Source organism: Hoylesella pleuritidis (assembly GCF_963541955.1).
Lineage (GTDB): Bacteria > Bacteroidota > Bacteroidia > Bacteroidales > Bacteroidaceae > Prevotella > Prevotella pleuritidis.
The window spans coordinates 56,359-114,029 of record NZ_CAUTUT010000007.1; the positions used below are offsets into that span (position 1 = coordinate 56,359).

General features: G+C 45.7%; 41 protein-coding genes (2 of these 41 only partly in view). 20 read left to right on the forward strand and 21 right to left on the reverse strand.

What is annotated here, in order from left to right; all coding sequences use genetic code 11:
* The 5 genes from RWY97_RS04365 to rseP all read left to right on the forward strand — a co-directional run.
* On the forward strand, nucleotides 1-254 hold the 3' end of the coding sequence (locus RWY97_RS04365) for a DUF4290 domain-containing protein (protein ID WP_315565710.1). It extends 343 nt beyond the left edge of the window; only the last 254 of its 597 coding nucleotides appear in the window; its start codon lies beyond the left edge, outside the window; its stop codon occupies nucleotides 252-254.
* A 9-nt stretch (nucleotides 255-263) separates the two neighbouring features.
* Complete coding sequence (gene murA / locus RWY97_RS04370; protein ID WP_273174861.1) at nucleotides 264-1,574, forward strand: UDP-N-acetylglucosamine 1-carboxyvinyltransferase; 1,311 nt, start codon at nucleotides 264-266, stop codon at nucleotides 1,572-1,574.
* A 42-nt stretch (nucleotides 1,575-1,616) separates the two neighbouring features.
* Nucleotides 1,617-2,150, forward strand: a complete 534-nt coding sequence (rimM, locus tag RWY97_RS04375) for a ribosome maturation factor RimM (protein ID WP_315565712.1) — start codon at nucleotides 1,617-1,619, stop codon at nucleotides 2,148-2,150.
* A complete protein-coding gene (locus RWY97_RS04380; RefSeq protein WP_315565713.1) occupies nucleotides 2,147-3,298 on the forward strand; it encodes a 1-deoxy-D-xylulose-5-phosphate reductoisomerase in 1,152 nt (383 codons plus the stop codon). Before rimM ends, RWY97_RS04380 begins: the two co-directional genes overlap by 4 nt.
* A gap of 110 nt (nucleotides 3,299-3,408) precedes the next feature.
* Complete coding sequence (gene rseP, locus RWY97_RS04385) at nucleotides 3,409-4,785, forward strand: RIP metalloprotease RseP (RefSeq protein WP_021582905.1); 1,377 nt, start codon at nucleotides 3,409-3,411, stop codon at nucleotides 4,783-4,785.
* Nucleotides 4,786-5,086: 301 nt separating this feature from the next.
* Here the strand turns inward: rseP and RWY97_RS04390 are convergent, their stop codons facing one another.
* The 5 genes from RWY97_RS04390 to RWY97_RS04410 form a co-directional block, all read right to left on the reverse strand.
* Nucleotides 5,087-7,252 carry a carboxypeptidase-like regulatory domain-containing protein gene (locus tag RWY97_RS04390; RefSeq protein WP_315565715.1) on the reverse strand — a complete coding sequence of 722 codons (2,166 nt, stop codon included), beginning with the start codon at nucleotides 7,250-7,252 and terminating at the stop codon, nucleotides 5,087-5,089.
* Between the two features lie 106 nt (nucleotides 7,253-7,358).
* Nucleotides 7,359-8,738, reverse strand: coding sequence for a protoporphyrinogen oxidase (hemG, locus tag RWY97_RS04395; RefSeq protein WP_315565716.1), 1,380 nt, complete (start codon nucleotides 8,736-8,738; stop codon nucleotides 7,359-7,361).
* Between the two features lie 3 nt (nucleotides 8,739-8,741).
* The gene (gene hemN, locus RWY97_RS04400) at nucleotides 8,742-10,106 is read right to left on the reverse strand and encodes an oxygen-independent coproporphyrinogen III oxidase (RefSeq protein WP_315565719.1); all 1,365 of its coding nucleotides are present in this window, start codon (nucleotides 10,104-10,106) and stop codon (nucleotides 8,742-8,744) included.
* A complete protein-coding gene (locus tag RWY97_RS04405; RefSeq protein ID WP_315565721.1) occupies nucleotides 10,103-11,335 on the reverse strand; it encodes an MFS transporter in 1,233 nt (410 codons plus the stop codon). The genes hemN and RWY97_RS04405 overlap by 4 nt, the downstream gene beginning before the upstream one ends.
* A 7-nt stretch (nucleotides 11,336-11,342) precedes the next feature.
* Nucleotides 11,343-13,403, reverse strand: coding sequence for a TonB-dependent receptor (locus RWY97_RS04410; protein WP_315565723.1), 2,061 nt, complete (start codon nucleotides 13,401-13,403; stop codon nucleotides 11,343-11,345).
* Nucleotides 13,404-13,974: 571 nt separating this feature from the next.
* Between RWY97_RS04410 and RWY97_RS04415 the strand changes: the two genes are divergently transcribed.
* Both RWY97_RS04415 and RWY97_RS04420 read left to right on the forward strand, forming a co-directional pair.
* Nucleotides 13,975-14,712 (forward strand): acid phosphatase, encoded by a 738-nt coding sequence (locus tag RWY97_RS04415; RefSeq protein WP_315565725.1) that lies wholly within the window; start codon nucleotides 13,975-13,977, stop codon nucleotides 14,710-14,712.
* Between the two features lie 88 nt (nucleotides 14,713-14,800).
* On the forward strand, nucleotides 14,801-15,721 hold the full coding sequence (locus RWY97_RS04420; RefSeq protein ID WP_314740426.1) for a transporter: 921 nt from the start codon (nucleotides 14,801-14,803) through the stop codon (nucleotides 15,719-15,721).
* Nucleotides 15,722-15,774: 53 nt separating this feature from the next.
* Here the strand turns inward: RWY97_RS04420 and RWY97_RS04425 are convergent, their stop codons facing one another.
* Complete coding sequence (locus tag RWY97_RS04425) at nucleotides 15,775-18,933, reverse strand: glycoside hydrolase family 2 TIM barrel-domain containing protein (RefSeq protein ID WP_315565726.1); 3,159 nt, start codon at nucleotides 18,931-18,933, stop codon at nucleotides 15,775-15,777.
* A gap of 786 nt (nucleotides 18,934-19,719) precedes the next feature.
* Here RWY97_RS04425 and RWY97_RS04430 point away from each other — a divergent pair.
* The gene (locus RWY97_RS04430; RefSeq protein WP_315565727.1) at nucleotides 19,720-19,854 is read left to right on the forward strand and encodes a hypothetical protein; all 135 of its coding nucleotides are present in this window, start codon (nucleotides 19,720-19,722) and stop codon (nucleotides 19,852-19,854) included.
* Between the two features lie 54 nt (nucleotides 19,855-19,908).
* Here RWY97_RS04430 and RWY97_RS04435 read toward each other — a convergent pair whose 3' ends face one another.
* The 3 genes from RWY97_RS04435 to RWY97_RS04445 are packed head-to-tail and all read right to left on the reverse strand — an operon-like array spanning nucleotide 19,909 to nucleotide 26,154.
* Complete coding sequence (locus RWY97_RS04435; RefSeq protein ID WP_315565729.1) at nucleotides 19,909-21,498, reverse strand: SusE domain-containing protein; 1,590 nt, start codon at nucleotides 21,496-21,498, stop codon at nucleotides 19,909-19,911.
* A gap of 21 nt (nucleotides 21,499-21,519) precedes the next feature.
* Nucleotides 21,520-23,139, reverse strand: a complete 1,620-nt coding sequence (locus tag RWY97_RS04440; RefSeq protein ID WP_315565731.1) for a RagB/SusD family nutrient uptake outer membrane protein — start codon at nucleotides 23,137-23,139, stop codon at nucleotides 21,520-21,522.
* 12 nt (nucleotides 23,140-23,151) lie between these two features.
* The gene (locus RWY97_RS04445) at nucleotides 23,152-26,154 is read right to left on the reverse strand and encodes a SusC/RagA family TonB-linked outer membrane protein (RefSeq protein ID WP_315565765.1); all 3,003 of its coding nucleotides are present in this window, start codon (nucleotides 26,152-26,154) and stop codon (nucleotides 23,152-23,154) included.
* A gap of 359 nt (nucleotides 26,155-26,513) precedes the next feature.
* Here RWY97_RS04445 and RWY97_RS04450 point away from each other — a divergent pair, with 359 nt between their 5' ends.
* The 5 genes from RWY97_RS04450 (at nucleotide 26,514) to RWY97_RS04470 (ending at nucleotide 35,288) form a co-directional block, all read left to right on the forward strand.
* Complete coding sequence (locus RWY97_RS04450; RefSeq protein ID WP_039875433.1) at nucleotides 26,514-27,515, forward strand: LacI family DNA-binding transcriptional regulator; 1,002 nt, start codon at nucleotides 26,514-26,516, stop codon at nucleotides 27,513-27,515.
* A 37-nt stretch (nucleotides 27,516-27,552) separates the two neighbouring features.
* The gene (locus RWY97_RS04455) at nucleotides 27,553-27,876 is read left to right on the forward strand and encodes a four helix bundle protein (RefSeq protein ID WP_315565734.1); all 324 of its coding nucleotides are present in this window, start codon (nucleotides 27,553-27,555) and stop codon (nucleotides 27,874-27,876) included.
* 96 nt (nucleotides 27,877-27,972) lie between these two features.
* The gene (locus RWY97_RS04460; protein WP_315565736.1) at nucleotides 27,973-29,286 is read left to right on the forward strand and encodes an SLC45 family MFS transporter; all 1,314 of its coding nucleotides are present in this window, start codon (nucleotides 27,973-27,975) and stop codon (nucleotides 29,284-29,286) included.
* A gap of 1,352 nt (nucleotides 29,287-30,638) precedes the next feature.
* A complete protein-coding gene (locus RWY97_RS04465; RefSeq protein ID WP_315565738.1) occupies nucleotides 30,639-33,770 on the forward strand; it encodes a SusC/RagA family TonB-linked outer membrane protein in 3,132 nt (1,043 codons plus the stop codon).
* Between the two features lie 39 nt (nucleotides 33,771-33,809).
* Entirely contained in the window at nucleotides 33,810-35,288 is a 1,479-nt protein-coding gene (locus tag RWY97_RS04470; RefSeq protein ID WP_315565740.1) for a RagB/SusD family nutrient uptake outer membrane protein, read from the forward strand.
* A gap of 336 nt (nucleotides 35,289-35,624) precedes the next feature.
* Here RWY97_RS04470 and RWY97_RS04475 read toward each other — a convergent pair whose 3' ends face one another.
* Nucleotides 35,625-38,558 (reverse strand): porin family protein, encoded by a 2,934-nt coding sequence (locus RWY97_RS04475; protein ID WP_315565741.1) that lies wholly within the window; start codon nucleotides 38,556-38,558, stop codon nucleotides 35,625-35,627.
* A 501-nt stretch (nucleotides 38,559-39,059) separates the two neighbouring features.
* Between RWY97_RS04475 and RWY97_RS04480 the strand changes: the two genes are divergently transcribed.
* The 5 genes from RWY97_RS04480 to RWY97_RS04500 all read left to right on the forward strand — a co-directional run bounded on the left by RWY97_RS04480 (nucleotide 39,060) and on the right by RWY97_RS04500 (nucleotide 46,783).
* The gene (locus tag RWY97_RS04480; RefSeq protein WP_024991688.1) at nucleotides 39,060-39,779 is read left to right on the forward strand and encodes an ABC transporter ATP-binding protein; all 720 of its coding nucleotides are present in this window, start codon (nucleotides 39,060-39,062) and stop codon (nucleotides 39,777-39,779) included.
* 73 nt (nucleotides 39,780-39,852) lie between these two features.
* Nucleotides 39,853-41,112 (forward strand): ABC transporter permease, encoded by a 1,260-nt coding sequence (locus RWY97_RS04485; protein WP_315565744.1) that lies wholly within the window; start codon nucleotides 39,853-39,855, stop codon nucleotides 41,110-41,112.
* A 26-nt stretch (nucleotides 41,113-41,138) separates the two neighbouring features.
* The gene (locus tag RWY97_RS04490) at nucleotides 41,139-42,380 is read left to right on the forward strand and encodes an ABC transporter permease (protein WP_315565745.1); all 1,242 of its coding nucleotides are present in this window, start codon (nucleotides 41,139-41,141) and stop codon (nucleotides 42,378-42,380) included.
* Nucleotides 42,381-42,579: 199 nt separating this feature from the next.
* Nucleotides 42,580-43,689 (forward strand): efflux RND transporter periplasmic adaptor subunit, encoded by a 1,110-nt coding sequence (locus tag RWY97_RS04495; RefSeq protein ID WP_315565746.1) that lies wholly within the window; start codon nucleotides 42,580-42,582, stop codon nucleotides 43,687-43,689.
* A gap of 400 nt (nucleotides 43,690-44,089) precedes the next feature.
* On the forward strand, nucleotides 44,090-46,783 hold the full coding sequence (locus RWY97_RS04500; protein WP_315565748.1) for a C10 family peptidase: 2,694 nt from the start codon (nucleotides 44,090-44,092) through the stop codon (nucleotides 46,781-46,783).
* 376 nt (nucleotides 46,784-47,159) lie between these two features.
* Here RWY97_RS04500 and RWY97_RS04505 read toward each other — a convergent pair whose 3' ends face one another.
* The 11 genes from RWY97_RS04505 to RWY97_RS04555 all read right to left on the reverse strand — a co-directional run bounded on the left by RWY97_RS04505 (nucleotide 47,160) and on the right by RWY97_RS04555 (nucleotide 55,980).
* Nucleotides 47,160-47,303, reverse strand: a complete 144-nt coding sequence (locus RWY97_RS04505) for a DUF3408 domain-containing protein (RefSeq protein ID WP_315565766.1) — start codon at nucleotides 47,301-47,303, stop codon at nucleotides 47,160-47,162.
* 42 nt (nucleotides 47,304-47,345) lie between these two features.
* Entirely contained in the window at nucleotides 47,346-47,906 is a 561-nt protein-coding gene (locus RWY97_RS04510; RefSeq protein ID WP_315565749.1) for a GNAT family N-acetyltransferase, read from the reverse strand.
* 58 nt (nucleotides 47,907-47,964) lie between these two features.
* Nucleotides 47,965-48,498, reverse strand: a complete 534-nt coding sequence (locus RWY97_RS04515) for a ClbS/DfsB family four-helix bundle protein (RefSeq protein ID WP_273174822.1) — start codon at nucleotides 48,496-48,498, stop codon at nucleotides 47,965-47,967.
* Between the two features lie 6 nt (nucleotides 48,499-48,504).
* Entirely contained in the window at nucleotides 48,505-48,933 is a 429-nt protein-coding gene (locus RWY97_RS04520) for a DUF3781 domain-containing protein (RefSeq protein ID WP_315565751.1), read from the reverse strand.
* 114 nt (nucleotides 48,934-49,047) lie between these two features.
* Nucleotides 49,048-49,302, reverse strand: coding sequence for a P-loop nucleotide/nucleoside kinase family protein (locus RWY97_RS04525; protein WP_242400634.1), 255 nt, complete (start codon nucleotides 49,300-49,302; stop codon nucleotides 49,048-49,050).
* A gap of 8 nt (nucleotides 49,303-49,310) precedes the next feature.
* The gene (locus tag RWY97_RS04530; protein ID WP_314739945.1) at nucleotides 49,311-49,925 is read right to left on the reverse strand and encodes a DNA alkylation repair protein; all 615 of its coding nucleotides are present in this window, start codon (nucleotides 49,923-49,925) and stop codon (nucleotides 49,311-49,313) included.
* 246 nt (nucleotides 49,926-50,171) lie between these two features.
* Nucleotides 50,172-51,428 carry an ABC transporter permease gene (locus RWY97_RS04535; protein ID WP_315565753.1) on the reverse strand — a complete coding sequence of 419 codons (1,257 nt, stop codon included), beginning with the start codon at nucleotides 51,426-51,428 and terminating at the stop codon, nucleotides 50,172-50,174.
* A gap of 6 nt (nucleotides 51,429-51,434) precedes the next feature.
* Nucleotides 51,435-52,604 (reverse strand): ABC transporter permease, encoded by a 1,170-nt coding sequence (locus RWY97_RS04540; RefSeq protein WP_315565755.1) that lies wholly within the window; start codon nucleotides 52,602-52,604, stop codon nucleotides 51,435-51,437.
* 19 nt (nucleotides 52,605-52,623) lie between these two features.
* On the reverse strand, nucleotides 52,624-53,610 hold the full coding sequence (locus tag RWY97_RS04545) for an HlyD family secretion protein (RefSeq protein ID WP_315565757.1): 987 nt from the start codon (nucleotides 53,608-53,610) through the stop codon (nucleotides 52,624-52,626).
* Between the two features lie 7 nt (nucleotides 53,611-53,617).
* The gene (locus RWY97_RS04550; RefSeq protein ID WP_315565767.1) at nucleotides 53,618-55,108 is read right to left on the reverse strand and encodes a TolC family protein; all 1,491 of its coding nucleotides are present in this window, start codon (nucleotides 55,106-55,108) and stop codon (nucleotides 53,618-53,620) included.
* Nucleotides 55,108-55,980, reverse strand: a complete 873-nt coding sequence (locus tag RWY97_RS04555) for a DUF8429 coiled-coil domain-containing protein (protein ID WP_024991696.1) — start codon at nucleotides 55,978-55,980, stop codon at nucleotides 55,108-55,110. The genes RWY97_RS04550 and RWY97_RS04555 overlap by 1 nt, the downstream gene beginning before the upstream one ends.
* A gap of 178 nt (nucleotides 55,981-56,158) precedes the next feature.
* Between RWY97_RS04555 and RWY97_RS04560 the strand changes: the two genes are divergently transcribed.
* Nucleotides 56,159-56,395 (forward strand): DUF4492 domain-containing protein, encoded by a 237-nt coding sequence (locus RWY97_RS04560; protein ID WP_021582798.1) that lies wholly within the window; start codon nucleotides 56,159-56,161, stop codon nucleotides 56,393-56,395.
* A 42-nt stretch (nucleotides 56,396-56,437) separates the two neighbouring features.
* Nucleotides 56,438-57,671, forward strand: the 5' portion of a protein-coding gene (locus tag RWY97_RS04565; protein ID WP_021582800.1) for a cytochrome ubiquinol oxidase subunit I. It continues 365 nt past the right edge of the window; only the first 1,234 of its 1,599 coding nucleotides appear in the window; its start codon is at nucleotides 56,438-56,440; its stop codon lies beyond the right edge, outside the window.

Consider the following 57,671-nt stretch of genomic DNA (forward strand, 5'->3'; position numbering starts at 1 on the left):
AGATGGTATTTGAATTGTTCTCGAAATTAAAGGATATGCCTTTGGGCCCAGAAAAGGATGAATTAATCCGTGTTACAGCCAATCAGATGAAGCGTAATTTAGTGCAGTGGAGTCACGGATCTACGGACGATGAGAAAGTGGTTTCTGATATTGCGCGTTATACCGACGGGCAAGTGCAGATCGATTTAGATGACTTTCGGTTTGCGGATATAAACGAGAAAGAGGTAATTAATCGTAGTCGCAAGAAGAAGTAGACGGCAGAAATGGAGTCATTTATCATCGAGGGAGGGCACGCTCTCAGCGGAACGATTATACCGCAAGGAGCTAAGAATGAAGCATTACAGGTGATTTGCGCTACGCTTCTCACGCGAGATGCCGTGCGAATTAAGAATGTTCCCGACATCCTTGATGTGAATAACTTGATTAAATTGCTGCAAGACATCGGTGTAAAGGTAACCCGGCACGGCCGAAACGACTACACTTTCCAGGCCGATCGGCTCAATCTCGATTATCTTCAAAGCGATGATTTCGTTCACAAATGTGCTTCATTGCGTGGCAGTATATTGATGATCGGACCGCTGTTGGGCCGTTTCGGCAAAGCAGCTGTAGCTCAACCGGGCGGTGATAAGATTGGACGGCGACGCTTAGACACGCATTTCTTAGGCTTTCAGGCCCTCGGTGCCGAATTCGTTTATGTAGAAGAGCGCAGTGTTTACGAGATTGTTGCCCGACAATTGCGTGGTTGTTATATGTTGCTTGATGAGGCTTCGGTTACCGGAACGGCCAATATCATTATGTCGGCAGTACTTGCTGAGGGTACGACAACTATCTACAATGCGGCCTGCGAACCGTATATCCAACAGCTGTGTCATCTTCTTAATCGGATGGGAGCAAGTATCAGCGGTATCGCTAGCAACTTACTCACCATCGTGGGAGTGAAGAGTTTGCACGGTGCTCATCACAGAATCCTGCCCGATATGATAGAGGTGGGCTCGTTTATAGGTATGGCTGCTGTTGTGGGTAACGGTATTCGGATTAAGAATGTATCGTTGCGCGACCTCGGCAACATTCCTTCTACGTTCCGACAATTAGGCATTCAGCTTCTCATTGAGGGCGATGATATCGTTATTCCGCATCAAGACCATTATCAGATAGAATCTTTCATCGACGGCTCTATTATGACTTTGGCCGACGCACCGTGGCCGGGAGTCACGCCGGATTTGATTTCCGTACTCTTAGTTGTAGCTACGCAGGCCCGCGGAAGTGTGCTTTTCCACCAGAAAATGTTTGAAAGTCGACTCTTCTTTGTCGATAAACTCATCGATATGGGGGCTCAAATCATCCTCTGCGACCCGCATCGCGCCGTAGTGATAGGGCACGATCGCAAGCTCACTTTGCGTTCGCGGCGAATGACCAGTCCCGATATACGGGCCGGAATCGCGTTACTCATTGCTGCATTAAGCGCCGACGGTACCAGTCAAATCGATAATATCGCTCAGATTGACCGTGGATACGAAGACATCGAAGCCCGACTGAATCAGCTGGGAGCACATATTCGGCGAATTAGTAATTGAGAAGTGATAATTGAGATTTGAATTTTTTGAGATGTAAAACGGATGATTCGGCAGGATGATGTATATAAAATAGGTAGATTGGGAAAGCCTCACGGCATTCACGGGGAACTCTTTTTGCAATTTTCCGATGATGTTTTCGACCGCACGGATGCCGATTATCTCATTTTGGATGTCGATGGAATTCTCGTTCCTTTTTATATAGACGAATATCGATTTCGCAGCAATGAGACCGCACTCATCACTTTCTGCGACATCAATTCGCAGGAAAAAGCACGCCGATTCACGGGCTGCGACGTCTATTTCCCGCGTCATTTGTCCGACAGTAATGAACAGAATATCTCGTGGGCAGAGCTAATTGGCTATGCGCTGACAGATGAAATAACCGAGCGGAAGATCGGAATCATCCGCTCGGTAGATGACTCCACGATCAACATACTCTTTGAAGCGGAAGACGAACAGGGGAAAAATCACCTCATTCCGGCCAGTACCGACCTTATCACCGGTATCGATTCGCAACGCAAAGAGATCAGAATCAACTTGCCGGAAGGCATCTTAGACTTGAACGAAAGCAAATGAAGAAACAGATATGTATCCTTGGTAGCACGGGCAGTATCGGTACACAGGCACTCGATATCATTGCTCAGCACAGCGATCTTTATGAAGTTTATGCCCTCACTGCTAACAATCGTGTAGACGAACTGGCCGCACAGGCACGCCGATTTCACCCTGCAGCCGTCGTGATTGCCAATGAAACGCATTACGAACGACTGAAAAACGCTCTTGCAGACGAGCCGGATATTAAAGTCTATGCAGGCCAGTCGGCCCTTGATGAGATTGTTGAAGCCGAGCCTATCGATATGGTTCTCACGGCGATGGTGGGCTTTGCTGGTCTCGCTCCTACGATTCACGCTATCCGATCGCATAAGAAAATCTGCCTTGCCAATAAGGAAACCTTGGTTGTGGCAGGTGAGTTGATCTGCCGATTGGCACAAGAATATCATGTACCTATTATCCCCGTAGACAGCGAACATTCTGCAATCTTTCAATGTCTAACGGGCGAAGGCGATAACGAAATTGATAAAATACTCCTCACGGCAAGTGGAGGACCGTTCCGTTTGTTCACGAAAGAGCAGATGAGTCGTGTCACTGCGGCCGATGCTTTGAAGCATCCCACGTGGGAGATGGGCGCTAAAATCACCATTGATAGTGCCTCGATGATGAACAAAGGCTTTGAAGTGATCGAGGCGAAATGGCTTTTCGGTGTGCCGGTCGAGCGTATTCAGGTGCTCGTCCATCCCCAAAGTATCGTACACAGTGCCGTACAATTTTGCGATGGAAGCGTGAAGGCGCAACTTGGTATGCCTGATATGCGCCTCCCAATTCAATACGCTTTTTCATTCCCCGACCGTTTGCCGCTCGATGGGCAGCGGCTCGATCTGTTCCGTCAACCACTTGAATTCTTCGAGCCCGACTTCGATAAGTTCCGCTGTTTGGCCTTAGCGTTTGAAGCGATTCATCGCGGTGGCAATATGCCTTGCATCCTCAATGCTGCCAACGAGATTGTAAATGAAGCATTCCGGCAAGCCAGATGCTCGTTCATAGCTATGGCAGATATCATCGAAAAGACGATGGAGCGGTCCGCATTCGATGCAAATCCCACATACGAAACTTATATACAAACAGATCAAGAGGCACGAAGGATCGCTCGTGAAATGGTTGGATGAGGGATGAAAGATGAAGGATGAGTGGTGTATATACTCTGTTTCATAAAATCAATGTTCAATAATCAATTCTTAATTCTCAATTTTTAATTGCCAGTTAATAATTACCCACAATGGAAATATTTCTCATTCGGCTGCTGCAATTTATGCTCGCCATCTCTATTTTAGTGCTGCTCCACGAGGGCGGACACTTCTTTTTCTCAAAGCTCTTCGGCGTCCGGGTCGACAAGTTTTATCTTTTCTTCGATCCATGGTTCCATCTTTTCGAGTTCAAACCTAAACGAAGCGATACCGTTTACGGCATAGGCTGGTTGCCGTTGGGCGGTTATTGCAAGATCGCAGGTATGATAGACGAGAGCTTCGACACTGAACAGATGAAACAACCGGTACAGTCTTGGGAGTTTCGTAGTAAGCCAACGTGGCAACGTTTGCTGATAATGACGGGCGGCGTATTGGTTAATTTCCTGCTCGCTCTGTTCATTTACTCGATGGTTTTGTTCTATTGGGGCGACTCGTATGTTCGTGTTCAGGATATGACAATGGGTATGAAGTTCAATAATGAGGCCAAAAGTCTGGGCTTTAAAGATGGCGACGTGCTTATCGGAACGGATCAAAAGGACTTCAAAGACTTCAATGCCGACCTCTTTCGAGCGCTTTCCGAGGCCCACACTGTGCGCATCCGGCGTGGCGGAAAACCAATGACGCTGTCGCTTCCGGGGGATATCAACCTCTTAGGTATGCTCAAAGCGACACCCGTTTTTACGCGTCCGTTAGTGCCGGCAGATGTCGACAGCGTGCTGGCAGGTACACCTGCCGCAAAGATTGGCATTAAGAAAGGCGACCGAATCTTGGCTTTCAATGGCCAGCCGGTTGACTCTTGGGCTGCATTTGAAGATGTCAAAGGCCGTATTGCAGATGCAATGACAGTCGTAAAGACGCCTGCCGACAGCCTGAAACTACGTACTGCTACCCTCGTTTACCGTGAGGCGGCTACGGGTGTAACCGATACAGCCCATCTTGTGCTCACACCAGCGTTGGAAATAGGTGTCGGCCAGTCTACCATTTACAGCTATTACAAACCCGTTCACATTGATTACGGCTTCTTTGAGAGCTTTCCTGCTGGTATCAAATATGGTTGGAATGTTCTCGGCGGTTATGTCGGTGATCTGAAATATGTATTCTCTGCCGATGGTGCTAAGTCGCTCGGAGGTTTCGGAGCCATAGGAAGTATGTTCCCGCCGGTATGGGATTGGCATACGTTTTGGCTGATGACGGCTTTCTTGAGCATTATTCTGGCCTTTATGAACATTCTTCCAATCCCCGCACTCGATGGTGGCCACGTGCTGTTTTTACTCTACGAGATGATTACGCGGCGCAAACCCAGCGAGACATTTATGGTCCGTGCCGAGTATGTAGGCATTTCCATCCTCCTTCTTTTGATGGTGGTGGCCAACCTGAACGATATTCTTCGCTGGCTGGGGTATATGTAAAAAGGAATAGACCTCACTCCCGCCCTCTCTCCGAAAGGAGAGGGGAGGGATTTGCATTTGTATTGAGGTGAATATCAAGTGCTTAATAATGGCATCCTGTTTAATGGTAAAGTGCCGTGCAATTAACGGTTAAACACCCTCTGTTTAACCGTTAATTACAACGCGTTTAACCATCAATCGCAATACATATTGTATTTGCTTGATAACCAAACAGATACAGCTACAAATTCCTCCCCTCTCCTTTCGGAGAGGGGCCGGGGGTGAGGCTGGGGCTACAGTGTGGCAAGGCTGAATCTCATTCCTATTCAATCGTAATCAAAACATCCTCCGTCGTCACGTTGCCAGTGGCGGAAATACGGTCGATCAGCAGGCGATACGTGCCCGGTTGAGCCGGAACGCGATGGGGAAAGCGTGAAGAGGCATCCCGATCGGGCGCGATTCCCACGACAGTTACCAGTTGGCCGTTGCTCGCTCGGTCTTGTTTCACATAGCCTTTGGTCGTCATCACCAAGGCGCCATTCATCGCTCCGTGCAGGTTGAGTTCGCTGATTGTTTGCGCGGGAGTCAGCAATCGGACACTGCCCAGCATCTTCACATCTATGTCCATTGCCTCGTCGGGAGAGATTTCTATACCATCGAAGATGATTTTAACCGTCGGATCATTCATTAATGAGGAGTTTCTGCGACTCACCAAGTAATATTTCTTGTTGTCATCTTCCACGAGTGTGATGTATTGGAAGAATCGATTGACGAGATCTTCAAACCTTGTATAGTTGTGTTTCTCAATGTCTTGGCTGTCGATATAGCGCAAACGATAAAACCGTTCGGCCGTGAGCAGCGAGCGGTTTTTGGCGTTTACCCGCACTTCTCCGAGTCGGTTGACTCTCCGAAGACCGAAAGACGCCGTGTCTACGATGATGGTTTCCACCCGTTCCGACGCGTATTGTGTCTTCGGCCGATGCCATTTGGGATAGCGGGGCGTGTGCATCCGGAATTCGTATGGTGCCGTATCGCCGTCTTTGCGGTATCCTTGCAGGAAGAATTCGGCCTCCGGACCGAAGTCGTCTACGGCTATTCGGAAATGCCCTTGGTCGTCAGTCGGTCCTGAATAGGCCTTGTTTTCCCCTTTCTGAAACGCCACGACGGTGCCGTTTTTGATGGGTCGCCGACCGTCGGTAACCGTTCCCGCGAGGACTAACTCAGTCTCTTCGGTATACGGAGAGGGCATTTCGTGATGCCGAATTGTGGCCGGATCGAACCGAACGAAGCGTGCCGAACAGAGCCAGGCACGTGCATCCGTGGTGTTTTCTTGGGCTTTTCGTCCGTAGAATAACGGAAAGGGAGCCGGCGATTCGGTGTCGCTCTCGAAGAGAAGAACCGCTGCTGCGCGGGGCACATACGCCGAAGTGTCTGCCAAAATGCGGACAAATGTTTGGCTATCTTGTGTCTCCGGGGCGAGTGCAAGTGGCTCCGACGGGCTGTATCGCGTCTTTCGGAGCAGCGGATGCTCGCTGTTCGACTTCCGAATCCATTGAAACGACTGTGAAATCAGACTGTCTTTGCTGTCCGTCAAGAGGAAAGATAGCAGTCCGTTGGGCACATCCGCCAATGCGATTTGCCCTTCGTGGCGCTTCAATTCGATCTTTTGCAGTCCCCACTGATGGTGAAAGACATAGAGAGAAAGCTGTTCGAGCGGTGTGGATGCAGGCAGAATGTGATAAGAAAGACGCCCGTTGAGCACCGAAGTCTGAATGATAGGCTGCTCATTGCAGGTCGGAAGCAGGAAGCGAAACGGTTTCCCGCCGCTCGATGCCACTATATAATAAGGTGAAAGACCCTTTGGCGTAACGGGAACAACCTGCCATCCCGATGCCGTTGTGGTGCCTTGGAGACGAAACGCACTACGATCATCGATCAGTGTAAAGCTGCAACGCACGGGATTTCCGGCTCCGTCGCAGAATCGGATGCCTATGTGTTGCGGTTCATCGGTCACAAGATGGCCTCCCTCGGGATATATTTCGCAACGCAGTGTGGCTCCGTCGCTCTCTGTTTGCACGCGTTTCGCTCCCAGATAGATGGAAAACACGGGCAGTGTTACCGTCGGATCGTTCTGCATCAGGCGTGTGAAAGCCCGCACATAATACTTGCCCGCTTTCCAATCCATTCCCGGGACGACAGTCGTTTGAAACTCCCCGCCGTCCGTGCAGCGCAATTTCTGCCGCAGGTAGAGCGTATCGCGGTCATCGAAAAACTCGATATTGACATACCGACTGCGTATTTTCGCCGTGCCATCTGCTTCGACCACGCGGCCCCTGAGTGCTATTGTGTCGTCGAGTTGATAATCGATTCGGTCCGTACAAACGAATATTTTCTCTGTGGGCGACGGTTGTGCCACTGCTACGAGATGGTAAAACAGTAAGAATGTCAGCAGATATCGTATTGGCAAAACATCTATTTCGGCATTCATCAAGTTATCAGTATCTTTTTGATGATAATGTTGCGAAGATAGCAAAAATATGGGTTTATGATATGATTCGCCGAGAGAAATAACATAAATTAAAGATTCTCGCTCGCTAAATCGATGTTCCGATATCGGTTCCTTGCTTAATTCGGTGTGCCATTCCGATGCCGTCACGAAGGTTTCCGGCGATAATCAGACCCGGAAATTGGTGCTGAACGGCATTGATGGAGGCCAAACGCGCATCAGTGGTAAGTTCGTATTGCGGAATGGCTTGTGGATGACGGTAGATGCGGATGGCGTCGATCGGCGTGTCGGCAGGGTATTTCAGCATTGTATGCAGGGCCTCTTCGGCGATGGTTTGCAGTCGGTCGTCGCTCATCTCGATGTATTCGGGATGGTGAACACCGCCTATAAAAAAAGAGAATACGGCTCCGTCAGCGGGCGAACGACTCTCGAAACAAGCCGAAGGGAACAGGATTCCCAGCACGTTTTGCCGCTCGCACGAGGGCACTAAACCACCGAACGCTGCATAACGGGGACCTGCGACGCGGGCGATTCCTACTCCGATCTGCACGATCGGGGCGTATTTCAGCGTGCTGATGGCCGTCAGCTGCGCCTCATCGATGAATGGAAGCAGGCGGGGTAGGGCGTAAGCACCGCACGTGGTGACCACTTTTGCACAGCGAATGACTTGCATCCGGCCGTTATCGGCTGTAAATTGCACACAGAAATGGTCTTCTTCGGGGCGGATGTCGACATTTTTCGCGCCGAGAGAAATATGCTCCGGCTTGATGGCTTGGCCTAAAGCGTTGACCAAATGTTGCAGACCGCCACGGGCGGAAAACACTTGTTTCGTGGCGAGTCGGTCTCGTTCGGTTTTCGGTTGGCGTGCTTTGGCTATGGCGCCACGGATAAACGAGCCGTAGGTTTGCTCCAAATGGTAGAGCTTGGGCAGTGCCAATCGGGTGGGAAGAGCCATCGGATCGCCTGCGTAAACGCCCGAAATGAATGGGTCTACGGCGTAATCGAGATACGATTGGCCCAATCTGCGGGCGGCCAAAGCACCTACCGATTCATCGGGATCAGTGCCTTTGCGCCGCCACGGCTCGCCGAGAATACGCAACTTATCGTTCCACGTGAAGAGAGGCGTGGTGAGTGCGCTGCCGATTCCCGACGGAAGGGGATGGAATCGACCGTCTTTCCAGATTAATCTGCGCTTGGATGACGCTCGTGCCGGCTCCAATTCGCAATGCGGACAAAGGTCGTTGAAGAGTTCGGCAACCTCCGGACAGGAGACAACACCGGTATTCGGGCCGCTCTCAAAGATGAAATCACCCACGCGATGCGTGCAGATCTGTCCGCCGATGGAGTCTGCTTGTTCCACAATTTCAACGTCGCGGCCCCGTTTTCGGGCGTAAAATGCGGTGGTAAGTCCCGTCAGTCCGGCGCCGATCACCACCACATCGCGGGTTCGTAAGTCGTGATTTTCCATCCGTTATATAGGTTTTGAGAATCTCTTTGTTGTGTTGGTCATCAGCGGATCGAGGCTCGCCACGACGTTACGAACGAACGGTGAGCCTTCGGAAGTCATACTGATACCGTCTGCTGAGAGGTTGATGATACCGTCTTCGGCCATCTCTTGCAGGCGTGCAGCATCGTAATGGACGGCCGATTTGATGTCGGTTGTCGACAATGAGAGTCTTTCGGCAATCTCACTCCATACAAGATGATAGTTGCACATCATCGATTCGATGACTTCGCGGACGATTTGCTCACGTTGGGTGAGTATATATCCGCGTGTGATATAGAATTGTCCGTGGCTCATTCGGTCGATGTAAGCCGCTATTTCCTTGCCATTCTGTGCGTAAGCAGTACTTAATTGACTGATGCCTGTAACTCCGAAGGCATATACCTGACCCGTAGTGCGGCGTGTGCAGTAACCTTGGAAATTGCGATGAAGCTGATGTGCATCACTGGCTAAGCTCAATTCGTCGTTGGGAAGTACGAAATGATCGAGTCCGATGCTACGATAACCGGCTCGGTGGAGCGTTGACGAGGCTCGGTTGAACATCTCTTGCTTATCCGAATCGGCAGGAAGTCCGTAACGTTCGAGTATCAGTTGTCGTTTGTGTACCCACGGAACGTGTCCGTAACTGAATGTAACGATACGGTCGGGATGCAATTCTACCGCCTGTTCGATAGTTTTTTGAAAGCTGTCAGGTGTCTGGTAAGGCAGTCCGAAGAGGAAATCCATATTGACAGTAGCACCTGATGCGCGTAGGATTTGCATTATCTTGTTCACCGGAAGACGCGAAGGCGCCCGATTGACAGTCTGTAATACACGCTCATCGAAATCTTGAATACCAAGGCTATAACGGTTGAATCCGCAGCGAGTGAGCTCTTGCCAATCTTCGGTTGACAAATATCCGGGATGGCACTCAATAGCAATCTCTGGTCGGTTAATCGTGGGAAGCAGTGAGAGCAGATGCTCGTTGAGTTCGCGAATATGGTGAAGGGGCAACGAAGTGGGGCTTCCGCCGCCGTAATGAATCTGTGAAATGCGCCGTTCTCGATGTAGATGAGCGGCGATAAGGTCGATTTCCTGATGTAAGGCAGCCACATATCGGTCTGTAATTTCGGCTTTTGCCATCGGATAAGAGTTGCATCCGCAATAGTGACAAAGCTGAAAACAGAACGGGATATGTACATAGAACGACACGTGGGGTTGTCGTTCGTCATTCGACTGCTCGATAGCTGCGAGATAATCTGCTGCTAAAAGCTCGTGAAAATAGTTGGCCGGAGGATAGCTTGTGTACCTGGGTACAGAGACATTGTACTTTTTTATCAATGCGTCTTTCATCTTGTTGCCTCCCCTTTTTTAAAGATCGACAATACATAAAACACTGAAACGGCTGCAATGAGAGCTTCCATAGCAAATAGTCCGTGGTAATCGAGCTTGTCGGCAACGGCTCCGCTGACAACTGCCATCAGCATTCCGCTGAGGTGGGTGAGCACAATCTGTACGGTAAAATCGGTTCCTTCGCGGCCCGGTCGTACACAGTTCATTGCCGAAATATAGACAATGACTGATGCAACACCATAGCAACTCCACAGCAAGACAATGCCAAAACATAACAGCCACGTGCTGAGTGGGAGATAAGAGAGGATGAAGAAGAATAGCGTCGTGCACAAAATAAGCAGCGAAAAAATGATTCGAGCACGGTGAATACCTGTTTTTCGTACCCAGAAACCGGCTCCGAATGAGGCGAGAAATGCTGTTCCAGTACCTAATATGCCACTCATCAGACCGATTTCTTTCATTGAATAGCTGTGATCGACCAAATATGGGCGGAGCATTGACAGTATTCCGATGAGCCCTGCGTAATAAAGTATCAGGAATCCGACCTGTTTCCAGATGCCACGTTGTGTAAAAAACCAAATGAAATCACTTAATTTCGCACGATGTTTGACAGATTTTGGTGCAATTGTCAGTTGCTTATTGAACAGCAACGGAATTAAAGTCAGCACCACGAAAATGCCCAAGCAGGTGAGAACCGTGCGCCAACCATAATGGTGGAGCACCATTAATAGCACGCCACTGCCGATGAGTGTTCCTCCGAAACCACCCATAGACTGCATACTGTTGACCATACTCTTATCGCGTTTTGCAAACGACAGCACGGCCAAAGCATCCGTAGCGATATCCTGAGTGCCTGAAGCGATGAGCGAAAGAATCACCAATGCGATGATCAAATAGATGTCTGTGGACACGTGAAGCAGGCCGGTGGCAAAGAGAATTACGGCATACGCCAGTTCGGATGAGATGATACAGCGCTTGTAATGACCCAAAGTGATGGAATGACGGTCTATGATCGGCGCCCAGAGAAACTTTAAAATCCAAGGCAACTTGACCAGTTGGAGCAGTCCGATTGTGACAAGTGAGAAATGATTCTCACGCATCAACACTTGCAAAGCAGTGGAAAGAAAGCTCGACGGAACTGCTTGCGCCACGTATAAAGCGAAAAACGTGCCTAAGGTGAGTACTTCGCCGTTCTGCCAACGACTATGATAACCAGTCTGTTTCTTCATCGATTCATCAAAAATTCACGATGAGCGACGTACCGAAACTAATGGGTTTGCCGCGCTGAGCGTAATCAGCCGACGACCTAAAACTATAAGTCGTGTACTTTGTTTGGGTGAGATTCTTGCCCCAAAGTTCCCAAGTCAGGATGCCGCGAACGGCACTTACCTTTGCGTTTAGCAACATATAAAAGTCCTGTGATACCGCATTGTCTTCTGCCCAATAGATTCTGCCGATGCCGGTAAGCCCTGTACTGAATGTCAGTCGGTCTAAAAAGCCACCCGCCGGCATCATCGTGTAACTCGCATTGAGTCCCAACGTGTTGCGGGGAACCAGCGGCAGTTTGTTATTCGAATAGTCTTGCTTAGCACTTTTATGGTAATCGAGGAAACGGGCATAGGTATATCCGTAGCTTATTTGTATGTTCAGACCCTCTGCCGGGCGTGCATTGACAGTCAACTCCAACCCTTTGCTGTCCGAATGAGCAGCATTATGCAAGATGTTTCCTACTCCCGGAACGGTGAGATTTACCTGCTGGTGACGCCAGTCAATGTAAAAAAGTGCCAGTTCGGTCATCAACCGATTGCCGAAAAGATTGAGTTTGGTACCCACTTCATAATTCCAGTTGTATTCCGGAGCATAAGTACGCTCGTCATCCGTACGGAATGTCTGGTTGAAACCTCCTGCTTTGTAGCCGCGTGTGAGTGAAGCGTAAAACAGATTCTTTCCGGTGGTGAGATATTGAACGGTGAATTTCGGTGTAACTTGATGAAAACGGAGCGTACTCTTGAATGAACGCACGACCATATTATTGTTGCCCGTACTGAGAACATAGCTGTTTCGAGTGTAGTTATCCCGTGAATGCTCGTAGTCGAAACGCAGACCCGCGGTGAGCGAAAGGCCTCGCCACAGATTATAAGACGATTGGTGGTAGAGAGCCAGCGCGCCGATCGGCAACGTGTTGGCGGCAACGAAACTGGCATCTTTCGCTATATATTGCGTCTCAATCGTGTTGTTTATGTGCTGAATCATACCGAATGTGCCAAATATCCATTGATACCGACTGTCGTTGTTGGACTTGAACGTAAACTCCTGACTTACCATATTCTGGTGAATTTCGTTGATAACGAAATATAGATCGCGCGGTGTGAAATCCTGATCGATGGCCTGGTGATCTTTGATAAACTGATAAGCGGTCTGGCTGTTGAAGCTGAATGCCCGACCGTCGTATCTTGCATTGAAGCCCGTTGTAGATATAAGGCGGCGGTAAAGACTCTTTCTGTTGTAGTTGACACCGGCTGTTTTTCCCGTCGTTCGGTCGTAAGCACCATACGGATAACCGTCTTGGTCAGAATAATCAAGCATAGAACTCAGTCGTAATGTCCATTGTTGGCCTGGCTTCCATACGCCGGTCAGTCGCCCGAAACCGCTGTTGATGCCGTCGGCTTTGGTTCCCGTGGCTGCATTTCGGAAGAAACCGTCGTTGTGGTGATATCCTCCTGCGACGGCAAACCCTAACTTCGGACCCATCATTGTATAGTTGGCGAACTGTGCTGAAACGTCGTTCCGATTGCCATAACCCACTTTCAGTCGGGTGCCTTGATATTCCAAAGGCGACCGCGTGTGTACACTGATGATGCCGCCGATGGCATTTCGGCCGTAAAGTGTGCCTTGTGGGCCGCGGAAAACATTCACTTCAGCGATGTCAGACATATCGATGTCGAATGCGGAGTTCTCGAAATGGGGCACGCCATCAACGTAGAAGCCCACCGTTGGCCCCTTAGCTTTGGCTCCGATGCCGCGAATGTAAACGGGAGCGTTTTGTTTCGATCCGTAATCCGGCATATAGAAGTTGGGCATAATGGCCGTAAGCTCTTTCAGACTCGTTACTTCTTGGCGATGTAGAAACCTGCTGTCGACAGCTGAAATGGATGAAGGCGTGAGGTTATGTTTATTCTGTTTGAACTCGGTTACGGTCACTTCGTCGAGATCCACTTTGTGCGCAATGGTAGAATCGGTCTCGTTCGGTGATATGACTGGTGTGAAAGCTGCCAGCAATAAAATGGTGTTGAACATATACTAATTGTTTAAAATCAATGTAATTCGGCTGCAAAAGTACAACAAAAGGCTCGTTTCCGAAATCCTATCTTTTGAGGAAATCGAGGTGATTTGGGCATTAAATGCTCATCCATTATCTTTTCATCCTTCATCCATTATGTTCTGAACACAAAAACAAAAGGATATAAATAAAAGTTGATTTGTATGTGGTTGATTCCCAGTAGTATACAAGTCTCATTCTGATTAGCTGTTAAACACCGTGCGTTTAATGGCTTTTCGCACGCCAGTTAACAGTTAAATGCACGGCAACTAACGGTTAATCGTTCGATGATTAGCCGTTAATCGATAATTATTTTGTATATTGTTGATTATCAGATATCTATGAGCTGTATTCGCGTTTACCATTTTCTTTCTGATGAAAAAGCGTGAGTGACGAGCGGACGGAGTAAATTTTGTGTATTGTCAACGACTTTTTACGGTATGTTTGATGCCATTTGCTTTGACGTTACAATATTTTCCGTTATCTTTGTAGCAAATAAGCGAAAGATACAAAAGAAAATAGAATATCGAAAAGACAAATAAACTGACAATGAAAAAATTATCGCTGACATTTATTTCAACTGTTATCGCGCTGGCGATAACGGCACAGAGCAAACCGAAAGAACCGCAGATGACGGGCTTCTTGATGCAAGATCAACTGCCGCAGGGAATGGTTTATCTCCCGGCTCCGCCCGACACGTCGAGTATTGCCTATCTGAACGACTTTCATCGGTATCAATGGGGTAAGTCGATGCGCGGTACTGAGCGCGGTCGGCAGGCTGTTTTCGATGCGTATGTACAGACGGATTCTATTCTGAAAGGCTTTTCCGAGGCTTTCGGAATGCTTGTAACAAGAGAGCAGACCCCCGTGACTTACGACTTGATCGAGCGTGTGGAAAATGACGGAAGTGCCGGAGTGCGCAGTGTAAAACGCAAGTATCAACGCACACGTCCATACGTGCAGTTCCACGAATCTACATCGGTGCCTTGGGATGAAGAGGAGTTACGCCGATCAGGATCATATCCTTCGGGGCACTCTGCACGCGGTTGGGCCATTGCATTGGTACTGAGTGAGCTGAATCCTGCGCATCAAACGGAGATTCTCAAACGAGGATTCGATTATGGGGAGAGTCGTGTTATTGCCGGGTTCCACTATCAGAGCGATGTTGATGCAGCCCGAATCGCAGCCTCGGCAGTGGTTGCCCGTCTCCACGCCTGTCCTGCTTTTATCAAGCAATTGGCGTTGGCGAAGAAAGAGTTAGAGAAATTTCAACATAGGAAGAAATGACAATGAAAATACAAAGGCAGCAAGATTGAAGACGGGAGATGCCGTGAATGTCATTCGATTCATTAAGAACTGGACGTTACCGATATCTATGTGTACCGGCATAACAGTCTACTTGCTGTTCGCTTTCGTGCCGGCACTCGACGGAATGGGAACTATACTCGCCCCGTTTTTCAACCGGATATTACCGTTGTTTATGTTTCTGATTCTCTTTGTTACGTTCTGCAAAGTAGACTTTCGGCGTCTCCGCCCCGTGAAATGGCACTTTTGGGTGGGTGTATCTCAGATTATTTTCGTCTTGACTACCATTGGATTGGCATTCGGTCTGCATCTTACGGGTAATGACTTGCTGCTGGCAGAAGCACTCTTAGCCAGCATTGCTTGCCCGTGTGCATCTGCCGCGGCTGTCGTTACACAAAAGTTGGGTGGCAATCTTGAAGAGATGACCACCTATACTTTCATTTCCAATTTTATCACTGCTGTGCTGATACCGTCTTGTTTCCCGTTGATTCATCAGTCGGCAGATGCAGGATTTATTGCTGCTTTTCTCAAAATACTTTATGAAGTGTGCATCGTGCTGCTTACCCCGATGCTTTTTGCTTATATTGTTAAGCACCGAATGACGCGTTTTCACAGATGGATCATCGGTGTGAAAGATCTTTCTTATTATTTATGGGGATGTCTTTTGATGATTGTGATGGGTACAACGGCGCGGAATATCGTGCACGCCGATACCACCATCAGCTTTCTTTTGGTCATCGCTTCAGGCAGTTTCGTTCTCTGTTTGATACAGTTCGGCGTGGGCCGTTACATCGGGAGTCACTTTTGTTCTACAACAAATGCCGGACAGGCATTGGGACAAAAGAATACAGCTTTTGCTATTTGGATTGCCAATGCCTATTTAAGTCCTCTCTCGTCAGTAGGTCCTGGCTGTTACATCTTATGGCAAAACCTTGTCAATGCTATTGAAATCAGGCGTTATCAATATCGAGTCGAAACGCGAAAGGATTGACAAAGGCATATAAAAAATGGACAATGGAGTTCTTCCCCATTGTCCGTTTTGTTTTAGTTGTTTATCGGTTGTAACCAGAATGTGAAGCCGCGGTCTTGGTAAGTGACTCGATAGGGAGGCAATGCTGTGGCTTTCGGGCTCCAGCTGTCGATACCGCCGACACCTGCTTGTATACCATCTATACAGAGTTCGGTATATTTTGACTTCGGAACCTGTGGCGAATGGCGTTGTGCTTTCTCCAAACCGCCGTCGAGATCAGCGATGTTGTAGTGCAGCGCAGAGGCTGAAAAGGCATCTGTGGACACGATGTGAAGGCCCTGACCGTGGGCATCCGTTTGTTTCCACCAGCGTATATCGCTCTTGGTTCCGGTCTCCTGGGGACGGATGTAAGGGTAGAATTGCTCGTCGGCAGTCTGTGAATGGATGCCGATACGTTGCGAGAGCTTGCGATCGGCATAGTTCTCGATAGGGCCGCGACCATAAAATTGGCTTTGCTCCATCGTATAAGGCAAGTCCATTACTATTCCGAAGCGGAACATATTGGGCACTTGGGCCGTTTTGTCTGTAATCATTTGCTCGTTGACAAGGATATTTCCGTCGGCAAAGATTTGGTAAGAGAGCGTGAGTTCTGCCTTTACTGTCGGCATCGAATAGGTTACAATGACATTTGTCGAACGTGTTTTCCGTTCTTTCTTGACAGTCATTGAGGTGACGTTCATCGGCGGATTGTGCCACACCCGATACTTCTTGTTCAGTCTGGCACCCATATCATTGTCGGTCACTGCACGCCAGAAATTGGGACGTAAGGTACCGCCTGCGCCTAAGAAAGATTTTCCGCCTACCTGATAAGTGGTGAGAAGTCCTGTCTTTCGATTGAAACGGATGTCGATATCAGCATTTTTCAGCACGATTTCATCTGCTTTTCGGTCATCAATCACTTTGATATTTTTTTTCGATGCACTGTAAATCTTTCCTTTCGGAAGATATTTATAACCTCTAATTACAAACTGGTCGTAAGCCACAGTTTGGTCTTTTTCCATCAGAGGCTCGGCAGTTTTCAGCTTGAAATCGATATTGAGCAAGACCTCGTCGGCGTTCGTCACCGCGTCAAGATGATAAGGCAGTGTATATTCTGCCGTTTGTTGTGGTGCGATGTTCAGTCGATCGATTTCTCCCTGTTGAATGATTCGACCGCCGGCAAGTAGTTTCCACACCAGTTTATAGTTGCTTAAATCACGGAAGAAATATTCATTGAACACCTTGATCTTACCTGTTTGCAAATCAATGGGTGTTGCCCATATATTCTGATGCACGTAAGCTACTTCGTAAGCGTGCGGATTCAGTTGCCTGTCCGGTCCTATGATACCGTTGCAATTGAAGTTATTGTCACTGCCGTCATAATCATTATAGTCGCCGCCATAGGTGTAAATGGGCGTCCCGTTTTTATCTTTACCGTGCAAACCTTGGTCAACGAAGTCCCAAATAAAACCTCCTTGGTATTTCGGATATTTGCGCACGAGATTCCAATACTCCTTGAATCCGCCGCCGGAATTACCCATCGTGTGGTTATATTCGCACTGGATGAGCGGCTTTTGATCTTCGGGAGCAGTACTCTTGGCATAAGTTTCACAGTCGGCTTGCGAGCGATACATTGGACAAAAGATGTCGGTGTTGGCTCCTTTCACTGCACGTTCCCAATGGATGGGACGTGATGGATCCGTATTTTTTATCCACTTGTAGGTCGAAGTGAAGTTAGGGCCGTCTACGGTTTCATTTCCCATTGACCAATAAATGATGCTTGGATGATTGAAGAATGATTTCACGTTGTGTTGATTGCGCTCCATAATCTGCTTGGCAAACTGCGGCTTCTTAGCTTCGGACGTATCTTCGTAACCGAATCCGTGGCTCTCTTGGTTGGCCTCAGCACAGACATAGAGCCCGTATTGATCGCAGAGGTCGTACCACTGCGGGTCATCGGGATAGTGGCAGGTACGCACGGCATTAATGTTGAGACGTTTCATAATCTTGATATCTTCAATCATCCTATCCCGACTTACTACATATCCGCCGTCGGGATCCATCTCGTGTCGGTCGGCTCCTTTGATAAATACGGCCTTACCGTTGACTAACAACTGCGCATTTTTGATTTCTACCTTTCGGAATCCGACTTTCAACGGGATTACTTCAAGGAGTCTGAATGGTGTCATCTTTTGTGGGCGTTCTCCCTTTTTAGGTGTAGCAATTGTGAAAACGCGCGCCAATAATGTATATAAATAAGGTGTCTCGGCCGTCCACAGATGTGGATTTTCGACGTGTAATGTCTTTCTCGTCTCTGTTCCAAATGCCTTTACCACGCTTTCTCCTTGTGAGTTTAACAGTTCATAGGAGATAAATGCAGGACATTCCGAATGTGTTTCGATTTCAAGTGAACCGTTCCGATATTGCGAATCGAGGTTGGGTGTGATACGAATATCTGTCATGTGCGTTTTGGGGTTGCGTGAATATAGATAGCACGAACGGCCAACACCGCTCAAACGCCAAAAGTCTTGGTCTTCGCAATATGACCCGTCGCACCACCGGAAGGTTTGAAAGGCGATGAGATTGCGCCCCGGATGCAAGTAAGGAGTGAGATCGAACTCGGCCGCAATCTTGCTGTCTTCGGCGTAACCGACAAATTTTCCGTTAACCCAGAGATAAATATTGGATGTCACTGAACCGAAATGTGCAATGATTTGGCGCCCTTTCCACGTTTCGGGCAACTGCACCCAGCGGCGGTAAGAGCCCACGTGATTATCTTTGATCGGTACATTCGGCGGATCGTTTTTAAAATGTCCGCGCCATGCAAAACCCACATTGATATAAACAGGATCGCCGAAACCGTGGAGTTCCCATACACCCGGTACGGGCATCTTTCCCCATTGTGAATCGTCGAAGGTCGTTGTGTAAAAGTCTGTTGGCCGTTCATCGGCATTTGCCACCCATCTGAATTGCCAGTCGCCATTGAGTGAAAGGAAGTTGGCTGACGCTGTTCGATCGCCTGCCAAGGCTTTTTCGTACGACTCATAAGCAAAGAAGTCAGTATGCACGGGAAAACGATTGATCGAGTTTACCTGTAAGTCGTGCCACTCGGTAAACGTCGGTTCCACGTTCTTTGCTGCTTTCACGGGCAACGAGACTACTGCCATCGCTGCGAGAAAAAGAAGTTTATTCATCACAATAGATTGTTTAATAATTGATTTTTTGATGTGCAAATGTACGAAAAATAATATAGAATGCGAAAAGTTACTTATAAGAAAAATCGTGTGGACTTTGTTTTAAAATGCAACAATGTGTGCAAAATTAATAGGAACTTTCGGTTGCTGATTGAAATATCCGGTGATAATCTGAATCCGTTCGGCTAAGTTTTAAGTGTATTTATAGAGTGCTGAGAGCGGGAGTTTATAAAGCATCCGAAATCTGATAGGAAAAGGCGCCTGGGGGTGTTAAATCAAAGAATTATTTAAGGGGTAACTGGCCATTCCTTTATTTTACTCCGTGTATTTCTGTCAAATGAGAAGTATACGAGTACTCCCCGAGAAGTCCCATAGTACTGCCCCACAGCTATACGACTTATCAGCAGCAAATATAGAGGATATTGCCGTAAGGTATTGTTCTTTGTTTAATGTTCATTCGTAATTCCTTAGATACTTCTTATTATTCGAGGAATGAAATGATTATATACACCAATTCGAGATAAGGTAAAGTAACCGAAAAGCGACTCTATCATTTATCTGCGAATGGAAAGAGAAGATCTTTTTGTGAGAGAGTGGCTCAATCCATCAAAAGAAAAAGAAATAGTCTTAAGACGACAAGGAAGCGTTAATAAATAAGATATATTCTCTCTTTCCATTGGGAAGTGCAAATAAACAAAAATAAATTTCTTCTTTCCATTTAGAAAGTGTAAATATATTTAAATTTATTTGCTGTTTCCGATGGAATTAGAAGAAAAACAAAGATTTATGAACAATTCCAAGTGGAAACAGAGAAAAAAAGTATTTTTCGACCGGTTTCCGCAGATTGAGAATCGAAAAACGGAAAAGTTTGTTCCGCCGGCAGAAAAACAACTTTCTTATCCCGAACTGGGTACTATATGAAAGAATAAAAAAGAGGATACACAAATATATCCTCTTTTTATCCTTATATAAAGATTATTGTGCCGTAACCGTTGCCTTAGCATTGTCAGGATCCAGCACGATCAGATATGTGCCGGCAGTGATGGAAATATTATCTCCACCTTGTGTCAGGGCAGATAAGGTGCCACCGAAATTCTTGGTCCAGGATGCATCCCAACGGAATTTAAATTCACCATCTTTCATCGTTAGGGTGATCGACCATTTTTTTGTGGCGGGATCGTAAGTCATCAACTGACCTTTATCCCATCCGTCGGCAGTAGCGCTGCCAATTACTTCCCATCCCGTCTTGGTAACGGAAGCCACATTCTTCTTGGTATCGGCCTCAACACGATAGTATCCACCCTCTGTCAGAGTGATGTTTCCTCCATTGCCGATAGCGAAATCAGCCTTCGTCTTAGCGTCATTCCAAACCATTTTTCCCACAAGACCGAACCACGTACCTGCATCGTACATCTTAAACTCGGTATTGGTAGGGAAGTAATGCGTACCTGTGTATTTGAAATCGCGATTCTCGGATGTGATGAGGTAAGCATCGGCCGCGTCCGGCTTCCAATTCTGATAGCTGCCGGGAAGAGTCATCGACGAACTCGACAGTTCGATGTCGGTTTCTTTCATCGAATATGTATATTTACCGGCATTGGTAAGATTCAAACTTACGATATAAGCGTGAGCCTTTTCTACCTTGATATTAGCGCCACCGGGGGCTAGTCCGTCTTTGGTAGAACCGTCGCTGCCATAGTTGATAGCCCAGCCTTTGTTGGCACGGAATTTGAATTCTTTATCGCTCAATGCCGTTACCACAGTCCACAGACGGGTCTTGGCATCGTACTCCATTTCGGTGTCTTTGTTCCAACCGTTTGAGGTAGCATCGCCTATCAGACCCCACTTGGTGGGATCGGAAATGGTTACGCTGCCGTCGGTGCCGAGTTTCACCTCAACGAATCCTTTCTTGTCGGCAGTAATTTGCTGACCTTTTGCGAGTACCTTGCTTATGTCCTTACCGTCGAGAATGGCGAAGGAAGCGGCATCGTCAAATTGTACCCAGCCTTGATATACGCCATCGCCGTCAGGATCGCCGATGAGATAAGCTTTGGTGTAGTCCCATTCAGGATACCCCACAGCTACATAAGCATAATTCCAACCGATGTTGACTGTATTGGGATCATAAGGCGTTGCTTTGAAAGTAACGGTATTCTGTGCTTTATCCGTATAAGCATTAAATGCCTTTGATACGAGCGATATGGTGAAATCGTAAGTCTGACCGGGATAAGCTCCTACTTTTGCCAAGAGTTTATTCATCTGTGCATTGGTAAAATTCAGCTTATTCTTATCGGTCTCACCGAGTACAGTACTCTTGTTGGTCGTGTTATTGGTTACCGTGACCTCATAATTAATCACGGCACCTTTCCCGTATGATGCTTTTTCCCAGCTTATTTCCGGGAATTGCTCGGTACTGTTGTCCTTGGTAAAGGTTATTTCTGCGGGGCTGACGGTATTGAGCTTAGCAGCCTGTTGCAGTTGCAGCACAGGGGTAGTAACGTCGTCTGAACACGATGCCATCGCGAAGAGACCGGCTGCAAGGAAAAATATATTCTTTAATTTCATAATCGTTCTCTTAATTGTCCGTTAATAACCATCGTTTTGCTTCAAGTTCTCGTTAGAACCGACATCGTCGGAAGGCAAGGGAAATACGGTATAGAAATCGTTTACGGCCTTGCCCTCGGCAACTCCGCCTTTCCAAGGCCATACGTAATCGGCAGAAGTATATTTGCCGAAACGTACCAAGTCTGTACGGCGCTGTGCCTCATAGAAGAGTTCGCGGCCACGCTCGTCAAGCAGGAAATTGAGCGTAAAATCGCTATCTCCGATGGGAGCTGCGAGCTTGTCGTCATAAGCCCGTTTGCGCAAGTCATTGATATAGCCTAATGCCTCTGCTCTTGTTGCACCTTGTCCGCCTCGCAATACGGCTTCTGCCAAATTGAGGTAAATCTCGCCTAAACGGAAGAGAGGGAAGTCTACGTACGCTTCAGATGATGCCGGCTTGCTGCCATCTTTGTTAATGTTGTAGAACTTCGTTACAGGAATGCCGTTATTCTTGAAATCAACTTCCTTGACAATTTCCATATTTGTGGTGCCTTCGGTGCGCAGCATCTTACTGCGGCTGTCTTTCTCAAAGCTGTTTTCGCGCGTAAACATCTTATATAATGTAGACTTTGCACGAACACCTTGCCAAGCACCCTTGGCATTGGTCTCTGCTTGGAATTCGGCAGATCCCCAGCAAAGGAAAGCTGTCATTCCACCCCAAGTCATTGTCTCTTCGCCTTCGTAACGGCAGGGCAGAATCATCTCCTTAGAATGGTCGTTGTCTGCCTTGAACATATCGGCATATTTCTCCTCTAACTGATAGCCGGCACCGATCACTTTTTTGGAATAAGTAATACAGTCGGTATAGCGGTTTTCACCTACATAGGTCTCTGCATTGAGATATAAGCGAGACAATGCAGCCCATACGGCAGCTTTGTTGGCGTGGCCGTATTCGTCGTTCCAACCTACGGCCGGAGCAGCCAAGTCTGCTTCACAAGCCTTCATCTCTGTTTCGACGTATTTAAACAGATCGGCTTTCATAATCTGTTGCGGACGTTTGTTTCCGATGGGACTGTTTTCGTTTACAAAAGGAACATTGCGGTAAAGATCCAATGCGTATTGGTACATCAAGGCACGTAAGAAGCGAGCTTCGGCACGATAACGTGCCACTTTGTTCTTCACGTCATCCGAACAGCCACGGTTGTTTAACTTGTCAGCTGTCGTTTCGCGTAGGAAAGCATTAGCTAAATTGATCTGATAGAATAAACGATAGTAAGAACCTTTGATCCACGGGCTGGATGCATCCCAAGAGAGATGATTGAAACCGGGAATACCGGGGTCGTTCCAGGCACAGTGGGCAATGTCGGAAGCCAGTTCCTGCATATTCCATAGTACGCGGAGGAATGACGCTTGTGAACCGCCGTCGATACCGACGACATCCGGCTCATTATCGCCTCCTTCATTGCCGCCTATCACCATTCCGGCATAAATCTTGGCCAGGCTCTCGGTATAGGCATTCAATTCTTTGCCAAAGACAACGTTAGACACCAATTCGTCCTTATCCAAAGGTACTGTATCTAAGTCGTTCACGCACGAGGTCGTTCCCACCAAAGTGCCGAGAAGTACAATGAGTATGCCTTTCTTGAATTTATTTGTTTTCATTTCGCTTGCTTTTTAGAATTTTAAACTGAAACCTAACATAAAGGATACCGGCCGCGGATAGATGTTGTTGTCTATACCTTCACCGCTGACTTCGGGGTCAAGACCACTATAGTTGGTGATGACGAAGGGATTCTGTACGGTAAAGTATACACGTGCAGACTGGTTATCAGTGAATAATTTATTAAAGGTGTAGCCCAAAGTGATATTGTCCATGCGTACGAAAGAAGCTTTCTGAATATAGTGGCTGCTACGATACTGACCAACGTGGAAGTTCCTATCCCAAGCAGAGTTGAGACGATTTTTCAAGAAACCGCTTTGGTCGAACATCTGTGAGCCATCCCAAGCCTCGCGATTAGACTGAATGTTGTTGTAAACATAATTACCCAGACTCGAACGGAGTGCAAAAGACATATCCCAATTCTTGTAAGAAAGCTGTGAAGTGAAACCCATATACACATCCGGAGCCGATTTCTTATAAGGTATAAGATCTTCTTCATCAATCTTATTATCGTTGTTCTGGTCTACATAAGCGCCTTCGATAGGCTTCCCATTCTTATCGTACATCTGCTCGAAGACATAGAATGAGTTATAAGGATGGTTGACAGCATTGATCTGGACGTTATATCCCGTAGCACCGCTGATACCACCGTGGATAACCCCTTTGTACTTGGGGTCATCGTTAAAGGTCAGTTTTGTGATGGTATTCTTGTTATAAGAAATGTTATAACCGACAGTCCAATTCAAATCTTTTGTACTGATGGGGTGTGCAGTCAAAGAGAGTTCTACACCCTTATTCACTAATGTGCCGACATTGGTAAGCAATTCGTTGCTGAAATTCGTACCAGCCGGAGCAGTTACTTTATTCAGCAAGTTATTGGTTTCACGATAGTAATAATCAAATGTACCGGTAATTTTGCCATTCAGGAAACCGAAATCGAGACCAGCGTTATAAGTCGTTGTCTCTTCCCATTTCAAATTTTCATCATAGGCTTGCGGTGCGATAAGACGTACTTTCGTATTGCCGAAGTAGTAATTGGCACCGGCCTTAGAATAAGTATAACGTGCCATATAGGGATAATCGCCGCTATTGAGGTTCTGCTGACCGGTAATACCGTAACCTAAACGCAACTTCAACTCACTAAGCCAGCTGGCATCTCTCAGGAACGATTCTTCATTGATACGCCAAGCGAATGCCACAGAGGGGAATACACCCCAACGGTTGTCTTTATTAAAGCGTGAAGAACCGTCGTTACGCAAGGTAAAAGTCAAGAGGTAACGATCAAGTAATGTGTAATTCAAGCGACCGAAGAATGATACGAGGTAACTCTCGGTGATGAAGTCGTCGCCGTCTTTATAGAATTCTTTGTTATTCTCTTTGGCTTTAGCAGCAGAGAAAGGATATTTATTCCACTCTGAACGATAGAAATGCTGCCAAGAATAACCTGCCATCACATCGATGTTGTGAGTACCGAAAGTCTTAGCGTAATTGAGATAGAATTCGAGCAAGGTGTTGCGCTTCAACTGATAGTAAGATTTGTTTTCGCCGAACCCTTTCTTAAAAGCGCCTTGGGCCCACGTCATCGGAGAGTTATCGGTAATGATTATATCGCCTTCACCTTTGGATATGTCATAGCCTAAATTCAGGTTAGCTCGAAGATCAGGTAGGAAGTGGAACTTATAGTCGAACTGTGCATTGCCGATACTGCGATAAACGGTAGACTTATCACTTTTAGAGTCAAGAATAGAGACAGGGTTGGTCAAACCGATATCGTTGGGCAGGCCATTGGCTGAATTCAGATACATAAAATAACCGTTGCCATAAGTCGATCCCTTCGTATAGATAGGCTGTGTCGGATCATATTGAGTAGCCATATCAAGAGCACTGAGGTCGGCGAAACGGTTCGTGTTATAGATACCCTTTACGTTCAACTGAATATTGAGATGCTTGTCAAACAATTGTGGGTTCAGGTTGATGGCACCGGTAAAACGCTGCATATTAGATGTCTTGATAATACCGTTCTCATTGGTATAGCCCATAGATACGCGGTAAGGAAGATTGGGAAGTGCTCCCGATACATTGACGTTATGATCGGTGCTGACTGCCGTACGGAAAATCTCTTTTTGCCAATTGGTGTTGCTCTTTCCCAAAGCAGCAGCCTGTGCACTAGTCTCTCCGAACTTGGAAATAACGAAACGACGGAATTCATCGGCAGACATTACGTCGACTTCTTTTGCGTGTGTACTGACCTTTACAGAACCGCTATAACCGACTCTTACACCGCCTGCCTTACCTTTCTTAGTGGTGATAAGGATGACACCGTTCGAAGCACGTGAGCCATAGATCGCAGTTGCCGAAGCATCTTTCAGAATTGTCATCGTCTCGATATCATCGGGATGAACCGTACTCAATGGATTGGCCATACCGCTGATTTTGTCGTCATCAACGGGAACGCCGTCGATAACGATCAACGGATTGTTGGATGCTGACATAGAGGAACCGCCACGAATGCGGATAGTGGCTCCAGAACCGGGTGCACCGCCGTCGGTAATGACGCTCACACCTGCGGCTTTACCTACCAACATATCGCTTGCCGAAGTAACAGCACCCTTCACCATCTTGTCTGCGGTCAGGGCCGTTACACTACCGGTAAGATCTGATTTCTTAGTTCGGCCGTAACCGATGACTACTACTTCGTTCAGCGACTGTGCAACATCTTCTTTCATCACGATGTTTACTTCGGGAGCCGCCACCACTTTGGCGTCTTGATAACCGATGTAAGATACCGTGATTTCGGCGCCTGATGCAGCCTTGATGACAAAGTTACCGTCAATGTCTGTGATGACACCGCCTTGTTGGCCGGTAATTCGGACCGTTGCACCGACAATGGGTTCGCCGGTACCGTCTTTGACGTGGCCTTTGACAGTGATTTGCTGTGCAAAGGCACTGGCCGAAAGGATCAACCCGCAAATCAAGGCGAGCATCCTTAGAGGCATTGTAAATTTAACCTGCTTCATCATTTGATTTTTAAAAAGTTTAGGTTGTTATCATTAATAATGTTGATTGTTTACTTAGGTCTTATCGCCTCTGCATTGTGAGAAGCTCTGTTTGTATTTGTTATTAGGATTATCGGCTCTTGCTGGACCTTTACCCAATTACTTTTGGAGAGACATCAATACTGCCTTTTGACATTGCAAAAGTAAATTTTATTACACCGATTTGTACTTTTTCCGAGTTAAAAACGTTCTTTAATACGTGCAAACGATTGCGCAACGAAATGTAAGTAAATAATAATGAACGCGCGTAAGATTGTGGCTTATTGGCTAAATTTGCGCAAATTGGTATTACTACCGTGACTGAACCTAAACTTATCACAATGAAGGATATCGCGCGAGAATTCGGAGTCTCTGTGGCAACAGTATCTCGTGCACTGAGCGATAACCGTCGTATCAGCAAGGAAAGGCGTGAAGCTATACAGGCTTTTGCGCGTGAACACAACTTCTATCCCAATATCATCGGGGAGCAATTGCGTCATTCTCGGGTGCGACCAACTCGTATCATCGGGGTAATTGTTCCACAATTGGTGCATTATTACTTCTCATCCATTCTCAGCGGAATAGAAGAGGAGGCTTTTGCACGCGGTTATCAGATGGTGGTTGCACAAAGCAATGAGCGCTATGAACGTGAGGAGAAGATTTGTCAACAGTTCTATAAGAATAAGGTTTGCGGTGTTATCGTTTCTCAAGCAAAGGATACATTGATCTATGATCATTTCCGTAAGTTAATGGATAATGATATCCCACTGGTTTTTTACGACCGGATTTGCACAGGCGTAGAGGCCAGTCGTGTGGTTGTCGACGATTATATGGGGGCTTACAATGCTGTGACGCATCTGTTGGAAACGGGGTGTCGGCGCGTGGCCTTTTATAGTTCGCCCATCAGTTTGGAGATTTCAAAGAATCGTTATAATGGATATAAGGATGCACTTTTGCATTACGGCATTCCTGTGAATGATGGTTTGGTGCGGTTCTGCGATAATCGGAGCGATGCAGAAGTAATCACGCCTGAACTGTTAGAGCGTACTGATCGGCCTGATGCATTCTTTGCCGTGAACGATGATACGGCTATCGGCATACTCTATACTGTTAAACGGATGGGATTCCGCGTTCCCGACGATATCAGTATTTGTGGATTTACCAACGGCGAGCGGGCCATTGCCTGCGATCCGATGCTTACCACTGTGGAGCAACGTGGCAAACGGGTAGGCGAAGAAGCCGCCAACATACTCATCGGTCAGGTCGAAGGTCTTATTCCCATAGGTAAAGTGGAGCGTCGGGTGGTAAGAACCAAGCTGGTGATTAGGGGGACAACACGATAATTCATAATTATTCTTGGATGGTGTTTTAGTATGGAGAATGCTGCATATGAAAGATATAAATGAGAATATTATCGTCTCGAAGAGTATGGAGTTTGCTGTTCGATGCGTCAGACTTTGTATGTATCTGCAAGACAATAAAAGAGAAGATAGTATATTCAAACAACTGTTCCGTAGCGGAACAAGCATTGATGCAAATGTAAAAGAAGCGATTAGAGTACAGAGCCGGGCTGATTTTAGAGCGAAGATGAATATTTCTCTGAAAGAAGCAAGTGAAACTGAATATTGGATTGAACCATTACGTAATACGAATTATATAACAAAATTGGAGACTAACAGTTTATTAACAGATTGTGTCGAATGAATCAAATACTTACAGTCATTGTCAAGGAGACGGTATCAAATGAACTATAACTCGTCGAAAAAGCAATGATTACAACCAAATTATGAATTGTGAATTATGAATTATGAATTAAAGAAAAAGCCAGATCTCAATTTTTGGAAGCTTTGGAACCTTAGTTTCGGATTTTTCGGTGTGCAAATAGCTTACGCTTTGCAGAGTGCAAACATCTCGCGAATCTTCGCCACACTCGGGGCCGATCCGCATAATTTAAGTTATTTCTGGATACTTCCGCCGTTGATGGGAATAATTGTTCAACCCATTGTCGGTACACTTAGCGACAAAACCTGGTGCCGATTCGGGCGCCGTATACCTTATCTCTTTGTCGGAGCATCCGTTGCCGTGCTCGTGATGTGTCTTTTGCCCAATGCCGGTTCGTTCGGAATGGCCGTCGGTACGGCAATGATTTTCGGGCTGGTATCGCTGATGTTTCTCGATACCAGCATCAATATGGCGATGCAGCCGTTTAAGATGCTCGTTGGAGATATGGTCAACGAGAAACAGAAAGCATTGGCTTACTCCATCCAAAGTTTTCTTTGCAATGCAGGTTCTGTGGCAGGATTCATCTTTCCTTTCCTCTTTACAGCCCTCGGAATAGCCAATACCGCAGCTCCGGGTGTAATTCCCGACTCGGTGATTTGGTCGTTTTATGTAGGGGCATGTATCTTGATCCTCTGCGTGATTTATACAACAGTGAAAGTGAAAGAGTGGAATCCCAAGGAATATGCCGAATACAATGGACTTGACAAACCACTCGACGAGGAAAAAGTCAATCTCATCCAATTGTTGTGCAAGGCTCCGTCTACTTTTTGGACAGTAGGAATCGTGCAGTTCTTTTGCTGGGCTGCCTTTATGTATATGTGGACTTATACCAACGGAACAATTGCAGATACGTGCTGGGGGACGACCGATGTTGCCTCGGTCGGTTATCAGGCTGCCGGCAACTGGGTCGGAATCCTCTTTGCCGTGCAAGCCATCGGTAGTGTCGTTTGGGCTTTGGTACTGCCCCAATTCAAGAATATCAAACTGGGGTATGCCATTAGCCTTGTGCTCGGTGGTATCGGGTTTGCTGTCACTCCATTCGTTCATAACCAGTATTTATTGTTCGTCCCCTTCATTCTTATCGGTTGCGCGTGGGCTGCAATGCTTGCGATGCCGTTTGCACTGGTTACCAATGCCTTGCAAGGTTATGGGCATATGGGTGTCTACCTGGGGTTGTTCAACGGTACCATCTGCGTTCCCCAGATTGTTGCAGCGCTCTTGGGTGGCATTATTCTCAGCCTGATGGGTTCTGTGCAAAGTTCGATGATGATCGTTGCCGGTATTCTCCTGTTTATTGGTTCTCTGTGTGTAATAGTGGTAAAGGTGAAATAGTAGAAAAGGCCTCATGACCGATAAGGGGAAGCAAGTTTACCGAGCATAAGTACATAATCGAGTAGATCAAAAATCTGTTTCATACCCTGCTTGAACAGCTACTTCTCATTTCCAACCCTGTAAGGACTGTGCTTTGGAAACCTCTTTTCAGTTCTCCATAAATAGAATAAGGAATAAAACCATAAATAAGATTGAATTTAAATTTTCCTTGTTCCTGAAATGTTCCGAAGGTTGATCTTGCTGTTATGCGCTTTTGTCCGGCTCGATACTACTTCCTGACTCATCGGTTTGTCGGGGGAGGAATCGGCGATAAGACATTTAAAAGTTATTCAAACCTATAAGCATTTCTCTGGGAAGTTTCATTTGATAAGTCAAAAAGAGCCTAAAAACTGAAAGAAAATACGCGTAAAGTTTGATAATTGCTCTCTTTATTACAAATAACCGTTTAGCTTTCTTGTTTTAAGGGCAATACTTGTGTGAGATTAAGAAGTATAGGAGAAGACGAGGAGAAGTATAGGAGAAGTCAGGTAGAAGTCCTATACTTCTCAAAGGTAAATATAGGAGTATAACTCCCGCTTCTTTTTTGCAAAATGATATCGATGTGAAGTCGTCACTATTTTATAAGAGGTATGATCGGGAACAAGACCATTATTCTGAATAATCAGTAACTCTGTGTTCAAGCAGGATTATAAAAAGAATGTATAAACTATTCAGATTTCTTTTATAAGGTTCAGTAATACTGTTCTTGTGAACTCGTAATTTGATTTATATTTCTTAAATGCGCGGAAAAATCTAAGTGAAAAATGAAAAAAACTAAGAATTATTTGCTTTGTATAAATAAAATGCTTATTTTTGCGCATCTTCTCTTAATTTTCATCCGTTATCGGATGTGAAAAAGAGACAGAAAAGAGGGAATGAAATCGACTTTCTGTCCCTCGGCAAACATTCTATTGAAAAGAGAGGAAGATATTGTCGGAAGTGAAAACATCATTTTAAACATAAGACAGCTTCTCTCATCGGAATGAAATGTGCATAAGCATACCAACCTACGGCTGTGGAGATGGAAAAGTCCCGCACTCTGACAGTTAAATGACAGGGACTGTTCGATGAACTACATTTCATAAAACTACTGATCTTTGCATCGCATTGATACCATAACAAGAACTCCGAAAGGAAAAAGGCAGAATCTCAACAGAGGGAGACTTGCCTATAAACATCGCATTCGTGCAGTAAAGTGAGGACAACTTTTTGCACGAGTGTAATACCGATGCAGCGGCATTATAGGTAGAAACACATTATTCGCGGAATTTAACATACCCCAATATTAATAATCGTTTAAATTAAAGAGCCCTATGAAGAAACATCTAACAATGCTTTTGGCCTGCCTCTTCCTGAGTATCGGAGTGGCACTGGCACAGACTCAAATTAATGGAACTGTGGTCTCGGAAAGTGATGGAGAACCCATTGTCGGAGCTACTGTTCGAGTAGTGGGACACAACACTGGTACCGCGACCGACATCGACGGAAAGTTTAAAATTACGATGCCCGTAGGAGCGACGAAGATCATTGTATCGTATGTCGGTATGAAATCACAGGAGCTGGTAGCTCGAAATAATATGAGAGTAGTGTTGCAAAGCGAATCGAAAGCTATTGATGAAGTATTTGTCGTAGCTTACGGAACGGCAAAGAAATCGTCGTTTACAGGTTCGGCTGTATCTGTTGATTCCAAGAAAATTGACAAAATGCAGACTGCTGATGCTGCTAAGGCCTTGGAGGGAATGGTTGCAGGTCTGGCAGTTACATCATCTTCGGGTCGTGCCGGAACTTCTGCCACTATCCGAATTCGCGGTATCGGTTCGTTAAACGCATCGAGCAGCCCGCTTATTATACTTGATGGCGCGCCCTATGAAAGTGAAATCAACTCTATTAATCCTAAGGATATCGAGAATATCAGCGTGTTGAAAGATGCTGCTTCGGCTGCTCTTTACGGTGCGCGCGGTGCCAACGGAGTAATTCTGATTACAACAAAGAGCGGACAGAAAGGCAAGTTGCAAGTTTCGTTTGACGCTCGTATCGGTAGCAATCGGCGCGGAGTACCTGAATATGACGTTATTTCCGATCCCGGAACTTACTATCGTCTGACGTGGGAAAGTCTGAAAAACCGTCAGATATATTCAAATAAACCTGCGGCTAATCCGGCTGAATGGGCTTCGAATAACTTAATAGAGACATTAGGTTACAACATCTATAATACACCTGATAACCAAGTGGTGGATGCTAACGGTAATTTGACCACAGCCCCGATTAAATATGAGGATGCCGGTTCATTTAATAACTGGACGGGACAACTCTATAAACCGCACACCCGCCAAGAGTATACGCTCAGTCTGTCTAAGGGAACAGACAAGTCGAGAGTATATTTTTCCGTAGGTTATCTGGATGATTTAGGTTTCAGTATCAAGAGTGATTTCAAGCGTCTTTCCAATCGCTTGGCCTATGAGTCACAGTTTACTGACTGGCTGAAACTGTCTGCTTCATCCCAGCTGTCACGTACCGAAACCCGCAACTCTGCCGATGAAGGAAACAATTTCTCGAATGTCTTTATGTGGACAAGAATGATTGCCCCTATATATCCCATTTATAAGCACAACAGTGCGGGTAAGATTGTGCGCGATGCAAATGGTAATCCCCTTTATGATGACACTTTGGGTCGTCCCTATGCAGGTGGAACGAACCTCATTAAGCAGTTGGAGCTTAACGATATTCAGCATAATCAGTTCTTCGTTACAGAGAATGTGCGGGCCGACATCAAGCTTCCCTATGGCTTTAACTTTAATACCACGGGAACATTCAGCGGCAACTGGTGGACTCACACTGACTTCAAGAATCCATTGGTGGGCGACGGCCAGGCTTATGGAGGTATTCTTGAAAAGTGGAGCAGTTCTAATTACTCCCTCAACTGGAACCAAGTGTTGACTTGGGATGGAACTTTTGATAAATTCACGCTGCACGGAATGCTGGGTCACGAGTATTATCAGCAGAAGTTCGAATACCTTTATGGAACAAAGCAAACATTGCTTGATCCCACCTTGAAAGAGTTTATCAATGCTGCCAAAACGACAGAACTCAATTCATACACACGCGATTATCGTGTTGAAGGATGGTTCGGACAGGCTACGGCAGACTATGACAATAAGTATTATGTATCTGCTTCGTTGCGTTATGACGGTTCATCCGTGTTCCATCCCGACCACCGCTGGGGTACATTCTGGAGCCTTGGAGCTTCTTGGCGAATCAATCAGGAGAAGTTTATGGAGAACCTTACTTTCATTGATAACCTGAAACTGCGTGTCAGCTACGGTGTTCAGGGAAATGATTATCTGCTTCTTCCCGGCTCTACTACTCGTGCCTATACTCCTTATACAAATCTCTATTCTATCGGGACAACAGGAACTTCAAGTACGTATAGCCCAACCTACAAAGGCAATAAGGAAATAACGTGGGAGAAAAATCATAACTTGGATGTCGGTATTGAATTCTCTTTGTGGAATGGTAAACTCTCCGGAGAGTTAGAAGTGTTCAATCGTCTCACCACGGATATGCTCTTCAACCTCCCCATTCCGTCGACAACAGGTTTCTCAACACAGCCAGTTAACTTCGGAAAGATGACCAATAAGGGATTTGAGTTTACCCTTTCATCCAATGTTTATTCTGATAAGAACATCAATGTTAACGTCAGTGTGAACGGAACTACTTATAAGAATAAGATTAAAGAGTTGCCCGAAGAATTCCGCAAAGACGGTATTGTCAGTGGTTATCGTCTCATCAAAGAGGGTGGAAGCATCTATGATTATTGGATGATCAAGTCTGCCGGTGTAGATGAAAAGACCGGAGATGCACTTTATTATATGTATGATGAAGATACGAAGACTTTTGTTGCTAAACCCAGCAAGTTTTATTCGACCGATAATATCAATAAGCAGTATGTGGGATCGGCCATTCCCAAGTTGGCAGGAGGATTCTCTCTCAGTGCCGTTGCTTATGGTTTCGACTTCTCGGCACAGTTTGCCTATCGGATCGGCGGTAAATTCCTCGATCTCGGTTATCAGAATCTGATGTCGGCAGGAACTGCTGGAACGAACTGGCACAAGGACATTTTGAATCGTTGGACACCTGAAAATACCAAAACAGATGTACCTCGTCTGCAAAATGCTAATCAAGGTTTAATTCAGAGTTCAGACCGTTTTATTATCGACGCATCGTATTTGGCACTTACAAACCTTACTTTCGGTTATACGCTTCCGAGCAATTGGGTGAATAGAGCAGGTTTGCAAACTGTCCGTGTATACTTTGCAGCTGACAATTTAGGCTTCTTCTCTAAACGTAAAGGTTTGGATCCGCGTACTTCTGTCTCTGGTACTCAGGATTACAGCGTCAACAGTGCTGTCCGTACGTTGTCGCTCGGTCTGACTGTTTCACTCTAAACGCAATGCAACTTACAATCACTTAAAACAACGAATGTTATGAACAAATATATAAAAACCATTGCCGTACTGTCTGTTTTGACATTGACGACAAGTTGTAACTTGGATCCTGAGATTACGGAATATATACCGCAAGGCCGTCATGACGAATTGGTTGCAGACTCCGATGTGGTAAACAATGTGGCAAAGGCAGCTCTCTCCAAGACTTATGCTATCTTCCAAGAATTTTATAGGAGCCACGATGACTTTGGACTTAAAGCCTTTCATATAGCCACGGATTTGATGTGTGAAGATGTTGCATACAGAAACTGGAACTGGTTTCAGTTCGACTATCAGCTCGATAATCGTGAAGCGAATTACCGCCGTACGAATAGCACATGGAAGCAATTCTATAAAATCATTTCAAATGTGAACAAACACTTGGAGACTTATTTCCAAAAGGAGTCCTCAGCCCCCGCCTATCTGGCATCCAAAAGCGAGGCACAAGCCCTGCGGGGAATTGCTTTCTTCCATTTGGTAAACTTTTATCAGCATACATATAAAGGTCACGAAAACGATCCTGGTGTACCAATTGTTTTGTCAACAGATACTGTCAAACTTCCAAGAGCTACTGTCAAAGAGGTTTATGAGCAGATTATCAAAGACCTGACACCACTCGTTGAATACGGAAGTTACACGGAAGACAGGACGGATGTCGATAAAGGCGTAGCCGCTGCATATTTAGCCAAGGCTTACGCACAGATGGAAGACTGGCCTAACTGCGAAAAGTATGCAGCCATTGCCAAGAAAGGCGCCGATGATGTTGTATCAAAGCCTGGGCGTACGTGGAATATCGGAAAAGCCACGGATATTCTCTGGGGTGCTGATGTTACGCCAAGCAACAGTAGTCTGTGGGCTTCTTTCTGGAGCCATATGGATGAGTTCCTTATCAGAGGATATGCTGCCGGCGGTAAGAAAAAGCTGATTCACAATCTGCTTTACAATAAAATATCTAAAACCGACAGCCGAAGGAAGCTATGGGTGAACCTTAAAGAATATAAAGATATAGCTGATCAGGTTCGTCAATCATCCCCTAATCCGAATGCAAAATTGGAAGATTACGACCAAATGAAGTTCGTTGCGGGAGCTGACGGAATGGAACAAGACTACTCCTATATTCGTGTTCAGGATCCCATCCTCCTCGAAATAGAGGCAATGGTGGAACAAAACAAATTGACAGAGGCTGCTACCTTGCTCAATGGATTTGTACAACTGCGTGATCCACAGTTTACAGCCGCTTCTACGCCAGAGGATCTTCGCGAGCAGGTTCGCTTTCAACGTCGTATCGAACTTTGGGGAGAAGGCACCAACTGGTTTGATATGAAACGCTGGAAGATGACCATCGACCGTACAGGAGACGGCAGTAACCACGCTGCTATATTCAAAGTGAAGACCGATGAACCGAAGTTCTATCATATGTTACCTATCTCTGAGATTGAGGCTAATTCTCTGTTGAAACAGAATACCCCAATAAAGTGATGATTAATGAGGGAAACATAATTCTTTTGTGAATTTAAGTTAGTTAGATATGGAGAGGATGCAGGCGTGAGTCTGCATCCTTTATTTATTGTTTTATCTTCGTTTCCGATTTTATTATTTCCCTGTCTATTGTGTCTAATCTGAATATAAGGAAAAGATGAATCGTCTAAGAGAATCGAGTTACGCAGTTTTTAGCAGTATTCTTTTATCTGTTGCTGGACTTTGGGAACAACTATAATAAATAAGATATACCCTACTACACGACATGTCATATAGGTTGTGTTTATAGGCGTATTGTTTTTAATCGGTGTGAAAATGCGGATATCAATTCTAAAATTACTTCTTGTTTCCTATATTTATTTTATACAACAGATGGAACATCACGTAATGAGGAGTCGTGTTGTACCGAAGCTCTGACTTTCCTTGGCCGTTGATCTCGTAAGAAACGCTCGACAGACGGTGGAAAAGGTCGAAAGCATCGACTTTCGCCGTGAGTTTTCCTTTTAGGAACGACTGACTGACATAGGCATTGCATACCAAATCGTTGGTGTTCATCGATAAGACATCATACCCGCGACGGCTGAACATCTTCAAATCCATACCCGTTTCCAAGCCGAAAGCGAATTTATATGATCCGATCAGACCGTAATGGAAATCATAAGTTTTGATAGGCGCGAAGTCGCTGAGTTTTCTGTGGGCGTTGCGCCACGACCATTGACCTTCCAAACTGAGTCTGAGTCCCTCATTCTGATAGTTGAACGACGTCGTATGGTCAAGCAGATGATTGTCCACTTTACTCAAAACGCTGGTATGATTGCCTGAGACAGCAGTGAGATCCACATTTCTCTCATAGCTATAAGACAATCGGTTGTCCCACGTAAAGCGGCCTGCGCTGTCAAGAGGGAGGCTGTGATTCAAGTCGATTCGACCGTCCCAGTTACCGTTTACATTCTCGGGCTTGTAGGTGTAAACGCCCGTGGAGGGTTCGTAAGTGAATCCGTTGGCCACTGCCCGATCCCGAATTGTAAACAGAACATAGACCGACGGCCATTTGAGTCGGCCCGTGTGACTGTCGCTCAAACCGCCCTGGAAGCGATGTGTGATGCTGCTTTTCAAATCGGGATTGCCCTGCGTGACGGCTAACGGATTTGCATCGTCGCGCCGTTCCACCCGCTGATAGAGATCAGGCGTATTCACTTGTGTGTAAAAATAACACCAGGAATTGATGCGTCCGTTACCGAAACTGCCGTTTATCATCGGTTGGAAAAAACAGTTGTGTTGTCGAAGCTGCGTGTTGATCAATTGACTGCGGAAGTCGAGTCGCTCGCTTTCGTAATTCAAAGTGAGGTTTAAATTCAGGACCAGATGGCGTTTCTGTTCCTGCTTCGAATAACTGATACTGAGATTGGGACTATGTTTGATGCTGAATTTGTTGCCCGAATAACTGTTCGCTGCATCCAAAGCCATCAGCATCGAATCGCGTGTCGATGGCAGACTGCCGATTTCTCGTTGTGAGGTCTGCCATCCGGCAATACGGTCGAGACGGTATTTCTCATTGTTGTTATAACGTGATTTCTGACTAAAATGATAGCCGGGGACAATCACCAGACCGCCGGGCAACACGAACAGATATCCTGATTCGAGGGTATATTGATAGGAATGAGAGGGATTATGATCGTATTTATCACGATAATCACTGTTTGGTGAGTTTCGTAAATAGTCCAGTTGATATCTGTCCCACAGTGAATTGCGGTTGTTTTGATAAGAAGCAAGAGCTTCAAGATGGATAGCATCGCCCCATTTCAGTTGATAACTTATACCGAAATCGGTTTTGATATCCAGCGCATGACCCTTACCCATCGTGTGAGAACGCTGCCGATTGACAGCCATTGAGCCGAGACGACGACTCAACGGCGTAGCAAACAGCGTGTCGAGAATCATCTCCGTGCTGCCGAAAGACTCGGGATCGGCGTCGAAAGTGGCCGAACGGCTGAGTCCGAAGTTATTGAACTTGTTGTAATCGACATCCGTTGTCCATCGTATGAATGTCTTTCCTCTCGCTTCCAATTTATTGGTAGCCTTGACAATGACATTGTCTGCCTGCGTGGAAGCAATACTCCGGTTATATACATTGCCCGAAGTGAGGAACGATTCGCCTGCACGCACAGTCTGATTATCGCTGTTTCGCCACGAGATACTACCCGAAACATTGTTTCTCAGCGTATTTTTGGCGTTGCTCACAGCTGCATTCAGACCCACGGTTTTCTGTGTGAGCTGTCCGTTCGGAAGTTTGGCAGGGTCCCAGTCGCCCTTCTCGCCAGGCTTGCGGTCTTCGTTTACGTTGTTGAGATTGGCAAAAACAGACAGCTGAACACGCGGTGTGAAATAGAGACTGAACATCTTTTCGGCATAGCGCGAGTTGCTTCCCGCGGCCAAATCGAAGTTGGTGATGCCGGTTTTCTCGTATTCCTTTTTGAGCTTGACATCCATCACGAAGTCCTTTTTCTCCACATCGCGGCCCATAAGCTGGCTTTTGTCGGTGCTTTTCTCATAGACTTGCAGGTTTTTGACGGTGTAATAAGGCAGATTTTCGACCAAAGTCTTGTTGTTTCCTTTGAAAAAATCCTTGCCGTTGAGCAGTAAATAGTCTAATTTACGACCATTGATGAAGATTTCGCCCGCAGTATTGATCGTGGCGCCTGGCAGTTGGCGGATGAGCGCATCGAGCATACTACCGTTGGGAATGTTGAATGCATCAGCATTGTAAACGATGGTATCGCCGCGCATCACCATCTTGATCTTAGTACTTTTCACTACCACTTCGCCCAATGCGTGCTCTTTGTCGGCCATTCCTTTACGCTTCATCGTAAAGTCGTCTATCTGAAAATACATCTTACGACCGCTGAGATCTAACGTGTAGTTGAGGTAAGCATTGGCATAATCAGGGTGTGTCGCCTTGAAAATATACCGTCCTTCGCGCAGTCGTTTGCGGAAATAAAAGCGGGAAGTAGGGTGCACAGACCCCTTATTCCACGTCCACGTGCGGACAGTATCGACGACAATGCTGTCGGCAGACATCAACGTTACTTTTACGTTTTGAATGTCAAGATGAGTGAAAGCATCCGTAATGCGTCCGTCGATATACACATCCCGCTCTTTCACTTTTTTATTTTGAGCGTAGGTGTTGAATGGGGCCGTCAGGAAAAGAGCGGTGAAAAGAATTGGTAATAACTTCGAGTGTCGTTGCATTTTAAGATTGTTGAGATTCATTAGTGGTATAAATGGTTTTGTGTGCAAAGGTATAAAAAAAGATGGAGAAATCTTTACCATCTGTCAGTAATTTGTTAAAAAAGGCTGATCGCTTCTTAGAAATAAGAATCTTAGGGGGTAAGAGAATAGACAGTTGTATTCATTTGAAAACCAGTAAGATACAACTTTTGTCGTGATTAACGGTTAAATGTCTTGCGAAAGACTGTTAAATGCTTTGCGAAAAGCCGTTAAACGGCGTGCAATGAACCGTTACTTGGCCGGCAATTGACGGCTTTTCCGAATATAAGTTGTAACCGATTAGAAACCAGTAAGATATAGGATTGCTGTGAAACTGCCGCATACGACACCCATTCGGCGTTTCCGATAAAGGTGATGGGCATTTTAAATAGAAGTCGGGAAGCGGTTTTCGAGGTTGGAGATGAGGAAGTCTGTTTACCGTTTTTGGTAAAATTTTCACATCTCTATGCAACTTTTCTCTTGCCGCTTGCGTCTGAACGATATATGATACATCTCAAAGACATCAATAAAACCTATTTCGGTGCACAGCCATTGCACGTGTTGAAGGGTATCAGTCTTGACATCGCAGAGGGCGAATTTGTCTCGATTATGGGCGCATCAGGGTCGGGGAAGTCTACCTTATTAAATATATTGGGCATTCTCGACAACTATGACAGCGGCGAATACACGCTTGCGGGTACGCTCATTAAAGACCTCTCAGAACGTCGCGCGGCTGAATATCGCAATCGAATGATCGGTTTTATCTTCCAGAGTTTTAATCTGATCGGATTCAAAACTGCTGTGGAGAACGTGGAGTTGCCGCTGTTTTACCAGGGTGTGAGCCGTCGGAAGCGTCATCGGATGGCAATGGAGTATCTCGAAAAACTTGGTCTTGCAGAGTGGGCAGGGCATTATCCCAATGAGATGTCGGGCGGACAGAAGCAGCGAGTGGCCATTGCAAGAGCCTTGATCACGCATCCCCGCATTATCCTTGCAGATGAACCGACGGGCGCTTTGGACTCAAAAACGAGTGTGGAAGTGATGGAACTATTGAAGAGTCTTAATCAAGAAGAGGGTATGACTATTGTCGTGGTGACGCACGAAAGCGGTGTCGCCAACGAAACGAATAAGATTATACACATTAAAGACGGGCTGATCGGGCAGATAGAAGATAATTTTGATCATCAGGCCGGCCCTTTCGGAGTGAACGGAATGATGAAATGAGTTGTGTGTTTCTGATACAAACAGACAGGTACATACCCCAACCCTTGACTTAGGGAGCTAAAACGAAAAGCCAATGCACGATATATTAGGAGAAATCTGGTCAACAGTCAAGCGCAATAAGTTGCGTACTGCACTCACGGGATTTGCCGTGGCGTGGGGCATCTTTATGCTGATCTTCCTGTTGGGGGCGGGCAACGGACTGATCAATGCACAGCTTTCGCATATGGGACAGTTCTTGGCCAACTCGATGATGGTAGGTTCGGGCTATACGTCTAAGGCTTATGACGGACTGAAAGAGGGACGAAATATTACGCTTGATGATGCGGATATTGCTGAGACGGGGCGTGATTTTCAGGCCCATATCGATGGAGTGGGAGCGATGATTTCGGAAAATAGCGTGATGATCAGTTTCAACGACAACAGCGTGCAAGCCTCGCTCACGGGCGTATATCCCAATGAAGCCGTCATCAATAAGAAGGAAATGCTTTATGGGCGATATGTCAACGAGATCGATATGGACACTCGGTGCAAATCGATCGTGCTGAGTGAGGAGCAGGCCAAAGAACTCTTGCCAGGCCATTATGCTGATTTGGTGGGGCGGTATGTCAAAGTGGGGAGCTTCGCTTTCCGTGTTGTGGGCATTTACAAGAATGATGGGAGCCGGATGAACAGCGATGCTTATACGGCGTTCACTACGATTCGGATGATGTATAACGAAGGAAACAAGGCTGATAATATCATATTCGAGTTTCACGGACTGTCAACCCAGCAGCAGAATGAAGATTTTGAGAAGACATATCGGGCTTCCATTAATAGCAATCATCGTGCAGCGCCAGATGATAACGGGGCCATTTGGATATGGAATCGCTTCACGCAGAATATGCAAATGAATCAAGTTGTGGGCATTATTCGTACATTTCTGTGGGTCGTCGGCCTGTTTACGTTATTGAGCGGCATCGTCGGTGTGAGTAATATAATGCTGATCACGGTGAGGGAACGTACTCGCGAATTCGGAATTCGTAAGGCTATCGGGGCCAAACCGTGGTCGATTCTTCGGCTTATCATTATCGAGAGTATTATCATCACCACGTTTTTCGGTTATATCGGAATGCTTTGCGGCATCGGAGCCAATCTTTATATGGATGCCACGATCGGTCACACGAAGTTGGATACGGGTGTGTTCCAAGTTACGATGTTCGTAAATCCCACGGTGGGCTTTGATGTCTGTATCGAAGCAACACTTGTAATGATATTGGCAGGAACCGTTGCCGGATTGATTCCCGCACGTAAGGCCGCCCGCATCCGACCGATTGAGGCATTGCGGGCAGAGTAGAGTCAACAGATGGAAAGGAACAGAGAATGATCGATTTAGACAGATATAAAGAGATTCTTGACACACTTTCGAGAAACAAGACACGAAGTTTCCTCACGGGGTTTGGTGTTTTTTGGGGCGTGTTTATGCTTGTGGCATTGATCGGCGGCGGTAAGGCGATGAAGGAAAGTTTGTCAAATGAACTCCAAGGATTTGCTACCAATTCGGCCATTATCTTCCCCCAAGCCACCACGAAACCTTATCACGGATTGCCGAAAGGGCGTAACTGGTGTCTGGTTTACAATGATGTGGAGCGACTCAAAAGCCAAGTTCCCGGCCTGGATGTGGTTTCTCCGATGCTGACTCACTGGGGTAGCAAGGTCACTTTCAGTGATAAGAAAAGTCAATGCTCGGTGAAAGGCTTGGAGACTAATTATCAGCAGGTGGAGACTCCGTCAATGTTCTATGGGCGTTATCTCAATGATATGGATATGCAGCAGCATCGCAAAGTGTGCGTATTAGGTAAGAAGGTTTATAAGACGCTGTTTCCCGGCGGCGGAGATCCGTGTGGACGGGTGGTATGTATCGATTCGATCTATTACAGTATTGTGGGAGTCGACTATGGAACAAGCAATATGAACATTAACGGGCGTAATGAAGAGAGCGTCGTTATTCCGTTGACGCTGATGCAACAGGCCTATAATCTGGGTGACAGCGTGCATCTGATGTGTGCTACCGTACGTCCCGGTGTCACGATCAGTTCTGTTACCGACAAGATGCGCGAGGTGATAGCCCGTCCTCATCACATCGACCCGACCGACGAGAAAGGTATTGCAATTCTCAATGCAGAGGTGATGTTCGGAATGGTGGACAGTCTTTTCACCGGTGTAGACTTCCTAATCTGGTTAGTGGGAATCGGTACGCTGTTGGCCGGAGCTATCGGCGTGTCGAACATAATGATGGTAACGGTACGTGAACGGACGACGGAAATCGGTATCCGAAGGGCTATCGGAGCTACGCCGCGCAATATTCTGAGCCAGATCATAACGGAGAGTATCACGCTTACTGCTGTGGCAGGGATGAGCGGAATACTGTTTGCCGTTGTTGTCTTGCAGCTTGCAGAGATGGCCAACACATCCGATGGCGTTGTCAATACGCACTTCCAGGTAAGCTTCTGGACAGCTGTCGGTGCAGTCGTTTTGCTGAGTTTACTCGGCGTTTTGGCTGGACTTGCCCCTGCTGTTCGTGCAATGAGTATCAAGCCTGTTGATGCGATGAGGGAAGAATAAGGGCCTTCACCAGCTCCTCAGAAAGAGGGGTGAAGCGCAGAATACTGAGAAATTAAGATTAAAAGTATAATAGAGTCATAAACAAACGGGAGTTTGCTCTCTTCTGAAAAGGTTGAGTAAGACTCCAAATGTGCCTTAAAGCCACGCCTCTCGGTAGGTACTTCCCTCTTTTGGAGGGGTTAGGAGAGGCCCTTTTTGAATGAAACGTTACACTAAATTTATCGTTGCCGGAATCATTGCAGTGATCTTTGTCGGCACATTCGTTTTTCTTTGGATTCAGTCGCAACCCCAACCCGTGGCTTATGATGAGTTTACGCCGCGTGTGATGAACCTGAAAAAGACTTCTATCATCACCGGAAAGATAGAGCCTCGCAATGAAGTGAGTGTCAAACCGCAGATCTCAGGCATCATTACTCAACTGATGAAACAGGCCGGAGACAAGGTACAGGCTGGAGAAGTCATTGCCAAGGTCAAGGTCATTCCCGATATGGGGCAGCTCAGCAGTGCACAGGCCCGACTCAGGTTGGCTACTATCAATGTCCGACAAGCCCATACCGACTTTGCCCGTGAGAAAGAATTGTTTGATAAAGGACTTGTCTCTGCCGATGAATACGATAAAGTTCGGCAGACCTATGACCAAGCCCGTGAAGAAGTCTCAGCTGCCGAGGATAATCTCGAAGTGGTTCGCGATGGTGTATCTAAGCACAATGCCAAAGCCAGTTCTACACTCATTCGCAGTACGATTACAGGTCTTATCCTTGATATTCCTGTCAAAGTAGGTAACAGCGTCATTCTGTCCAATACTTTCAATGATGGTACCACTATCGCCACTGTGGCCAATATGAACGATCTTATCTTCCGTGGCAACATCGATGAGACTGAAGTAGGGCGTTTGGTCACGGCTATGCCGATGAAGATTACCGTCGGTGCGCTCCAAGATTTGCATTTCGATGCTTCGCTGGAATATATCAGTCCGAAAGCCGTCGAGAGCAATGGCGCTAATCAGTTCGAGCTCAAAGCGGCCGTCTCCGTGCCTCACGGTCGTCAGCTCCGTAGCGGTTACAGTGCCAACGCCGAAATTGTTCTTGCCTCGGCGACCAATGTACTCACCGTTCCTGAGAGCGCCATTGTGTTCGAGGGGAATCAAACTTATGTTTATCTCGTCAAAGGTAGCGGCGAGAATAAGACTTATCAGCGTTGTAAGGTTTTCACTGGCTTAAGCGACGGCATTAATATCGAGATCAGATCGGGGCTTTCACCGAAAGACAAAGTGCGTGGGCCAAAGATGGTGAAAGACTCTGATGCTTAACTTATTTTACCGTTTTTATTTTTATACGACACATTGTCCGTCTTACCCCACGAGTGAGGTAAAAAAGGTTCCATTTATAGGGAAAACGCATTATGAGGTTTTAGTCATTCGGACTCCAAAGGAGAGAAGAATACATCAAGTTATCGTAAATATGTTAAATGTATATCGGAGGCAATATATCCGCTAAGAATATCGTTGACAAAAGCAGGCTCATTGCATAAGGCTTATATCGAACTCACGTCATTTTATAGCTTATATGTGGTTGGAAAGTTTATATAAGATGTGCAAATAGTGATTTATTTTAGAAAAAAGCATTAACTTTGCATCCGCTTCCGAGAGTCATCGGAACAGTAAAAGATAAATTATCAGGATGATAGAAATGAAATATTGCACAAAAGGAATGAAGCAGAAAGCAGAAATAATGGAAAGAAAAGGTTATCGCCATCATACTATTGCCGTATTATCGGTTATTGTGGTTATGTTCGTTACCGTCTCTCTGACAGCTTATGGTAAAGACATCGATCCGCAAACGGCAGCTAAAATAGCAAAAAGATATGTCACGCTATCTCGCAATAACGATGCAAAAGCGCAGACGAGAAGCATTAACGGAACAGTCGAAACTCCTTATTATATATTCAATGACGCACGGGGACGCGGCTTTGTCATCGTCTCCGGCAACGATGAGATGGGCGAAGTGCTGGCCTACGGCACAGAAGGAACACTTGATACGCTAAACGTTAATCCCTGTGTGAAGCTACTCTTAAAAGGTTATCGGCAAACGTTTGAAGTGTTGAAAGAGGGAAAGGCAGTAGTCCAAGGCAGTACCCGCGCTGGTTTGCTTTCAAAAACCGTATCGCCATTGCTGAAAAGCAAATGGGGACAATCACACCCGTTCAATGCAAAAACCGGTTATCCTTATAGTGGATGTGTAGCTACGGCGGTGGCTCAGATGATGTATTACCATCAATGGCCTGCCCAAGGACGCGGTAAAAACGAATATACCGTAAGCTACTACCATACCAAGAAAAGTGCAGATTTCAGTCAGTCGCACTACGATTGGGCAAACATGCTGCCCGACTATCGCTACCCAGTGCGTGCAACAGCTGCACAGGAAGATGCCGTAGCCTTATTGATGAACGATGTCGGCATAGCTTCTTTTATGCAATATACCCCTAATGCGAGCGGTACACAAGGATTATTTGCTTATCAAGCTCTGCAAAAGAACTTCGATTATACGGCTGCATACATTACAAGGGCAGTGGAAGGACCAAGCCGTTTTGCTGAGATACTGCGACAAGAACTGCTCAACGGATGTCCTGTTTATTTGGAAGGCAGCCCTGCCAGTTCTGCTTCAGGGCATGCGTGGGTGGCAGACGGATTCGACAAAAATGGCCTCTTTCATATGAATTTCGGTTGGGAAGGACAAAGCGATGCCTACTATTCGCTCACAGCCCTCAACTTATCGCAAACCGGAAACGAGTTTCAAGGCAAGCCTTTGGCCTTTAACCGCGCCATTACAGCAATCCTTGCACATCCCAACAACGGAAAATATCCGGCCATAGAGCGAGGTCTCTTAGAAACATCCCCGCAACTGATGTTCAATGAGGGAGGTTCTTTCTCGCTGAAAGACGTAACAGGCAAAACCTTTAACCCGTCGCAGATGATGACCGTAGAGATGAATTCTTTCGTAAACAGAGGCAATCCTTTTAAAGGCGACATCGGTGTGGCCGTCTACGACGAAGAAGGAAACTTCAAGCAAGTGGTTTATTCCGATGACCATGCAAGCGGCGGTCTCACGCAGCGCATTTATGGCGCCGACCACGCAGGCTTTATGGGACGAGACTTCCTGATAAATCAGGCACAGCCCGTAAAGATAAGTCTTGCAGATCTCGGAAACGGTTATTATCGTCTCATTCCCGTGTGTATAGCCCGTAAAGATGATGGTTCTTGGAATGAATTCCTCCGTATGAAGAAAGCACCCACCATAGAAGTGGAACTATCAAACAGTACTGGTCGTATCTCTGAAATTTGTACCGAAGACGTTCATTTCCAGCTAATGGCGCAGCCAAGGCTTGCAGGTAAAGCCGAACAAGGTGGAAAAGTGCAGGCTATTTTCACAGTGAAAAACCTCAATGGAGTGCCCCGCGACTGCTACTTGAGGGTGCAACTGCTCAACGCGAGCAAAACGGTTGTGTTGAATACGCGTGTCGACAAGGTAACAGAAATCGAAGGCTTTACCGAGGCGGAAATACCTATCGTGCTTTCATTGCCCGCCGGTCTTGCCCCGGCACGCTATGAAGTGAGGCTCGAAATATCGACGGATGAGGCAGAAACCCTGCGCTATCCTGTAAATAATATTCACGATAAAGATGCTGCTTATATCGAGGTGATAAAGGCACAGGAAAGACCGCTTATGGCAAAAGCTGAAGTCTTTCTGGCCGACGACTCGAACGAGAGGATTGCATCTGGCAGTATTGACATCTCGAAAGTACCTAACTTCAAACTCGCCGTCGCGCTGCGCACATCTGAAAACAGGAGCTACGAAGGACCCGTATCTATGTTCTGCGAAGACATACAGACAAAGGAAAAGATAAAAATACAAGGGTTTGACGATCATGTCACCATTTCTTCATCTTTCGAAGTGCCGCTCTACAGCTATTGGCTGCGCAAGAGCAATCTGCAATTGGCCGATGGACATACCTATCGGGTGATAGTAATGGGGCAGATAGAAGGCAAGGACGTGGAGTTGAAAAATCCGAAGGAACCCACCTGTTACCTCAAGCGGAAAGGCGATATACTCACCCTTTACCATGGAGTGCCTACAGGAATAGACACCGCACCCACAGCCACTACCTCTTTCGACATCAGGCACGATGGCAACCAACTAATAGTTTCGGGCAACGGTTTGAGAATCTTACGATTGTACAACATCGGCGGTAGATTGGTCAAACAGGCATCGACCACCGATGGAAGCCATGCCACTATCTCTCTGCAAGGTCTGGAACAGGGCGTATATCTGCTGCGAGTAGAAGCCGGAAAGCTACATCGCACTTATAAATTCTTCCACCAGTCTGATACTGAAGCCTTGCAGTAAAGTTCCATCAGTTTATCCTCATTGCCGAAATAAAGATCTTGTTCGAGATGCATTCAGCATCTGTTCATTTGGCTCAAACAGAATACTGTTGTTCATTGCTTTTGCTAGATTTGTCTTAATTTCTTGCTCGGGCGACAATGATAGTGGCGTAAAGGCTAATACGACAGAAGATGATTATAAATAATAGGGTAGGTCGTGACAATTCTATGAACTACCCTAATGATGAGGCATATAACTTGATCGAACTCATGCCCAATAAATGGTCTTACCCATATGAGCGGAAACATCAGCTTCCTTAAAGAAAGATGGCTTGTAGTGCAGTTCTTTGCCGATAAGAGAACTGCTGCTCTTTTCTTTTTCATTGTTTCTTGTTTGATTAAATATTATACGATTTGAGATGGTTATTGAACGACTCGGTAATGTCGCTGCCGAATATTGAGAAGTGACATGCCAGCACATTGTCGAGATAACTTGCAATGAAAATCTCATTGTGTCCGATGATGTGGATAATTTTCTGGATATATTATTAAGTTTATTTTTGTCATAATCTCCCTTGTTATTTTTATTTCAAATTACCGATGTTGTTTTTCCAATCCTCTAAAGTGATTTTGGTAAAATGCTCTGTGCGAAACTCGTTCATCAATGGAACAGGCTTATTGTCTTCTGTATGGCTGTAAATGAATCCGCATTTCTCTTGTGCTCGTTTTGATCTCTCGTTGCCATCGTAGTACCCACACCAAACCGTAGTTTGCCGTAAGTTTTCAAAAGCATATCGAAGTAATTCGTTTATGGCTTCCGGAATCAAGCCTTGTCCCCAATAGGGCTCACCAATCCAATAACCGATTTCACATTCGTTGTCTGCCATTTTTGCACTATTGACTTCACTTCTTGTCATCATTATTCCTATGCTTCCTATAACCTCGCCCGTTTCTTTTAATACAACTGCATAGTTTTCAGGAGCAGAGAGTACTGCCTTTATAATTTCACAACTGTTCTCTACACTTGTATGCGGTGTCCAACCAGCAATAGGACCAACGTTTGGATTCCGTGCATATTTGTATAATGCTTCAGCATCGTTTTCTTTCCACGCTCTCAGTATCAGGCGTTTTGTTTGTAGTTCCATATTTTTCTTATCTTCTACGTTTCTTTATTAGCCTTATTGTAAGGTTTCTACCGTTTGTTTATTGTGTTTTAATATGTGCTTTTATTTTCTTTATCGCCCAATCGTAATGGCTTGAGGTTGCTGAAACACTGTAAGAACCGAGCGTAGAGGTGCCCGTCCAATCGAATATGCCCTTGTTAAAGAGTTCGTTGTCAGAGAGAGTTGCAATCAATTCCATTACTTGCTGATGGCTCTCTTTTAATATTGCCTTTGCGTCTGATAGCGGTGTGCTTTGGTGTTTTTCCCAAAACTCCACGTTTATTGTCGGATATGTTCTCCAATTATAAGGCTCAGGAAGAAAAGGTTTGCGCTCTCCTGCACGATTGGAGATTATCCAATTCAGTAACAACTGATGCCATTCGTACAGATGAACAAGTACATCGCGCAGATTTTTATCTCTGCTCCAATGTGCTTCCTTACCCATTGTAACCATTTTTTCTGCAAAGATTGCTGTTTGTTGCTCTTCAGTCATACTGTCTATGAGCTTCCACATCTTCTCAAATTGTCCATTGGCAGATGTTATTAAATCCACTTTTGTTGTTACTCGTGCCATAGTTTTTTATATTTTATCTGTTGTAATAACTCTGTATGTAAAAGAGTTGACGGTGATACGGATATGTTCTGTATCATTAGTTATATAATAGTTCTTTCCTTTTTTCAGGAAATGACTCGTGTCTGTATGCTTGATAATGTCTGAAATAAAGCTTTCTATTTCTTGTGGCGATAGATGAAGTCCGAGCTTTCGGTTTATCCTGTCATACACAAGTTTTTTATAGCAGAGCTTTTCTATGATGGTTGCTTTCAGCGAGTCGTCTATGTTTTCATATTTTTGACCATCTTCTTTTTGCAAAAGACTATCGGTAGTCTTTTCTTTTAGCTCGGTTTGGCATTGTTTAATGGTCTTTCCTGCCGTGTCAATGATAATGCAGCTTTTGTGCCACTCGTGATATTCTCGGTTTTCTATGTCGTTCCACATAGGGAGTTTCATATTTGCTACTTCTGCATTTCTCTGTTCTGCACGCTTTTTGTGTTCTGTCTTATCCGAACTAATCTCAATGTTTATGAAACGGCAGTTGTTCTTGACAGCAACGTCTTCCCATTTTCACCTTGTCAGTTCAATAGGGTTACAGCAATCAGCCACGACATTGTTGCCCAATTGCAGATTGTCGGCTGCTATACGATATGTCAACCGATAGCCTTCCCCCTTAACATTGATACGACACAAGTCTTTCAAGCCTTGCTCAATGGTATCAATGCGTAGATAAGCCGCTCCGAAATGCTTTACAACAGACTTTGCAAATGTAGATTTTCCTACTGCCGGAAGTCCGGAGAATATAAAGAGAATAGCTTTATTCATTGCAATCTTTATTTCAATAACTTAGTTGCAAGTTTATAAGTAAACAGAACTCGTGGATTGGATAAATCCCATTGCTGTACTTCGGCTCGTATCAATTCACGATGCTTCTTGCTTATATCCTTCAAAGCATTTCCCACAGATTTCCGAAGATACTCGCTTTTGTGCGCCTTGTGCTTACTTATCAGTTCGATAGCCAACAAAGGATTATTCTTAAAGAATGGGCGACTTGTCCAAATCCTTAATCCTTCCGTTACAGCACGGATAACATTCGGATTGTTGTCATTCAACCATTCTTCAATGAGCAGCAAGGACGTTTCATATCCTCTGTGTTTGCAAACTTCATCGAAAGCCTTTGCAAGCATTTCTTGTACTCGCCAATTTTCATCAGTGCTTATTCGCTCTTTCAGAAAACAAAGTGCATTATTATCCTCTGTTGCCAATCTACCCAATACCGTTGTTGCCAACATTCGGGCTTGATAGGCTTCATATTCAAACAACGTGAGTGCAAGTTCAAAACATTCTTCCTTCGGGTGTGTGGAAACAACCTCATCAGCCCCATCAATAATATGCTGAAAACCATGCTCTATTAGTAGTATCTTGTTCAATAAGCTATCTACTTCCATTTGTTGTGTATTAAGTCACTCAGTGCATCTTCTTGAAATTCTTTTATAGGACTTTTTAAAAAGTCTTATAGGGCAATTTTAATTCTCCGTTTGGAAAACTTGCCGTTTATTTGTGCGCTTTTCTACCAAATTTCTACCTTTTTCAGTTTCATTCTTTTTCTATGTTGCGGTAAGTAAATACATTGATATAGTAGCAGTCGAAATGTATGGGTTATCCTGTCTACACACCTACCCTATACAGAATTATCACTTTTTAGTTTTAGCCCTTGTCACTTTGGCCTTGATGGCATTTAGACGCTCGACGGCGTGTCGGCGCGATTGAATGATTTGATAACGGTAGACGGCACAAGTGGCAAAAAAATAGACGATAACTTGTGTCCACAGCATTTGGTATTCAGGACGAATGTCGGCTAAAGTTGCTCCCATTGTGTTGAGTCTTACGAAGCCATGAATTCCGAATGTGGAAGGAAAAATATAGGCGATGGCCTGCCAGACGCCTGGAATATTACTCTGGGGCCACGATATGCCGGAGAGGAAAAGCAGCGGAATCGAAGTGAAAACAACCAGCAACATCACGTTTTCACGATAGCGGATTGTGCACGAGAGCATCATTCCGAAGAAAATGGTAGACAGGAGATAGGGTACCATCAAGCCTAAGAGGTCGCGGCCCTCGATAATCTGCACGAAACCGAAGATGCGTGGAACGGCTAAGGCAAGGTAGGCTGCCATTACGCAATAAACCATAAAATAGCAAAGAGATTTGCCAAGAACGATTCGGAAGAGTCCGTTGTAATGGCGACTTACGGGTACAAGATCGCGATAACGATTGTTCTCTCGAGCTGTTCCTGCGGCCAAACCGATTCCTAAAAGCAACGTTTGGTGCAGAATTAACATTAATACACCGGGGATGATAAAGTTGGCGTATCCCCCCGTGCTGTTGAATATCGGCACTTCGGTAAAGTCGAGTGGTTGGACAGTTATCTGCTCGTCGCGTTTGGTAAAGTTACGCGAACCGGCAAGCTGTATGCCTGCGTTTATCTTGCTGATAACAGAAGTTGCTGTCTGATAAATCGCTTTGTAATTGAGCATAATGCTCATATCACAATAAATACCGATCGTGGCTTGCTCGTGTCTGTTGATTCGATCGGTGAAATTGGCTGGAATGTATACAATGCCTTTAACCGCTTGCTTACCAATAAGTTGTTTCGCCTCGTCTAAATTGCTGCAATGAGAGGCTACATTGACATCCGGTGCGGCGTCATATTGTCGAATGAAAGCGCGGCTCTGCTCACTGTGAGACAGATCGACGACGGCCACCGGTACTTTGCGAACCACCTGATTGTTATAGATCCACGAGTAGAGTAGTGGGTAAAGGAGCGGTACCAAAATGAAAAAAATCAGTACGCCTTCATCTTTGACGGTACTTCTCATCTCTCTTGCCCAGATATAACACATATCTTGGATACCCTCACGGATGTTATGTAGCAAGCTGTCTTTTCTCATCTTGGGTCAAGGAATGTAGACATATTCAAGCATCGCCTTTCTGATTCGGTAGATCACGAGCAGCGGAAGGGCTGCAAACAGTACAAGGGCAGCCACGTGTGGCCACGCGTCAAGCAGCGGATAGCCATTGAATATGTTGATTTGGTATATCATAAAATAATGGCGCATCGGGAAAAGCCACGCCAATGACTCTATCTCCGGGCCCATTGCAGAGAGCGGGAAAGTAGCTCCCATCACGCTGAAGCTTAATGCAGCCCACAACGAACAGATACTCATAGACATCCTGAGCGACGGAGTTAGCCCGAAAGTAAATATTCCGAAACCTTGCGCTGAGAGTACAGTGAGAAGCCCAAGCAACAGAATGGAACCGAGCCCGCCTGTGTGTGGGAATCCCATTATGTAAAATACATAGAACAGATAAGCATAGGTAATAGTGAGGAAGATCAGGAATTGTGGCAGCATCTTGCCCGTAAGTGCAAGCCAGATATTGTTTCCTGCCATCCGCATCCATTCTTTGGAACGGGTGAATTTCAGTTCTGTACCGATGGAATAAGCCGTAATTAGGAAGATGAACAACATCAGACACGCTGGGGGGAGTGAGGTACTGAGATAGACGTTGTAGTTAATTTCGGGGTTATTGATGGGGTGTAGGTCAATGGAAATAGGTTGTAGGAATGTGCGAATTTCATCATCGGTTTTGCCGATAGCTGACAATTTGGCTTTACCGACAGCTACCGACCCCAGTGTGGCAATGGTTTTTAAATCACGAAACAATAAGGCACCCGATGTAATCGATGCATAGCTGTAATAGAACGAAATCTTGGGAATCCGTGAAGCTAGCAATTCGTTTGTCGTATTCTTAGGAAAGTAGATGAATGCATAAATCTCATTGCGCTGTATGGCATTGCGTGCTTCGTTGATATTGGGATAGTGGGCAACGATGTCTGTTGATTGAAAGGCGTCTAATCTGCGAATTAATGTGCGCGTGGTAGCTGTATTGTCTTGGTCTACCACACCTACGGGCATATTCGTGGGCTGTCCTTCGTCCATCAATGAAGTGAAAAATACCACCACGATAATAGGAAAGATAACCATACAGAAGAGGTAAACGGGATTGCTGCGCAGGATTCCACATTCCCTTACAGCCACTCGATATATCTGCTTCAATACTTTCACGCTTTGCTGTTTTAGGCTATTACTCCTTTACAATCAATGACATTCCCGGGCGCAGACCGTCGAATCTTTGTGTGGGGCGTGCTTTGACTTCAAATGTTTTTAGGTCGTATTGCCCGTTGGTCTTCGTCGCTTTCCAAACAGCATACGAGCCTTGGTCTTTCATATAGAAGACTTTCATCGTGAGGCTCTTGTTGAATGCAGGCGAAAATGCGGTAAATGTGTCTCCTACTTTCAGCCCTTTCAGTTGGTCTTCGCGTACATTGAATGTGCCCCACATATCTTTCAAAACGGAAATACTCATAATCGGTGAGCCGATACCGACCAATTCGCCTATTTTGGGATAAACATCGCTGACTTCACCTTCCATCGTTGCTACTTGTACCGTTTCTTTGAGTAAAGATTTGACTACATTGACCGCCCCCCGAGCAGCTGTTACCTGGCCTGCTGCGGCTTGTTTTTCTTCAAGTCGCGATCCGTTACGCGCCATGTCATATTGACTCTTGGCCGCAAGTACTTGTGCCTCTGTAGCTTTGTAGGCTGCAAAAGTCTCGTCGCGTTTCTGCGCACTTAACACACCTTCGTTGTAGAGATTCTGTACCCGTGTATATGATTTCTTGGCGATTTCGCTGGCTGCCAAAGCTTGTTGCCATAGCTGATAAGCTCCCTGAATTTGTTCACGGCGTGCCCCGTTATCTGCCATCCTACTGACGGCAGCCGCAGCATGCTCTGTACCTTCTGCTACTTGTTTTTGTGCATCCACCTCAGGTACTTCTAATATAGCAAGTGTGTCGCCCACATGTACAAAGTCACCCTCTTTCACACGCAGCTCGACAACCCGTCCGGGGAGTTTGCTCGATACCCTATATTCGGTTACTTCTACTTCTCCTTGGATAATTTCTGGCGAACTACTGAGCGTGAAAAATCCGATGACTGCCACAATGACCACCACTGTAATGAATCCGATGATGGCAAGCATAATGTTATTGTGCTGTGATTTTGCTGACATAATCTTCTTAATATTGTAATGTGCCAAGTGCTTTTTCGAGGTTTACCTGGCTTAATTTAACTTCAATTTCTGCATCTATCTTTTGGGTCTGGGCTTGCAACCAAGCTGTTTGAGCTGCAATGACATCGGTAGACTGCATTATACCTTCTTTGAATCCAAGGTTAGCACAGCGTAGATTCTCTTCAGCACGCTCTGTATTTTTAGTAGCCATTATGAGTTTTTTAGATGCTTCTTTTATTTTGAATGTGCTCTGATTGACTTGTAATTCTACTTTCTCACGGGCATCGTAGAGTTCCATTTGTGCAATGTTGGTCATTGCTTTGGTTGCATTGATCTTATATCGGCCTTCAAACCAGCTCCAAATCGGTACACGAACCATCAATCCGATATGGAAATAGCCAGAGAATTTGCGTTCAAATCCGTTGAAAACATTGGGATTCGACATAGTATATCCACCCAGGGCTGCCACTTGTGGTAGATAAGCGGCGCGGACGAGATGCGTGTTCTGTTTGCTGATAGCTATGGCGCTTTCCAACATTTTCAGTTCAGGACGGTTGCTGATGGCTGTTTGAATGGTGCCTTTATTTATCGAGATAACGGTATCGAGATTTTCTTTGTTTTCATCAGTTAGCTTGATATCGCCGGTCATAGGTATGCCGCAGAGTTGGCACAAGTACATCTTGGCTAAGACAAGACCGTCGTCCACCTGCGTCTTAGCCATCTCCGCTTCATTGACTTTTACGTCCACTTTCAGTCCGTCGGCCCGAGTGGCCACGCCTTCCTGGATCATTTTGTGTACGTCATCGTCTAATTTCTGTACTAATTTCAAATAACTGTCAGCCAACGCCTGCTTGTGTCGCAGGGATACTACGAGCCAATAACTCTGGTCGATGTCGTATAGTGTAGATTGAATCTTGCTATCGATGTTGTGAACTGCTAATTGTTCGCTGATGTTTGCAATCTTATTAGCTGCCGTAATAGCTCCACCCATATAGATGGGCTGGCGAATCAAAACTGAGGCAACAAAGACGTTACGAGTATCTGTACGAAAGGCGTCGCGCACTTTCTGCCCTGCCTCGTTCAAAGAGTTCGACATCGATGCTCCTACTTTGTTTAATATATTGCCAAACAGCGAAGCTTGGCCGGGCGTAATGATGCCTTTCTGGGTCAGGTCGGTGATCAGGGGCGTGATATCATTGCCGATTTTGGTCCCTACATTAGTGCCGAAATTACTCAATGCATCTTTTTGCCGATTGTTGAGAATAGAAATCTCGCGACTGGTAAACTGATAAGCCCCCATTGCATCCATCTTGGGTAGATATTTGGTGCGCATAGCTTTGCGCGCATTACGCGCTACATCTCGGTTCAATTTGGAAATATTCAGCTGCTTGTTGTTGTGCAAAGCCAAAGTACGGCAACTATCCAATGAGAGCACGCGCTGTGCTTTCATCGGTAGAGTCGCATAGGCAAACAGCAGGACGGAGAGAATCTTTTTCATCATTTGAAAGTAAAACTCTTAGAACCGATCATATTCCCATCAGCGAAGACACTGACTTCATAAGTGCCACCAACCAAGGCCTGCGAAACAGTCCAATACATTACGACAGGCGTTTCTTGTCCGCCATACTCCACGGTCTTCTTCATTGAGCATTGTAAAGTACGATTCTCATAATCAAACGTCCCTTCCCCTCCAAGGATTCCGCCTGTGGGTGAAGTGATACGTACGTAGATGTTTTTTACGCCGCTTGTTGCCGTAACGTTTTTAGCAAGGCTGAAATTGAGTTGCAACATTTTGCATTTGCTCACATCGGTAGTATTTTTGCCACGCTTGTTCTTGGCAGTCAGACTGATACCAATGGCATCCAACTGGGCAGCAATAGCTACTTTCTCGGACAGAGAAGCCTTCTCTGTATTCAGACCCTTGATTTGTCGTGTCGCTTCTTCATATTGTCCTTTCACCCGAGTATTCTCAGCGGTAAGACTTTGGTTTAGTCTGTTCAGAGAATCTATCTCTATCACGTAGCTCCGAAGCACTGCACGCACGGTGGCAAGCTCCCTTTTCAGTCGGGCGATTTCACGGGCATCACTACTCTTTACACTTTTCAACTCTGCCAGTAGGCGCTGTGTACGCTCTTGTTCTGCGGTGAGTTGTGCCACGATAGAGTCGTTATTGATCTGTGTTTTCATCTCGCTATATTGGTTAGCAAACTGTTGATACTCGTTCTCCATTTCCTTTTTGTCGAGTTCGGCCAACTCTTGCATTTCTTTATTGGCCTGTTTTTGCTCATTTAGTGTAATGGCGAGATATACGATACCTCCTATCAGCAGTACGCCGAAAATGATGAGTGGGATGAAGATTTTCTTATTCATATCATCTATAATTATAGCAAATCAGTTGCACGTGCAAATTTAAATCTTTAATCTTAAATAACAAAGGAAAAATGTTTCTCAAGTCTTTATAATCTTAAAATTTAGCATTTTTAGGGAAAAACAGGCGAAGATTGGAAAATAATCTCTATCTTTGCATATTGTAAGAATTACAAATTTGATGGATAAGAGTAGTTTTATTTATCGTGTGTTTGACCTTTATTATGACGGCTTCAGGCGTATGAAGTTGGGTAAATCGCTGTGGGTCATTATCTTTATCAAGTTATTCATTATGTTTGCTATATTGAAATTCTTCTTCTTTCCTGACTTTTTGAAAGAGAAAGCGCCGCGAGGAGGAGAAGCCGATTATGTGTCCAAGGAGTTGATAAACAGAGCTGGACAAGCTGAAAAGCATTGAAAAGAAATTTCTTAATTATTATATCACCTTAGAAAAGTAAGTATGATCAATCACCTATTATTAGATGTTACCTCAGGGACAATCGACTGGTCAAGAGGACAGTTTGCACTGACAGCGATTTATCATTGGCTTTTTGTCCCATTGACACTGGGACTTGCTGTTATTATGGGCATAGCCGAGACGTGTTACTATCGCACGAAGAAACAGTTTTGGAAAGACGTGGCCCGATTCTGGCAAAAACTCTTCGGTATTAACTTTGCAATGGGTGTCGCCACGGGTATCATCTTAGAGTTTGAATTTGGTACCAATTGGAGTAATTACTCTTGGTTCGTGGGCGATATCTTCGGAGCGCCGTTGGCAGTAGAAGGAATTATTGCTTTCTTTATGGAGTCTACATTTGTGGCCGTGATGTTTTTCGGCTGGAACAAGGTTTCTTCTGGTTTTCATTTAGCTTCGACTTGGCTCACAGGATTGGGCGCGACAATCTCAGCTTGGTGGATATTAGTAGCCAACTCGTGGATGCAATATCCCGTGGGCTGCGAGTTTAATCCTGATACAATGCGCAATGAGATGGTCAGCTTTGCCGATGTAGCGCTGTCGCCATTTGCTATTGACAAGTTTTGTCATACGGTTACATCATCGTGGATCATCGGGGCAGTCTTCACCGTGGCTGTGAGTTGTTATTACCTGTTACGTAAGCGTGAGCAGAAATTGGCCGTAGAGAGTATTAAGATTGGTGCTGTCGTAGGATTGGTTGCTTCTTTACTCACTGTGATTACGGGTGACAATTCTGCTTATATGGTAGCTAAGGTACAGCCGATGAAATTGGCTGCGATGGAGGCTCTTTACAACGGAGGAACTGACCAAGGGCTGACAGCTGTAGCGTGGGTGAATCCCGTGGAGCAGAACGATTATAAAAATCAGAAAGAAGTACCGATGCGCGTCTCTGTTCCTTATGCACTTTCGTTGCTTGCCACTCATTCATTGCACGGATTTGTGCCTGGTGTAAATGATCTGATCAAGGGATATACTCGTGAAGATGGTACGCGTGAACTCTCGGTTGCTGAGAAATTAGTACGTGGAAAGATGGCCGTTAATGCTTTAATGGGTTATCGCGCTGCGAAGAAAGACGGTCGAAACGAGGCTGCGAAAAAATACTTGGCTGTGCTCAAACCCAATATGAAATATTTTGGTTATGGTTATGTGGAGTCGGCCGATCAGTTAGTACCTTTTATTCCGTTGTGCTTTTGGTCGTTCCGGGTAATGGTAGCATTGG

Bases quoted from the DNA above. Each gene is read 5' to 3' on its own strand.
- murA (WP_273174861.1), top strand. From the start codon at position 264: ATGGAGTCATTTATCATCGAGGGAGGGCACGCTCTCAGCGGAACGATT.
- rimM (WP_315565712.1), top strand. From the start codon at position 1,617: ATGATTCGGCAGGATGATGTATATAAAATAGGTAGATTGGGAAAGCCT.
- RWY97_RS04380 (WP_315565713.1), top strand. From the start codon at position 2,147: ATGAAGAAACAGATATGTATCCTTGGTAGCACGGGCAGTATCGGTACA.
- rseP (WP_021582905.1), top strand. From the start codon at position 3,409: ATGGAAATATTTCTCATTCGGCTGCTGCAATTTATGCTCGCCATCTCT.
- RWY97_RS04390 (WP_315565715.1), bottom strand. From the start codon at position 7,252: ATGAATGCCGAAATAGATGTTTTGCCAATACGATATCTGCTGACATTC.
- hemG (WP_315565716.1), bottom strand. From the start codon at position 8,738: ATGGAAAATCACGACTTACGAACCCGCGATGTGGTGGTGATCGGCGCC.
- hemN (WP_315565719.1), bottom strand. From the start codon at position 10,106: ATGAAAGACGCATTGATAAAAAAGTACAATGTCTCTGTACCCAGGTAC.
- RWY97_RS04405 (WP_315565721.1), bottom strand. From the start codon at position 11,335: ATGAAGAAACAGACTGGTTATCATAGTCGTTGGCAGAACGGCGAAGTA.
- RWY97_RS04410 (WP_315565723.1), bottom strand. From the start codon at position 13,403: ATGTTCAACACCATTTTATTGCTGGCAGCTTTCACACCAGTCATATCA.
- RWY97_RS04415 (WP_315565725.1), top strand. From the start codon at position 13,975: ATGAAAAAATTATCGCTGACATTTATTTCAACTGTTATCGCGCTGGCG.
- RWY97_RS04420 (WP_314740426.1), top strand. From the start codon at position 14,801: ATGTGTACCGGCATAACAGTCTACTTGCTGTTCGCTTTCGTGCCGGCA.
- RWY97_RS04425 (WP_315565726.1), bottom strand. From the start codon at position 18,933: ATGAATAAACTTCTTTTTCTCGCAGCGATGGCAGTAGTCTCGTTGCCC.
- RWY97_RS04430 (WP_315565727.1), top strand. From the start codon at position 19,720: ATGAACAATTCCAAGTGGAAACAGAGAAAAAAAGTATTTTTCGACCGG.
- RWY97_RS04435 (WP_315565729.1), bottom strand. From the start codon at position 21,498: ATGAAATTAAAGAATATATTTTTCCTTGCAGCCGGTCTCTTCGCGATG.
- RWY97_RS04440 (WP_315565731.1), bottom strand. From the start codon at position 23,139: ATGAAAACAAATAAATTCAAGAAAGGCATACTCATTGTACTTCTCGGC.
- RWY97_RS04445 (WP_315565765.1), bottom strand. From the start codon at position 26,154: ATGAAGCAGGTTAAATTTACAATGCCTCTAAGGATGCTCGCCTTGATT.
- RWY97_RS04450 (WP_039875433.1), top strand. From the start codon at position 26,514: ATGAAGGATATCGCGCGAGAATTCGGAGTCTCTGTGGCAACAGTATCT.
- RWY97_RS04455 (WP_315565734.1), top strand. From the start codon at position 27,553: ATGCTGCATATGAAAGATATAAATGAGAATATTATCGTCTCGAAGAGT.
- RWY97_RS04460 (WP_315565736.1), top strand. From the start codon at position 27,973: ATGAATTATGAATTAAAGAAAAAGCCAGATCTCAATTTTTGGAAGCTT.
- RWY97_RS04465 (WP_315565738.1), top strand. From the start codon at position 30,639: ATGAAGAAACATCTAACAATGCTTTTGGCCTGCCTCTTCCTGAGTATC.
- RWY97_RS04470 (WP_315565740.1), top strand. From the start codon at position 33,810: ATGAACAAATATATAAAAACCATTGCCGTACTGTCTGTTTTGACATTG.
- RWY97_RS04475 (WP_315565741.1), bottom strand. From the start codon at position 38,558: ATGAATCTCAACAATCTTAAAATGCAACGACACTCGAAGTTATTACCA.
- RWY97_RS04480 (WP_024991688.1), top strand. From the start codon at position 39,060: ATGATACATCTCAAAGACATCAATAAAACCTATTTCGGTGCACAGCCA.
- RWY97_RS04485 (WP_315565744.1), top strand. From the start codon at position 39,853: ATGCACGATATATTAGGAGAAATCTGGTCAACAGTCAAGCGCAATAAG.
- RWY97_RS04490 (WP_315565745.1), top strand. From the start codon at position 41,139: ATGATCGATTTAGACAGATATAAAGAGATTCTTGACACACTTTCGAGA.
- RWY97_RS04495 (WP_315565746.1), top strand. From the start codon at position 42,580: ATGAAACGTTACACTAAATTTATCGTTGCCGGAATCATTGCAGTGATC.
- RWY97_RS04500 (WP_315565748.1), top strand. From the start codon at position 44,090: ATGAAGCAGAAAGCAGAAATAATGGAAAGAAAAGGTTATCGCCATCAT.
- RWY97_RS04510 (WP_315565749.1), bottom strand. From the start codon at position 47,906: ATGGAACTACAAACAAAACGCCTGATACTGAGAGCGTGGAAAGAAAAC.
- RWY97_RS04515 (WP_273174822.1), bottom strand. From the start codon at position 48,498: ATGGCACGAGTAACAACAAAAGTGGATTTAATAACATCTGCCAATGGA.
- RWY97_RS04520 (WP_315565751.1), bottom strand. From the start codon at position 48,933: ATGAAACTCCCTATGTGGAACGACATAGAAAACCGAGAATATCACGAG.
- RWY97_RS04525 (WP_242400634.1), bottom strand. From the start codon at position 49,302: ATGAATAAAGCTATTCTCTTTATATTCTCCGGACTTCCGGCAGTAGGA.
- RWY97_RS04530 (WP_314739945.1), bottom strand. From the start codon at position 49,925: ATGGAAGTAGATAGCTTATTGAACAAGATACTACTAATAGAGCATGGT.
- RWY97_RS04535 (WP_315565753.1), bottom strand. From the start codon at position 51,428: ATGAGAAAAGACAGCTTGCTACATAACATCCGTGAGGGTATCCAAGAT.
- RWY97_RS04545 (WP_315565757.1), bottom strand. From the start codon at position 53,610: ATGTCAGCAAAATCACAGCACAATAACATTATGCTTGCCATCATCGGA.
- RWY97_RS04550 (WP_315565767.1), bottom strand. From the start codon at position 55,108: ATGAAAAAGATTCTCTCCGTCCTGCTGTTTGCCTATGCGACTCTACCG.
- RWY97_RS04555 (WP_024991696.1), bottom strand. From the start codon at position 55,980: ATGAATAAGAAAATCTTCATCCCACTCATCATTTTCGGCGTACTGCTG.
- RWY97_RS04560 (WP_021582798.1), top strand. From the start codon at position 56,159: ATGGATAAGAGTAGTTTTATTTATCGTGTGTTTGACCTTTATTATGAC.